Source organism: Rhodococcus sp. BP-241 (assembly GCF_019836145.1).
In the GTDB taxonomy this organism is placed as follows: domain Bacteria; phylum Actinomycetota; class Actinomycetes; order Mycobacteriales; family Mycobacteriaceae; genus Rhodococcoides.
The window spans coordinates 397,958-453,478 of record NZ_JABUEI010000004.1; the positions used below are offsets into that span (position 1 = coordinate 397,958).

58 protein-coding genes (2 of these 58 only partly in view) are annotated in these 55,521 nt (G+C 68.5%); 40 read left to right on the forward strand and 18 right to left on the reverse strand.

Features of this window, described 5'->3' with window-relative positions; translation table 11 throughout:
• Positions 1 to 106 carry the 5' portion of a bifunctional diguanylate cyclase/phosphodiesterase gene (locus HQ308_RS11080; protein ID WP_222646403.1) on the reverse strand. 2,141 nt of this gene lie to the left of the window's left edge, so 106 of the gene's 2,247 nt are visible here — the first part of the coding sequence; its start codon is at positions 104 to 106; its stop codon lies beyond the left edge, outside the window.
• Between the two features lie 223 nt (positions 107 to 329).
• Between HQ308_RS11080 and HQ308_RS11085 the strand changes: the two genes are divergently transcribed.
• Both HQ308_RS11085 and HQ308_RS11090 read left to right on the forward strand, forming a co-directional pair.
• On the forward strand, positions 330 to 935 hold the full coding sequence (locus tag HQ308_RS11085) for a TetR/AcrR family transcriptional regulator (protein ID WP_051613430.1): 606 nt from the start codon (positions 330 to 332) through the stop codon (positions 933 to 935).
• Positions 932 to 2,140, forward strand: a complete 1,209-nt coding sequence (locus tag HQ308_RS11090; RefSeq protein WP_027506072.1) for an acetyl-CoA C-acetyltransferase — start codon at positions 932 to 934, stop codon at positions 2,138 to 2,140. Before HQ308_RS11085 ends, HQ308_RS11090 begins: the two co-directional genes overlap by 4 nt.
• Before the next feature lie 82 nt (positions 2,141 to 2,222).
• On the opposite strand, the gene HQ308_RS11095 is transcribed toward HQ308_RS11090, so the two are convergent.
• Positions 2,223 to 3,410, reverse strand: coding sequence for an AAA family ATPase (locus HQ308_RS11095; RefSeq protein WP_222646404.1), 1,188 nt, complete (start codon positions 3,408 to 3,410; stop codon positions 2,223 to 2,225).
• Positions 3,411 to 3,649: 239 nt separating this feature from the next.
• Between HQ308_RS11095 and HQ308_RS11100 the strand changes: the two genes are divergently transcribed.
• Complete coding sequence (locus HQ308_RS11100; protein WP_222646405.1) at positions 3,650 to 4,126, forward strand: alpha-isopropylmalate synthase regulatory domain-containing protein; 477 nt, start codon at positions 3,650 to 3,652, stop codon at positions 4,124 to 4,126.
• 18 nt (positions 4,127 to 4,144) lie between these two features.
• Here HQ308_RS11100 and HQ308_RS11105 read toward each other — a convergent pair whose 3' ends face one another.
• Positions 4,145 to 4,624 (reverse strand): MarR family transcriptional regulator, encoded by a 480-nt coding sequence (locus HQ308_RS11105; RefSeq protein ID WP_308115753.1) that lies wholly within the window; start codon positions 4,622 to 4,624, stop codon positions 4,145 to 4,147.
• Between the two features lie 55 nt (positions 4,625 to 4,679).
• Between HQ308_RS11105 and HQ308_RS11110 the strand changes: the two genes are divergently transcribed.
• Entirely contained in the window at positions 4,680 to 5,555 is an 876-nt protein-coding gene (locus tag HQ308_RS11110) for an alpha/beta fold hydrolase (RefSeq protein WP_222646406.1), read from the forward strand.
• Positions 5,556 to 5,578: 23 nt separating this feature from the next.
• Here the strand turns inward: HQ308_RS11110 and HQ308_RS11115 are convergent, their stop codons facing one another.
• Positions 5,579 to 6,175 carry a hypothetical protein gene (locus HQ308_RS11115; RefSeq protein ID WP_222646407.1) on the reverse strand — a complete coding sequence of 199 codons (597 nt, stop codon included), beginning with the start codon at positions 6,173 to 6,175 and terminating at the stop codon, positions 5,579 to 5,581.
• Positions 6,176 to 6,390: 215 nt separating this feature from the next.
• On the opposite strand from HQ308_RS11115, the gene HQ308_RS11120 reads away from it, so the two are divergent.
• From HQ308_RS11120 to HQ308_RS11130, 3 genes are read left to right on the forward strand one after another with little or no spacing between them, the layout of a single operon-like run.
• Positions 6,391 to 7,272: a metal-dependent hydrolase gene (locus tag HQ308_RS11120; RefSeq protein WP_027506066.1), complete on the forward strand. Its 882-nt coding sequence runs from the start codon at positions 6,391 to 6,393 to the stop codon at positions 7,270 to 7,272.
• A complete protein-coding gene (locus tag HQ308_RS11125) occupies positions 7,269 to 8,345 on the forward strand; it encodes a PDR/VanB family oxidoreductase (RefSeq protein ID WP_222646408.1) in 1,077 nt (358 codons plus the stop codon). Before HQ308_RS11120 ends, HQ308_RS11125 begins: the two co-directional genes overlap by 4 nt.
• A gap of 41 nt (positions 8,346 to 8,386) precedes the next feature.
• A complete protein-coding gene (locus HQ308_RS11130) occupies positions 8,387 to 9,313 on the forward strand; it encodes an alpha/beta fold hydrolase (RefSeq protein WP_222646409.1) in 927 nt (308 codons plus the stop codon).
• On the opposite strand, the gene HQ308_RS11135 is transcribed toward HQ308_RS11130, so the two are convergent.
• Positions 9,295 to 9,675: a YchJ family protein gene (locus HQ308_RS11135; RefSeq protein WP_056441019.1), complete on the reverse strand. Its 381-nt coding sequence runs from the start codon at positions 9,673 to 9,675 to the stop codon at positions 9,295 to 9,297. The genes HQ308_RS11130 and HQ308_RS11135 overlap by 19 nt on opposite strands.
• Positions 9,676 to 9,686: 11 nt before the next feature.
• Positions 9,687 to 10,286: a TetR/AcrR family transcriptional regulator gene (locus HQ308_RS11140; protein ID WP_222646410.1), complete on the reverse strand. Its 600-nt coding sequence runs from the start codon at positions 10,284 to 10,286 to the stop codon at positions 9,687 to 9,689.
• 63 nt (positions 10,287 to 10,349) lie between these two features.
• Between HQ308_RS11140 and HQ308_RS11145 the strand changes: the two genes are divergently transcribed.
• Complete coding sequence (locus HQ308_RS11145; protein ID WP_027506061.1) at positions 10,350 to 10,925, forward strand: hypothetical protein; 576 nt, start codon at positions 10,350 to 10,352, stop codon at positions 10,923 to 10,925.
• Here HQ308_RS11145 and HQ308_RS11150 read toward each other — a convergent pair.
• Positions 10,897 to 11,886 carry a malate dehydrogenase gene (locus HQ308_RS11150; protein ID WP_222646411.1) on the reverse strand — a complete coding sequence of 330 codons (990 nt, stop codon included), beginning with the start codon at positions 11,884 to 11,886 and terminating at the stop codon, positions 10,897 to 10,899. The two genes, HQ308_RS11145 and HQ308_RS11150, sit on opposite strands and share 29 nt — an antisense overlap.
• A gap of 188 nt (positions 11,887 to 12,074) precedes the next feature.
• Here HQ308_RS11150 and HQ308_RS11155 point away from each other — a divergent pair, with 188 nt between their 5' ends.
• Both HQ308_RS11155 and HQ308_RS11160 read left to right on the forward strand, forming a co-directional pair.
• Entirely contained in the window at positions 12,075 to 12,773 is a 699-nt protein-coding gene (locus HQ308_RS11155; protein WP_056441016.1) for a FadR/GntR family transcriptional regulator, read from the forward strand.
• A gap of 286 nt (positions 12,774 to 13,059) precedes the next feature.
• Positions 13,060 to 14,493: a stealth family protein gene (locus HQ308_RS11160; protein ID WP_373425307.1), complete on the forward strand. Its 1,434-nt coding sequence runs from the start codon at positions 13,060 to 13,062 to the stop codon at positions 14,491 to 14,493.
• A gap of 35 nt (positions 14,494 to 14,528) precedes the next feature.
• On the opposite strand, the gene HQ308_RS11165 is transcribed toward HQ308_RS11160, so the two are convergent.
• Positions 14,529 to 15,452 carry a phosphodiesterase gene (locus HQ308_RS11165; RefSeq protein ID WP_222646412.1) on the reverse strand — a complete coding sequence of 308 codons (924 nt, stop codon included), beginning with the start codon at positions 15,450 to 15,452 and terminating at the stop codon, positions 14,529 to 14,531.
• Between the two features lie 148 nt (positions 15,453 to 15,600).
• Here HQ308_RS11165 and HQ308_RS11170 point away from each other — a divergent pair, with 148 nt between their 5' ends.
• Together HQ308_RS11170 and HQ308_RS11175 are read left to right on the forward strand one after the other, a co-directional pair.
• A complete protein-coding gene (locus tag HQ308_RS11170) occupies positions 15,601 to 15,810 on the forward strand; it encodes a heavy-metal-associated domain-containing protein (RefSeq protein ID WP_027506056.1) in 210 nt (69 codons plus the stop codon).
• Complete coding sequence (locus HQ308_RS11175; RefSeq protein WP_308115754.1) at positions 15,807 to 18,041, forward strand: heavy metal translocating P-type ATPase; 2,235 nt, start codon at positions 15,807 to 15,809, stop codon at positions 18,039 to 18,041. The genes HQ308_RS11170 and HQ308_RS11175 overlap by 4 nt, the downstream gene beginning before the upstream one ends.
• A 1-nt stretch (position 18,042) precedes the next feature.
• Here HQ308_RS11175 and HQ308_RS11180 read toward each other — a convergent pair whose 3' ends face one another.
• A complete protein-coding gene (locus tag HQ308_RS11180) occupies positions 18,043 to 18,453 on the reverse strand; it encodes a DoxX family protein (protein WP_027506054.1) in 411 nt (136 codons plus the stop codon).
• 91 nt (positions 18,454 to 18,544) lie between these two features.
• Between HQ308_RS11180 and HQ308_RS11185 the strand changes: the two genes are divergently transcribed.
• A complete protein-coding gene (locus HQ308_RS11185) occupies positions 18,545 to 19,525 on the forward strand; it encodes a sigma-70 family RNA polymerase sigma factor (protein ID WP_056441007.1) in 981 nt (326 codons plus the stop codon).
• 21 nt (positions 19,526 to 19,546) lie between these two features.
• Here the strand turns inward: HQ308_RS11185 and HQ308_RS11190 are convergent, their stop codons facing one another.
• Entirely contained in the window at positions 19,547 to 19,972 is a 426-nt protein-coding gene (locus tag HQ308_RS11190; protein ID WP_027506052.1) for a VOC family protein, read from the reverse strand.
• A 107-nt stretch (positions 19,973 to 20,079) separates the two neighbouring features.
• On the reverse strand, positions 20,080 to 21,072 hold the full coding sequence (locus tag HQ308_RS11195; RefSeq protein WP_222646413.1) for an LLM class flavin-dependent oxidoreductase: 993 nt from the start codon (positions 21,070 to 21,072) through the stop codon (positions 20,080 to 20,082).
• A 292-nt stretch (positions 21,073 to 21,364) separates the two neighbouring features.
• Here HQ308_RS11195 and HQ308_RS11200 point away from each other — a divergent pair, with 292 nt between their 5' ends.
• Positions 21,365 to 21,733 carry an Lsr2 family protein gene (locus HQ308_RS11200; RefSeq protein WP_027506050.1) on the forward strand — a complete coding sequence of 123 codons (369 nt, stop codon included), beginning with the start codon at positions 21,365 to 21,367 and terminating at the stop codon, positions 21,731 to 21,733.
• Positions 21,734 to 21,752: 19 nt separating this feature from the next.
• Here HQ308_RS11200 and HQ308_RS11205 read toward each other — a convergent pair whose 3' ends face one another.
• Positions 21,753 to 22,991 (reverse strand): APC family permease, encoded by a 1,239-nt coding sequence (locus HQ308_RS11205; protein WP_222637890.1) that lies wholly within the window; start codon positions 22,989 to 22,991, stop codon positions 21,753 to 21,755.
• A 146-nt stretch (positions 22,992 to 23,137) separates the two neighbouring features.
• Between HQ308_RS11205 and HQ308_RS11210 the strand changes: the two genes are divergently transcribed.
• Entirely contained in the window at positions 23,138 to 24,757 is a 1,620-nt protein-coding gene (locus HQ308_RS11210) for an AMP-binding protein (protein ID WP_261775951.1), read from the forward strand.
• A gap of 34 nt (positions 24,758 to 24,791) precedes the next feature.
• Here HQ308_RS11210 and HQ308_RS11215 read toward each other — a convergent pair whose 3' ends face one another.
• Positions 24,792 to 25,832, reverse strand: coding sequence for a type III polyketide synthase (locus tag HQ308_RS11215; RefSeq protein WP_222646415.1), 1,041 nt, complete (start codon positions 25,830 to 25,832; stop codon positions 24,792 to 24,794).
• 90 nt (positions 25,833 to 25,922) lie between these two features.
• Here HQ308_RS11215 and HQ308_RS11220 point away from each other — a divergent pair, with 90 nt between their 5' ends.
• The 6 genes from HQ308_RS11220 to HQ308_RS11245 all read left to right on the forward strand — a co-directional run bounded on the left by HQ308_RS11220 (position 25,923) and on the right by HQ308_RS11245 (position 31,305).
• Positions 25,923 to 27,008 (forward strand): PLP-dependent cysteine synthase family protein, encoded by a 1,086-nt coding sequence (locus HQ308_RS11220; protein ID WP_261775952.1) that lies wholly within the window; start codon positions 25,923 to 25,925, stop codon positions 27,006 to 27,008.
• Positions 27,008 to 27,808: a hypothetical protein gene (locus tag HQ308_RS11225; RefSeq protein WP_222646497.1), complete on the forward strand. Its 801-nt coding sequence runs from the start codon at positions 27,008 to 27,010 to the stop codon at positions 27,806 to 27,808. The genes HQ308_RS11220 and HQ308_RS11225 overlap by 1 nt, the downstream gene beginning before the upstream one ends.
• A gap of 10 nt (positions 27,809 to 27,818) precedes the next feature.
• Positions 27,819 to 28,661, forward strand: coding sequence for an SGNH/GDSL hydrolase family protein (locus HQ308_RS11230; protein ID WP_222646416.1), 843 nt, complete (start codon positions 27,819 to 27,821; stop codon positions 28,659 to 28,661).
• Positions 28,662 to 28,809: 148 nt separating this feature from the next.
• Positions 28,810 to 30,051: a dihydrolipoamide acetyltransferase family protein gene (locus HQ308_RS11235; RefSeq protein WP_222632348.1), complete on the forward strand. Its 1,242-nt coding sequence runs from the start codon at positions 28,810 to 28,812 to the stop codon at positions 30,049 to 30,051.
• A 7-nt stretch (positions 30,052 to 30,058) separates the two neighbouring features.
• The gene (locus tag HQ308_RS11240; protein ID WP_027506044.1) at positions 30,059 to 30,496 is read left to right on the forward strand and encodes a GNAT family N-acetyltransferase; all 438 of its coding nucleotides are present in this window, start codon (positions 30,059 to 30,061) and stop codon (positions 30,494 to 30,496) included.
• 14 nt (positions 30,497 to 30,510) lie between these two features.
• Entirely contained in the window at positions 30,511 to 31,305 is a 795-nt protein-coding gene (locus HQ308_RS11245) for an SDR family NAD(P)-dependent oxidoreductase (protein WP_222646417.1), read from the forward strand.
• Here HQ308_RS11245 and HQ308_RS11250 read toward each other — a convergent pair.
• Positions 31,281 to 32,195: a DUF5996 family protein gene (locus tag HQ308_RS11250; RefSeq protein ID WP_222646418.1), complete on the reverse strand. Its 915-nt coding sequence runs from the start codon at positions 32,193 to 32,195 to the stop codon at positions 31,281 to 31,283. The two genes, HQ308_RS11245 and HQ308_RS11250, sit on opposite strands and share 25 nt — an antisense overlap.
• Positions 32,196 to 32,243: 48 nt before the next feature.
• Between HQ308_RS11250 and HQ308_RS11255 the strand changes: the two genes are divergently transcribed.
• The 17 genes from HQ308_RS11255 (at position 32,244) to nuoN (ending at position 49,643) form a co-directional block, all read left to right on the forward strand.
• Complete coding sequence (locus tag HQ308_RS11255; protein WP_222637883.1) at positions 32,244 to 33,194, forward strand: ring-cleaving dioxygenase; 951 nt, start codon at positions 32,244 to 32,246, stop codon at positions 33,192 to 33,194.
• Entirely contained in the window at positions 33,191 to 33,820 is a 630-nt protein-coding gene (locus HQ308_RS11260; protein ID WP_308115755.1) for an MSMEG_1061 family FMN-dependent PPOX-type flavoprotein, read from the forward strand. Before HQ308_RS11255 ends, HQ308_RS11260 begins: the two co-directional genes overlap by 4 nt.
• Before the next feature lie 87 nt (positions 33,821 to 33,907).
• Positions 33,908 to 34,300: a hypothetical protein gene (locus HQ308_RS11265; RefSeq protein WP_222646419.1), complete on the forward strand. Its 393-nt coding sequence runs from the start codon at positions 33,908 to 33,910 to the stop codon at positions 34,298 to 34,300.
• A gap of 180 nt (positions 34,301 to 34,480) precedes the next feature.
• Positions 34,481 to 34,840 (forward strand): NADH-quinone oxidoreductase subunit A, encoded by a 360-nt coding sequence (locus tag HQ308_RS11270; RefSeq protein WP_027506038.1) that lies wholly within the window; start codon positions 34,481 to 34,483, stop codon positions 34,838 to 34,840.
• Positions 34,841 to 34,867: 27 nt separating this feature from the next.
• Positions 34,868 to 35,422 carry an NADH-quinone oxidoreductase subunit B family protein gene (locus HQ308_RS11275; protein ID WP_027506037.1) on the forward strand — a complete coding sequence of 185 codons (555 nt, stop codon included), beginning with the start codon at positions 34,868 to 34,870 and terminating at the stop codon, positions 35,420 to 35,422.
• Positions 35,419 to 36,066: an NADH-quinone oxidoreductase subunit C gene (locus HQ308_RS11280; protein ID WP_222632355.1), complete on the forward strand. Its 648-nt coding sequence runs from the start codon at positions 35,419 to 35,421 to the stop codon at positions 36,064 to 36,066. The genes HQ308_RS11275 and HQ308_RS11280 overlap by 4 nt, the downstream gene beginning before the upstream one ends.
• Entirely contained in the window at positions 36,066 to 37,376 is a 1,311-nt protein-coding gene (gene nuoD / locus HQ308_RS11285) for an NADH dehydrogenase (quinone) subunit D (protein ID WP_056440985.1), read from the forward strand. The genes HQ308_RS11280 and nuoD overlap by 1 nt, the downstream gene beginning before the upstream one ends.
• Positions 37,373 to 38,221, forward strand: a complete 849-nt coding sequence (nuoE, locus tag HQ308_RS11290; protein ID WP_222646420.1) for an NADH-quinone oxidoreductase subunit NuoE — start codon at positions 37,373 to 37,375, stop codon at positions 38,219 to 38,221. The genes nuoD and nuoE overlap by 4 nt, the downstream gene beginning before the upstream one ends.
• A complete protein-coding gene (gene nuoF, locus HQ308_RS11295) occupies positions 38,218 to 39,534 on the forward strand; it encodes an NADH-quinone oxidoreductase subunit NuoF (RefSeq protein ID WP_222646421.1) in 1,317 nt (438 codons plus the stop codon). Before nuoE ends, nuoF begins: the two co-directional genes overlap by 4 nt.
• The gene (locus HQ308_RS11300; protein ID WP_222646422.1) at positions 39,531 to 41,906 is read left to right on the forward strand and encodes an NADH-quinone oxidoreductase subunit G; all 2,376 of its coding nucleotides are present in this window, start codon (positions 39,531 to 39,533) and stop codon (positions 41,904 to 41,906) included. Before nuoF ends, HQ308_RS11300 begins: the two co-directional genes overlap by 4 nt.
• Positions 41,903 to 43,177: an NADH-quinone oxidoreductase subunit NuoH gene (gene nuoH, locus HQ308_RS11305; protein ID WP_051613413.1), complete on the forward strand. Its 1,275-nt coding sequence runs from the start codon at positions 41,903 to 41,905 to the stop codon at positions 43,175 to 43,177. The genes HQ308_RS11300 and nuoH overlap by 4 nt, the downstream gene beginning before the upstream one ends.
• The gene (gene nuoI, locus HQ308_RS11310; RefSeq protein WP_222646423.1) at positions 43,170 to 43,694 is read left to right on the forward strand and encodes an NADH-quinone oxidoreductase subunit NuoI; all 525 of its coding nucleotides are present in this window, start codon (positions 43,170 to 43,172) and stop codon (positions 43,692 to 43,694) included. Before nuoH ends, nuoI begins: the two co-directional genes overlap by 8 nt.
• Positions 43,691 to 44,389, forward strand: coding sequence for an NADH-quinone oxidoreductase subunit J (locus tag HQ308_RS11315; protein ID WP_222646424.1), 699 nt, complete (start codon positions 43,691 to 43,693; stop codon positions 44,387 to 44,389). Before nuoI ends, HQ308_RS11315 begins: the two co-directional genes overlap by 4 nt.
• Entirely contained in the window at positions 44,386 to 44,685 is a 300-nt protein-coding gene (gene nuoK / locus HQ308_RS11320) for an NADH-quinone oxidoreductase subunit NuoK (protein ID WP_056440973.1), read from the forward strand. The genes HQ308_RS11315 and nuoK overlap by 4 nt, the downstream gene beginning before the upstream one ends.
• A 1-nt stretch (position 44,686) precedes the next feature.
• The gene (nuoL, locus tag HQ308_RS11325) at positions 44,687 to 46,573 is read left to right on the forward strand and encodes an NADH-quinone oxidoreductase subunit L (protein ID WP_222646425.1); all 1,887 of its coding nucleotides are present in this window, start codon (positions 44,687 to 44,689) and stop codon (positions 46,571 to 46,573) included.
• Positions 46,570 to 48,117, forward strand: a complete 1,548-nt coding sequence (locus tag HQ308_RS11330) for an NADH-quinone oxidoreductase subunit M (protein WP_222646426.1) — start codon at positions 46,570 to 46,572, stop codon at positions 48,115 to 48,117. Before nuoL ends, HQ308_RS11330 begins: the two co-directional genes overlap by 4 nt.
• Positions 48,114 to 49,643 carry an NADH-quinone oxidoreductase subunit NuoN gene (gene nuoN / locus HQ308_RS11335; protein WP_222646427.1) on the forward strand — a complete coding sequence of 510 codons (1,530 nt, stop codon included), beginning with the start codon at positions 48,114 to 48,116 and terminating at the stop codon, positions 49,641 to 49,643. The genes HQ308_RS11330 and nuoN overlap by 4 nt, the downstream gene beginning before the upstream one ends.
• A gap of 197 nt (positions 49,644 to 49,840) precedes the next feature.
• Here nuoN and HQ308_RS11340 read toward each other — a convergent pair whose 3' ends face one another.
• Complete coding sequence (locus HQ308_RS11340) at positions 49,841 to 50,479, reverse strand: type 1 glutamine amidotransferase domain-containing protein (RefSeq protein ID WP_222646428.1); 639 nt, start codon at positions 50,477 to 50,479, stop codon at positions 49,841 to 49,843.
• A gap of 135 nt (positions 50,480 to 50,614) precedes the next feature.
• Here HQ308_RS11340 and HQ308_RS11345 point away from each other — a divergent pair, with 135 nt between their 5' ends.
• Positions 50,615 to 51,007: a hypothetical protein gene (locus tag HQ308_RS11345; protein ID WP_027506026.1), complete on the forward strand. Its 393-nt coding sequence runs from the start codon at positions 50,615 to 50,617 to the stop codon at positions 51,005 to 51,007.
• On the opposite strand, the gene HQ308_RS11350 is transcribed toward HQ308_RS11345, so the two are convergent.
• On the reverse strand, positions 50,950 to 51,645 hold the full coding sequence (locus HQ308_RS11350; RefSeq protein ID WP_222646429.1) for a YitT family protein: 696 nt from the start codon (positions 51,643 to 51,645) through the stop codon (positions 50,950 to 50,952). The genes HQ308_RS11345 and HQ308_RS11350 overlap by 58 nt on opposite strands.
• Positions 51,646 to 51,887: 242 nt before the next feature.
• Between HQ308_RS11350 and HQ308_RS11355 the strand changes: the two genes are divergently transcribed.
• Entirely contained in the window at positions 51,888 to 53,303 is a 1,416-nt protein-coding gene (locus HQ308_RS11355; protein WP_222637872.1) for a diguanylate cyclase, read from the forward strand.
• Here the strand turns inward: HQ308_RS11355 and HQ308_RS11360 are convergent.
• Complete coding sequence (locus tag HQ308_RS11360; RefSeq protein WP_222646430.1) at positions 53,300 to 54,958, reverse strand: alpha/beta hydrolase family protein; 1,659 nt, start codon at positions 54,956 to 54,958, stop codon at positions 53,300 to 53,302. The genes HQ308_RS11355 and HQ308_RS11360 overlap by 4 nt on opposite strands.
• Before the next feature lie 135 nt (positions 54,959 to 55,093).
• Positions 55,094 to 55,521, reverse strand: partial view of a YoaK family protein gene (locus tag HQ308_RS11365; RefSeq protein WP_222646431.1) — the 3' portion only. It continues 280 nt past the right edge of the window; the window shows 428 of its 708 coding nt (coding positions 281-708); its start codon lies off the right edge, out of view — the gene reads right to left on this strand; the stop codon is at positions 55,094 to 55,096.

Consider the following 55,521-nt stretch of genomic DNA (forward strand, 5'->3'; position numbering starts at 1 on the left):
CGGCGATGACGCAGTACAGCACGCTGGACACCACGCCGGGCGGAAGCGTCGCGTACACGGCGATCGCGAGCGCACCGACCACGAGAAAACGGGTCGGCGAGGACATCGAGACCATGCTGCCTCTCTCGTGACCCCGACCGACATGGACGGAATGAATGTACCGCCGCCGACGGGCGCGCATCGCGGAAATCCCGCGAAGAGAGCGCGGTCACCAAGTGAATGGTCACTAACCGAATACGGTAAACTGGCTGCTCGCGACCGACGACAGGTGGGAGGCCCGGGTGGTGAACCGTATCGCGGCGGGCTCCGCGTCCACCGAACGTTCACGGATGAAGGCCGAGCGCCGCAGCGCACTGGTCGACGCCGCCGCCGTCCTCGTCGCGGAGCGCGGGTACCACGGTCTACGACTCGAGGACCTCGGCGCCGCGGTGGGGATCAGCGGTCCCGCCGTGTATCGCCACTTTCCGAACAAGGAAGCCGTCCTCGTCGAACTGCTGGTGGGAATCTCCGAGTACCTCCACGCCGGTGGGGAAGAGGTCCTGGCGCGACGGTCGGCACCGCTGCCGACGCTGCACGAACTGGTCGCGTTCCACCTCGACTTCGCCATGACCTCGCCACGCCTCATCGAGATCCAGTTCCGCGATCTCGCGAACCTGCCGACCGACGCCCAGCGTTCGGTGCGCTCGCTGCAGCGCCGCTACGTCGAGATCTGGGTCCGCACCCTGCGGGAACTGGACTCGGACTGCTCCGAGGACGACGCTCGCGTCCAGGCTCACGCGGCGTTCGGTCTGCTCAACTCCACTCCGCAGTCGATGGGCCGCGTGCCCGCGTCGCTGCTCCGACACCGTTTGTCCACCATGGCTCTGACCGCTCTGGGGATCGACCCCGCCGCATCCACCATCACATCTGCCCCCACCAGTGAGGAAACAGCATGACCGCACCTTCCGGCACCACGTCCGTCATCGTGGCCGGTGCCCGCACTCCCATCGGCCGTCTGCTCGGATCGCTGTCGACCCTCTCCGGCTCGGACCTCGGCGGCGTCGCCATCGCCGGCGCCCTCGAGAAGGCCGGTATCAGCGGTGACCAGGTCCAGTACGTCATCATGGGCCAGGTCCTCACGGCCGGCGCAGGCCAGATTCCCGCACGCCAGGCCGCCCACGCCGGCGGCATCCCCCTCAGCGTTCCTGCCCTGACCATCAACAAGGTGTGCCTGTCCGGTGTCGACGCCATCGCCCTCGCCGACCAGATGATCCGCGCCGGAGAGTTCGACATCGTCGTCGCCGGCGGCCAGGAATCGATGTCCCTCGCTCCGCACATGCTCGAGAAGAGCCGCAGCGGATTCAAGTACGGCGACGTCACGATGAAGGACCACATGGCCTACGACGGCCTGTACGACATCTTCACCGACCAGGCCATGGGCGCCCTCACCGAGGACCGCAACGCCGACACCCGTTTCGTCACCCGCGAGGAGCAGGACGCCTTCGCCGCCGCGTCGCACCAGCGCGCCGCCGCAGCCTGGAAGAACGGCGTCTTCGACGACGAGGTCGTTCCCGTCAGCATCCCGCAGCGCAAGGGTGATCCCGTCGTCGTCACCAGCGACGAGGGCATCCGCGCCGACACCACCAGCGAGAGCCTCGCCAAGCTCCGCCCGTCGTTCGACAAGAACGGCACCATCACCGCCGGCTCCGCGTCCCAGATCTCCGACGGCGCCGCCGCCGTCGTCGTCATGAGTCGCGCCAAGGCCGAGGAACTCGGACTGACGTGGCTCGCCGAGATCGGCGCCCACGGCGTCGTCGCCGGACCCGACTCCTCGCTCCAGTCCCAGCCCGCCAACGCCATCACCACCGCCTGCGCCAAGGAGGGCATCGCCCCGACCGACCTCGACCTCGTCGAGATCAACGAGGCGTTCGCCGCCGTCGGCATCGTCTCCACCCGCGAACTGGGCATCGACCCCGAGAAGGTCAACGTCAACGGCGGCGCCATCGCCATCGGTCACCCCCTCGGCGCGTCCGGCGCCCGCATCGCCCTGCACCTCGCACTGGAGCTGCAGCGACGCGGCGGCGGAGTCGGCGCCGCAGCACTGTGCGGTGGCGGTGGACAGGGCGACGCCCTCATCCTGCGGGTTCCCGCAGCCGAGTAGCCGGCGCACACCTTCCAGCCACCCACACCCCGAGCGGCCTGCTGCAAGGGGTGTCGACACACCGAAAGCGTGCAGGTCGGCGCTAGTCGGCCTGCGCCCTCAGGTACCGCCCGAAGTGGGGGACGGTGAAGCCGATCGACCCGCGCTCGGCGGAGTAGATCAGTCCCTTCTTGATCAACCCGTCGCGTGCGGGGGACAGCGACGCAGGTTTCCGTCCGAGTTCCACGGCGATCTTCGACGTGGAGACGGGACCGTCGTCGCCGGACAGGTCGGCCATCGCTCGCATGTACTCGCGTTCGGCGGGAGTTGCTCTCTCGTAACGGGATCCGAAGAACCCGACGGCCAGCTCGTCCTCGGCCGTCGGTGCTGCGACCCGCACGTCGTGGACCGTGATCGGGCTGTCCGCGGCCAGATCCCACGTCGCCTTGCCGTACGCCTGAACGAAGTAGGGGTACCCGTCCGCGGCCTCGTACAGCGCGTCGAGTGCCTCGCTCGTGTACTCGACGTCCTCCCGCTCGGCCGGTGCGATGAGGGCGCGGTCCGCCGAAACGCGGTCCAGGCGGTCGATGCGGTGGTAGCTGAACAGGCGCTCGGAGTAGCTCTTCGACGCGGACAGCACCGCAGGCAGGTGGGGAAGACCGGCGCCGACGACGATCAGCGGAGCCGCATCCTGGCTCAGTTCGTGGCACGCCCCGCAGATCGCGGAGATGTCCTCCGCCGCGAGGTCCTGCATCTCGTCGATGAAGATGGCGATACCGACGCCGACGTCCCGAGCCAGCGACGCGGCGTCGAGCAGCAGTTCGACCAGGTCGATCTCGATGTCACCGGTGTCCGCGCGCCCCTTGAGAGCGGGCGCGTCGATGCCGGGCTGCCACTTGTCCCGCATGCCCTTGTCTGCGGACGCACGAAGAGCGAAGGACTTCAGCACACCGAGGAACTGGTCCACGCGTTCGGGATCGCGATGCGCCACCGCGATCTCCCGCACTGCCATGTGCAGCGCCGACGACAGCGGTCGCCGCAGGTCCTGGTCGGGGCGGGCCTCGATCTTCCCGGTTCCCCACTTCCGCGAGATCGCCGCCGATCGCAGGTGGTTCAGCAGCACCGTCTTGCCGACGCCGCGCAACCCGGTGAGCACGACACTGCGTTCGGGCCGACCGCGCGCGATGCGCTCGAGCACCACGTCGAACGCGTCGAGTTGCTTGGACCTGCCGGCGAGCTCGGGTGGCCGCTGGCCGGCGCCGGGTGCGTACGGGTTGCGAACGGGGTCCATGGCGTGACGGTAGCAACGTCGGTAGCGTTCTCTGCCCTTCTCTAGCGCGTGTCCTAGAACCGAACAGAGAGCAATCGAGAACCGGACCCTTGCCTGTGACGCCGCGACGCAGCTACTCTGGGGCCATGTCGCGCATTCTCGTAGTTCACCGCAGCGGGGTCTGATCTCGGACCGACCCCCCGCTGCGGGTCGAACGAGCGCCCGTCGGTCCTTCCTCTCACCGGAAAGACCCCAGCGACATGAGCACCAGCGCACATTCCCTCACCGAACACTTCTCGCACAGTTCCGCTGCCATTCACGCCTCGTCGGCTCTGCCGCACGGGTTGCGCGCGGAGGCTGACGGCATGTCCTTCGCGGAGTTCGTCCACACCTACTCGCCCACCTCGGGCCCCATCCGGCTCGGTTCCGCAGAGTGCGCGCCGAAGGGTGCGGGCAGGTTCGAGTTCACGGCCACCCTCGCCATAGGCGACACCATCCGCAGTTCGTCGATCGTCTGCCACGGGCCCGCCGAGGCCATGACGTCGATGCTCTACGACGCCGGCGTCAACCTCGAGATCTTGTCGTTCCACCAGCAGATCACCGAGACGGGATACGTCACCTACATCCGCGGACAGCAGGATCACCGCACTGTGTGGGCCATGGGGACGGGCTCGGATCCGACAGAGTCGACCGCCAAAGCCCTTGTCGCTGCGGCTAATCGGATGCAGAACCAGTAGTCGGCGATCACACCGCTCTCACGAGCCCGGCGCAGTCGATCTGATGGCTGCCAGCATCGCGGACTGATACCGACGGATGGTTGCTCGGTCGTCGTCCGACAACTCGGAGAGTTGCGTGGCCGCCCTGAGGATCAGCGGGCCGAAGAACTCTGTGCCCAGTCGCTGCGCCTTGTCGGTGACCCTCAGGGCCACCTTGCGGCGGTCACCGACGACCGACTGCCGTTCGACGTGGCCGGCGAGTTCGAGCCTGTCGACGAGTGCCGTCGTGGTCGCCGAGGTGATTCCCAGCTGCGTCCGCAGCCAGGACGGAGTAGCCGTTCGACCGGCACGCGCAGCATCGAGAAGAACGATCAATGCCCGCACGTCGGTGCTGTGCATGCGGTGCTTCTCGGCGAATCCCGCACCCAGCAGATCGAGCTCGACGACGAGCGCCCGCAGGCCGTGCACCAGGTCCATGACGTCCGTGTCCACCGGAGGGGTTGCATCGACTTCGTCCACGGCATCAGTATGTCACTTATCGTATTACTCGACCATCGAGGCAACCGGGTGCCGCATGACAGACGCGACGCAGACGTTCCGTCGATCGCCCGAGGGGCGGGAGTTCGCTGCTGCCTACGACCGCGTACTCGGGACGTGGCCGGCGGGAACGACCACGACGATGGTGCCGACACGATTCGGCGACACACATGTCACCTCGGCCGGTCCCACCGACGGTCGCCCTGTCGTACTGCTCCCCGGATCCGGGGCTACCTCGATGGCCTGGACCGGCCAGGCGACCGAACTGAGTCGTCGCCACCGAGTGGTCGCGGTGGACATTCTCGGTGACGTGGGGCGATCGGTTCCGGCGGGTGAACCCGCGAGGAACGTCGACGACCTCATGCTGTGGTTGGACGATGTGTTCGCCGGGTCGGCACTGCGGCGACCGTCGATTCTCGCTCACTCGTACGGCGCGATGATCGCTCTGGCGTTCGCTCTCCGTCGGCCGGCCGACGTCGACCGCCTCGTCCTGCTCGATCCGAATTCGTGCTTCGCCGGCATGCGCGCCGCCTACCTGGCTCATGCGTTACCGCTCCTGCTGCGACCGTCGGAAGAGCGACAGAGACGATTCACGGCGTGGGAGACGGGCGACGCAGTTCTCGTCGCCGACCTGTCCCGACTGGCCGAACTCGGAACAGCTCATCACCCTCGTCGTCGGCCCATCGTTCCGAGGCGGCCGAGTTCTTCGGCGCTGCACTCGCTCCAGGCGACCACGACGGTCGTTCTCGCCGGGTCCAGCCGGATTCACGACAGTGCTGCGGTGCGAGATCGTATCCAGAAGAACTGGCCGTCGATCAGTACCCAAATCCTCGACGGCGCCACCCATCACACGTTCCCGGACTCACCGAGAGCAGAACTCGGCGTCGCGATTCACGACGCTCTGACGAGGTAGCGACAGCCGTCTGCACACGTCCGTCAGGACAGGAATCGCGCGATCGCGTCGTCCCACTCCCGGTCCCGACGACGGTCGTAGACGCGGGCGAAGACGCTGCGCACGATCACGAGCACGATCGCCACGAGCGCGAGAAGTGCTGCAGCGCCGAAGATGCTGACCACCACGACGTCGACCCCGGTGGGCGGGGGTGCGATGCGACGACCGTCCGCGTCGACGGTGATGGTCACCTCGGTGCCCGACGGACTCTGCGCCGCAACAGGAACCGACCCGACGTGCTTCACGCCGTCGGAGGACCAGGTCGCGGGAGCCAACACGGTGGGAGTGACCGCCGCGAATTCGTCCGACGCCACCGGCGCCACGGCGTCCGCGGTGGTCGTGGCGAGCACCGACGAGGACGACGTCACGGCGTCGGCCGCCATGGTCTGCTGATCGTGGTAGAGGCTGACGCCCATCACGGCGACGAACGGGACGACGAGCAGGAACAGCGTCACGAGAAGACGGTGCAGTCGAGCCTCCGCGCGGTCGACGCCTCGAACGAGCGGATTGCGCGGTGTGCGCGCCACGGGCCGCCGAGTGTCGTCGGTCCCGCGCTCCGCCCTCTTGGAATTGTCCGCCATCGTCTCGTGTCCTGCCTGCGTCACGGACCCCGTGCGCCGTGACGGCGGCGGGTGTCCTGCGTGTCCGACCTTCTGTCCAGGGTCCGCGCAGCGTGTGACCTCGGCAAGGTCGTTCGCGTCACGTCACATGTGTTCTCGCTTACCCGAGGTGCTTTACTGTTACCAGTTGTCATACTAAGATTTGTGTGAACGAAGCCACACCGGAAGGACCCGACATGACCGCCGATGCCGACAATCTCGTGCTGCAGGCGCGCGACGTGCACTTCGACTGGGACGACCTGCCGATGCACTGGATCCCGGGTGAGCCGTTCTCCACACACGCGCTCAACGTGCTGCACCTGCTCCTCCCCGCCGGGGAGGAATGGTTCGTCGAGACGTTCCGCCAGGCGCTCCCGTTCATCGAGGACGAGAAGCTCCGCGAGGACGTCATCGGGTTCATCGGCCAGGAGGCCATGCACTCGTCGGCGCACTCCGGTGTCCTCGAGCACCTGCAGCGCAGCGGACTCGATCCGACGCCGTTCACCGACCAGATGAACTGGGTCTTCGGCAAGGTCATCGGCCCTCGACCCATCACCAGCAGCCGCGAGAAGAACTACCTCGTCGAGCGCCTGGCGATCATCGCGGCCATCGAGCACATCACCGCGTTTCTCGGCGACTGGGTTCTGAACGCCGAGGGGCTCGACCGCGCCAACATCCACCCGACCATGCTCGACCTGCTGCGATGGCACGGGTCCGAGGAGGTCGAGCACCGCTCTGTCGCCTACGAGACGATGCGCTACTTCGATCGCCGCGAGGTCCGACGCCTTCGCACCCAGGCACTCGCGGCACCGCTGCTGGTCTACCTGTGGATCCGCGGAACCCGCTTCCTCATGCAGAACGATCCGCTTCTCGCCGACGGACCGGCGTCCCGGCGCCGTCCCACGCCACTCGCCTGGCGCCGCGCGGCGAAGAAGGGCACCGTGCCGGGGCCTGTCGATCTCGGCCTGCGGCTCTCGCGCTACTTCCGTCGCAGCTACCACCCCAGTCAGGAGGGCTCGACGGCGCAGGCCGTCGCCTATCTGGCCTCCTCGCCCGCGGCGCGGGCAGCGTCGCGATGATCGACGCACCACGCGACCTCCGCGGACGGCCTCGTGGCGACCGGGCCCTCGGCCTGATCGGCCTGGTCGTCGGCAACTACCTCGGTGCGATGTCGCGTGTCCCCTACGACCCTCGGGTGGCCCTGCGTCCCCCGGACACCGCGGCCACACTGACGGTCGCGAGTGTCACGCCGGTGACCAGCGACGGCGATGTCGCGCAGATCGATCTCGTCGATGCGGGCGGATCGTCACTGCCGGCCTGGCAGCCGGGCTGCCACATCGATGTGCACCTGGAGGGCGACGCGACGTCGGGACCGCTCCGGCGGCAGTACTCGCTGTGCGGCGACCCCGACGACACGACGCGGTACCGCATCGCCGTCCGACGCATCGGCACCGTCTCGGAGCGGATGCACGCCCTGCGCCCCGGCGACACGGTGACGGTGCGCGGTCCCCGCAACGCCTTCCTGTTCGCGCAGGAACGCTCGGTGCACTTCGTCGCCGGCGGCATCGGCATCACCCCGATCCTGCCGATGGTCCGCGCCGCTCGCGATCTCGGCCTGGACTGGACCTTCGTCTACTGCGGACGCTCCCGCGAGAGCATGCCCTTTCTCGACGAGATCGAGAGCTGGGATTCGCCGCGTGTCGCCGTCCGCACCGACGTCGAGGACGGACTGCCCACTGTCACGGACCTTCTGGGTCCGGCCGCCCGTGGCGGCGCGGTGTACTGCTGTGGACCGACGCCGATGCTGAACACCGTGCGCACGTCGTTCGCGGGCTGCGGCGCGTCTGCTCTGCACTTCGAACGTTTCGGGGCCCCACCCGTGGTGGGCGGTCGGCCGTTCACGGTCACTCTCGCGAGAAGCGGTCGCACGCTGACAGTTCCCGCCGACAGGTCTGCACTGTCCGTCATCGTGGACGAGGACCCGACAGTCGCGTACTCCTGTCGCCAAGGCTTCTGCGGCACCTGCAAGGTGCGTGTTCTCGCGGGGACGCCCGAGCACCGCGAGACTCGACTGAGTCCCACCGAGCAGCAGGAACACATGCTGCCGTGCGTGTCTCGGGCAGACTCCGACCACCTCACGCTCGACGTCTGATGTCCCCCGCACACCCCACGTCCACCGATTCCGGAGCGTCCATGACCGTCACCCGCCCGTTCGAGTCCGAGCGCTCCACCGTGCGGAACGGTGACGTCGAGCTCGCCGTGTACACCGCCGGCGTGTCCGACGGCCCCACTCTCGTGCTGGTGCACGGGTGGCCCGACAACCACACCCTCTGGAACCACGTCGTCGGACTGCTCGCCGACCGCTACCGCGTCGTCACCTACGACTCACGCGGCGCCGGTGACTCCACGGTCCCCGCACAGACCCGCGGGTACCGACTCGACGCGATGGCCTCCGATCTGCGAGCGGTGATCGACGCGGTCAGTCCCGACGCCCCGGTCCACGTGCTCGGTCACGACTGGGGCGCGGTGGAGGCCTGGGAGCTCGTCGCCGAAGCCGATGCGCCGCTCCGCATCTCGTCCTACACGTCCGTGTCGGGACCCAACCTCGACCACCTCGCACTGTGGGCCCGCTCGCGGCTCCGTAGGCCCACACCGCGCAACCTGGCACAGGTGTTCGCCCAGACGCGAGCGTCCTGGTACACGGTCACCTTCCACGTCCCGCCGTTGGCTCGGGTGCGGATGTACCGCATGAAGCGCAAGGGCTGGACCCAGTTCATCGGCGAGTTCTCCGACGTCCCCGCCGCGATGGTGGAGGAGTCACCGACACTTCTCGACGACGCGTGGAACGGCCTGCGCATCTATCGAGCAAATCTTCTGCCGCGCTTCACCTCTCCGCGGCGTCGCTACGTCACCGTGCCCGTGCATCTGATCGTCAACACCCGTGACGCGGCGGTGCGTCCGTTCCACTACGAGGACACGCCGCGCTGGGTGGCCGACCTGTCGCGAACCGATCTCGATGCAGGACACTGGTCGCCGCTGTCGCATCCTTGGGACATCGCGCGCATCACGTCCGAGTTCGTCGACGGCATCGAGTCGCGGCGTCAGACCGCGTCGACGTAGACCCAGGCTCCATCGACGCGGGAGAACGTGCTGTTCTCCCGCTGCGAACCCGGTCGCCGGGCACCCGCGTCACGGAAGTGAGCCACGAACTCGACCGTGCCCGTGGTGTGCAGCATGCCGCCTCCGGTGGTGCCCAGGATCTCGAGCCCGGTCCACCGGCGGCGGTCGTCGAGGTCGAGCGCCGACGGTCGAGTATCGGGATGCCATGTGCGCAGCAGATACTCGGCGTCGAGCACCGTGAAGGCGGTGTACCGCGAGCGCATGAGCCGCTCGGCGGTCGGCGCACCGATCCGTCCCTCGAGCAAGGGTCCACAGCACTCGGACATCGGTAGGGGAGTGCCGCACGGGCAGGTGTCGGGCATGGCTGTAGACCCTACGGCCCTCGCAGCGAGTCGAGATGTGCCGCCAGCTCCGCCTCGGCCCACGCGCGGTTCTCGTCGTGTGGCGCGTGGACCATGTGCAGCGCGAGTCCGTCCAGGAATGCATGAAGTCGACGCGCCTCGTCGGGTACCCGGTCGGACAGTGACGCGTAGTCGGTGTCGTTCTCGGCGAGTAGGTTCACCAGTCGCCTGCACCCCGCGGCCAGGTACTGGTGCGCCCGGTCGTAGGCGACGCGCATCGCGGCGTTCGTGAAGGCGAGAGCGCCCAGCGACATCTGCACCTCCATCTCGAGGCGACTCTCGTCGGTGAGCGGCAACAACTCTCGCAGGCTCGCCTCGCAGTACTCGCGGGGTGACAGCTGCGGGTCGATGCGCTCCAGGCGTTCGACGACGCGTTCGGCTGCGTGTTCGAGGCAGAACGCTCGCAGGTCGTCCTGAGTGGGAAAGGAGCGACGGAGGGAGGCCGTCGCCAGCCCGGCCTCCTCGGCCACGTTGCGCACCGACAGATCGAGCAGGCCGTCTCGACCGATGATGCGCCAGGCGGCGTCGGCGACGTCGCGTCGCCGCTGGTCGTGATCGATCAGTTTCGGCACTCCCTGAATGTACACAGTTGTGCTACTTTGTTGTGAACACGATCGTACCAACAAGGAGCGCTCATGGTTCTGGCAGTCATCGTCGCGTGCGAGATCGGATTCTGGGTGGCCATCGCCGCCGGCCTCACGCTCCGGTACGGCGCACGGCGACCTCGTGCCGGTGCCGTGGTTCTGGCCTGCGCCCCGGTCGTCGATCTCGTCCTGCTCTGCGCCACCGTCATCGACCTGCGGTCGGGCAGTACCGCCACGTGGCATCACGCGCTGGCCGCTGCCTACATCGGCTTCTCGATCGCGTACGGACACCGCATGATTCGCTGGGCAGACGTGCGAGTGGCCCACCACTTCCGCGGCGGGCCCGCGCCGGTTCGTCTCCACGGCGCTGCCTATGCGAGAGCGTGCTGGGCGGACGTGGTCAGAACCCTGATCGCCGTGGCCGTCACCGTCGGGCTGCTCGCCGGCCTCGTCGCGCTGGTCGGGTCTCCCGAGCGAACCGAGGCGCTGACGGCCTTCATGCCCGTGCCCCTCGTCGTGCTCGCCGTCGACGTCGTCGCCGCGATCACCTACACGGTGTGGCCACGACAGCCTCGACGGCGGGACATGGACGGTCGAGTCAGTTCGGCAGCATCCCGAGTCTCGTGACGGCCTCGCGCTCGGCCTGCAGTTCCGCGACGGAGGCGTCGATACGGCGCCGGGAGAACTCGCCGATCTCGAGGCCCTCCACGATCTGCCAGGCGCCGCCGGAGGACCGCACGGGGAACGAGGACACCAGTCCCTCGGGCACGCCGTACGCGCCCGTCGACGGGAGTGCGACGGACGTCCAGTCGGCGGCGGGAGTGCCCAGGACCCAGTCGCGCACATGATCTATGGTGGCGTTCGCCGCGGAGGCAGCGGACGACGCACCGCGCGCCTCGATGATCGCGGTACCGCGGCGCGCCACCGTCGGCACGAAGACGTCCTCGAGCCAGGTGGTGTCCGCGGCGAACTCGGCGCCCGACCGGTCACCGACTCGCGCGTGGAAGATGTCCGGGTACTGCGTGGCGGAATGGTTGCCCCAGATGCTGACCCGCGAGATCTCACCCACCGGGACGTCCGCACGAGCGGACAGTTGCGCGACGGCGCGGTTGTGATCGAGCCGGGTCAGCGCGGTGAACCGATCGGCGGGGATGCTGGGTGCGTGCGCTGCGGCGATGGCCGCGTTGGTGTTGGCGGGATTGCCCACGACGACCACCCGGATGTCGGACGCGGCGCCCGCCTCGAGAGCGGCGCCCTGCGGCCCGAAGATCGACCCGTTGGCCTCGAGCAGGTCGGCGCGCTCCATCCCCGCGGTACGAGGGCGAGCCCCGATCAGCAGCGCGACGTTCGCGCCGTCGAAGGCGTCGACCGGATCGTCGTGGATCTCCACCGACCGCAGCAGGGGGAACGCACTGTCGTGCAGTTCCATGGCCGTGCCCTCGGCTGCGTGCAGTGCCGGCGGGATCTCGAGAAGCCGCAACGTGACGGACGTGTCCGGACCGAGCATCGCACCCGATGCGATGCGGAACAGTGCCGCGTAGCCGATGCTGCCGGCCGCGCCTGTGACGGTGACGATGCTGTGCGCCATGTGAACTCCTTCGTTCCCCTCGACCGTAGATCCGGCAGTCGACCGAGTGCACGGATGTGTGTCGGACTGCACCCGATCACCGTTCCATCGGAATCTCTCTCGATCTCTAGCACTGCGACTAGAAACATGAATATCGTCCTGTGCACGTCCGATTTGCCTGACCACCATTCCTCGTTCACAGTGACGCCATGACCCTGTCGGACAGTTGGGCCAGCAAACAGGCCACAGTGACGCGCGTGGGGGCGGCCGAGGCCGTCCTGCGCGAGCTGCGTTCGGCGATCGAGAGCGGCGAACTCGAGGTCGGCACCAAGCTCCCGTCCGAGGCCGCTCTCGCGACGCGCTTCGGCGTGAGCCGGTCGGTGGTCCGCGAGGCACTGCGCTCGACCACGGCTCTCGGACTGACGGAGACGCACACCGGCAAGGGAACGTTCGTCCTGGCGAAGACCGTCGAGACCGACAGAGTCTTCGGCAACCATTCCGTCGATTCCCTGCGCGAGGCCCGCCCGCACATCGAGATTCCTGCCGCCGCACTCGCTGCCGAACGGCGGACGCCGGAGCAGATGGACGCGATCCGCAGCCTGTTGAATCGGATGATCGCCGAGAACGATCCCAAGGAGTGGGTCCGTCTCGACGCGGAGTTCCATCTGCTCATCGCGACCGCGAGCGGCAACGACGTCTTCGCCGCCGTCATCACCGAGATCCGCGAGGCCCTGTCGCAGCAGTCCGAGATGGTGAACCTGCTGCCCGACCGTCGGCACCGGTCCAACGTCGAGCACGAGAGCATCGTCGACGCCATCGACTCGGGGTCCGGCGAGGCCGCGTCCGAGGCGATGAGCCGACACCTGACGCACGTGCAGGACGCACTCGGCCAGCTTCGCGGCCGATGACTCCCGTGGTCCGGACCCACCCTCGGCATCACTTAGAATGAGCAGGTCACAGCGCCGCACAGGCTCGCCCACCAGCACATCGGGAAGGTCCACCATCACACAGCCGCCAGCCCTGCAGAACGTCGAGACGCCCGATGTCTACCTCGTCCCGCCCGACAGCGGCGAGATCGAACGGGCGCGCGTCGCGTCCGCGGCGTCCCGACATCGGTTGACCGAGCGCTCCGACATCGTGTGGGTCAAGGACAAGTTCGCACTGTCCATCACCACCACGACGCCCCACGAGGCGATGGTGGAGGACCTCCTGTTCGTCCGCGATGTGCTGGACGCGACCGCGATCGAGTACCTGCTCGTCCGCGGCAACGACGAGCGGCCCGTCATCGCCATCGACAGGCACGACAGGCCGACGTTGCGCGACGCCCTGGTCGCGGCCTGCGCGGACGAGCCGTTCTACTCCAAGCCGATGGACGTCAAGGGATCCCCGGCCCTGCTCATCGCGGACGGGCTCCTGGCGTCGGCCACGCAGGCGCGGATCTTCCGGTTGTTCCGCCCTCGTGCGCACCGCCCGAGCGGGCTCTTCTACGGATCCGGCAAGGGCATCCAGATCGAACTGTGGGAGTTCTCGGACGACACGATCGTTCTCCCCGTCGAGAACTCGCTGACCCGACGCACCATCCGTCAGGACGAGGCGGTTCGTGGCACGGTCGAGCGCTTCGGCCGACACTGGCCGACCATCGAGAACATGTTCGCCGACCACGCGTCGGACATCGACTTCGACATCGACCTGATCTTCTCCTGGGTCGACGGCACCGACGTGGAGTGGCAGGCGGAACGCGCGGCGATGCTGCGTGAGGTCGTCGTGGGCGAGGGCGACGATCACGAGGCCCGCTTCCGCCAGATCGACGAACTCAAGTACGCACTGCGCTCGGTACACCTGTACGCGCCGTGGATCCGGCGCATCTTCGTCGTCACCGACTCACCGAAGCCGGGGTGGCTCGACGACCATCCCGACGTCACGTTCGTGCGCAGCGAGGAGTTCTTCACCGACACCTCCGTGCTGCCCACCTACAACTCGCAGGCCGTGGAATGCCAGCTCCACCACATCGACGGTCTCGCCGAGCACTTCCTGTACTCGAACGACGACATGTTCTTCGGCCGCCCGGTCGGTCCCCAGATGTTCTTCTCACCCGGCGGCATCAGCATGTTCGTCGAGGCGGGAACCCGGATCGGACTGGGCGCCAACGACGAGCAGCGCAGCGGATTCGAGAACGCCGCGCGGGTCAACCGTCGCCTGCTCCACGACCGATTCGGTCGCATCACCACGCGCCACCTCGAGCACGCTCCCGTGCCGCTCCGGCGCAGTGTGATGTTCGAGCTCGAGAAGGAGTTCCCCGACGAGTTCGCGGCCACGGCCGCCAGTCGATTCCGCGCGAGCTCCAACATCTCGGTGACCAACTCGCTGTACCACTACTACGCCCTGCTCACCGGCCGCGCCGTGGTGCAGACGCAGGCCTCGGTCAAGTACGTCGACACGACGATGCGCAGTGGACTGCGGGACATGGACCGCCTGCTCGCGAAGCGGTCGATGGACTTCTTCTGCCTCAACGACGGCAGCTTCCCCGAGATCGACGCCGACGAGCGCGCAGCGGCGGTGACGACGTTCCTGAGCACCTACTTCCCGGTGCCGGCGCCCTGGGAACACGCCGTCACACCGGTCGGCTGATCGCCACAGCTACGACTGCCGGCTGATCGCCACAGCTACGACTGCCGGCTGATCGCCTTCTGGGGCGCGTCGGCGATGACGACGCCGGCATCGTGCAGGCGCTGGGCGGCCTCATCGGCCGACACGTAGGTGCCGACGGTGTCGCCCGTCCCGATGGGCACCACCGAGTGGACCACCGTGTCCTGGTACAGATGCACCAGGTTGTAGGCCTGCGCCCCGTCGCGCCCGCGTTGCGCACCCACCGGGACGTTGAGGTCCTGGGTATAGCAGGTGGCCGACGCCACCGACACCGGGATTCCGGCGAAGGTCGCGGACGTGGAGTAGTGCAGGTGGCCCGCGAGGATCGCCCGCACGTCGCTGCCCGCGAGCACATCCGCGAGCGAGTCCTGGTCGCGGAGTTCCACCAACACCGCGAGATCTTGCACGCAGGGAACCGGCGGATGGTGCAGCGCGAGCACTGTGCCGTCCGGCGCCGGCATCGCCAGTTCTGCTGCGAGCCACCGCAACTGTTCCGCGGAGATCTGGCCGTAGTGGTGGCCGGGGACGGTCGAGTCCAACGTGATGACTCGCAGCCCACCGATGTCGTAGACCCCGTCCACGGGCTCGGTCGATCCGCGCTCGTCGAGCAGGCTGCGACGGAACGCCGCTCGGTCGTCGTGGTTGCCCATCGCCCAGATCACCTCGGACCCCAGGGCTGCGGCGACCGGATCGACCAGTGCGCGCAACGAGTCGTACGCGTCGGGCTCGCCCTTGTCCGCGAGATCACCCGTGAACACCAGAGCCTCCGGCCGGGCACCCGTCGCCTCGAGCTCCGCGAAGATCTGGCGAAGACGCGCCTCGCTGTCGACCGCGTCGTACAACTCGCCGGCGCCGACCAGGTGCGTGTCACTGATGTGCAGGAGGAAATGGTCCGGCCGTGGATGCTCGGCGGTGCGCCAGGTCTGCTCGACTGGCTCCATGAGTTCTCGCTTCCCAGTGCTCCCGGATCGGAGCTCGGTCACCCTGTGTGTACCGGGCTCGTCCACCCTAACCACAGGAGGTGTCGAGCCGCCGAACGCCGGGCGACACGGGGTTGACGGCATACCGTAGGGGGGTATGGTAGTTCTCATGACCACGAAGACTGTCACCGTCGTCGGAATGACCTGCCAGCACTGCGTCGCAGCGGTGACGGAGGAGGTGAGCGCCCTGCAGGGAGTCACCTCGGTCCACGTCGACCTCGAGTCCGGACGCGTCGATGTCGAGTCCGACACACCTGTCGACGACGCTGCCCTCGCAACCGCGGTGGACGAGGCCGGGTACGAGCTGGCTCAGCCGTGACCACCGGGGAGAAGGCCGCGAACATCCAGCTCGACATCGGCGGCATGACCTGTGCGTCGTGCGCCAACCGCATCGAGAAGAAGCTCAACCGCCTCGACGGTGTGACCGCGACGGTCAACTACGCCACCGAGAAGGCGAGCATCGCCACGGACGCGACCGTCGAGACCGGGGACCTCATCGGCACCGTTGAGAAGGCCGGCTACACAGCGACCGTGCACGAACCGCACCGACCGGCCGGCCCTCCCGCAGCCGAGTCCGATGCCGCCGCAGCCGAGTCCGATCCCCTGCGCACGCGTCTGCTCGTGTCGACGCTGCTGTCCGTTCCCGTCATCGCGATGGCGATGATTCCGCCGCTGCAGTTCGACAACTGGCAGTGGCTCTCGCTCACCCTCGCCGCGCCCGTCGTCGTGTGGGGCGGGCTGCCGTTCCACCGCGCCGCCGTCACCACCGCGCGGCACGGCGCGACCACCATGGACACGCTCGTGTCGGTGGGCACTCTGGCCGCCTTCGGCTGGTCGCTGTACGCGCTCTTCTTCGGCCACGCGGGCATGCCCGGCATGCGCCACGCCTTCGAGTTCACCGTCTCGCGTGGCGACGGCAGCGCGAACATCTATCTCGAGGCGGCGGCCGGCGTCACGACGTTCCTGCTCGCCGGTCGCTATCTGGAAGCGCGGTCCAAGCGCAGCGCAGGCGCCGCTCTGCGTGCGTTGCTCGAGGTCGGCTCCAGGAACGCGACCGTGCTGCGCAACGGCAGTGAGGTCAGCGTGCCCGCCGACGAGCTCGTGGTCGGAGACCGCATCGTCGTCCGACCGGGCGAGAAGATCGCCGCCGACGGCACCGTCGAGAGCGGCACGTCCGCCGTCGACGCCTCGATGATCTCCGGTGAGTCCATCCCCGTGGAGGTCGGTCCGGGCGCCACGGTCACGGGCGGGACCGTCAACGTGGGTGGCGCGCTCACCGTCGTCGCCGACCGCGTGGGCGCGGACACGCAGCTCGCGCGCGTGGCCCGCATCGTGGAGGACGCGCAGAACGGCAAGGCCGAGGCGCAGCGCCTGGCCGACCGCATCTCGGGCGTCTTCGTCCCCGTCGTGATCGGTCTCGCCCTGGCCACCCTGCTGGGCTGGGTCCTCGTCAGCGGCAGCTGGTCCGCCGCGTTCACCGCATCCGTCGCGGTCCTCATCATCGCGTGCCCGTGCGCGCTGGGCCTGGCCACTCCGACAGCCCTGATGGTGGGCACCGGACGCGGCGCCCAACTCGGCGTCCTCATCAAGGGACCCGAGGTGCTCGAGCGCACCCGCCGCGTGAACACCATCGTGCTGGACAAGACGGGCACCATCACCAGCGGTGTCATGAGCGTGCAGTCCGTCGTGGGAGACGCTCGCGACGACGCGCTGCGGTTCGCCGCGGCGGCGGAGTCCGGTTCCGAGCACCCGGTCGCCCGCGCGATCGTCGACGCGTACCGGACCGCGCACGGAGAGCCCGTCGCCGCCACCGACTTCACCACCACGGCGGGACGCGGTGTCACCGCGACGGTCGACGGCCACCGCGTGGTCGTCGGACGCCCCGGCCTGGTGGGCGGCGCACTGCCCAGCGCTCTGCAGACGGCCTTCGAGGACGCCGAGGCCACCGGGGCCACCGCGGTGGTCGTCGGGTGGGACGACGAGGCCCGCGCCGTCATCGCGGTCTCCGACACCGTGAAGGAGACGTCCGCGCAGGCGGTCTCGGAGCTCCGCGCACTGGGTCTCGACCCGATCATGCTCACCGGTGACAACGAGTCCGCAGCCCGCACGGTGGCCGCCTCGGTCGGTATCGACACCGTCATCGCCGGTGTGCTGCCTGAGCAGAAGGTGGACGCGATCCGCGAGCTGCAGGCGTCGGGCAAGGTCGTCGCCATGGTCGGTGACGGCGTCAACGATGCTGCGGCACTGGCTACGTCGGACCTCGGACTCTCGATGGGCACGGGCACCGACGTCGCGATCGAGGCCGGCGACCTCACGCTGGTGCGGGGAGATCTGCGCGTCGCGGTCGACGCGGTGCGCCTCTCGCGCGCAACCCTCCGCACCATCAAGGTCAATCTCTTCTGGGCCTTCGCCTACAACGTCGCGGCGATCCCGCTCGCGGCCGCCGGACTGCTCAACCCCATGCTGGCCGGTGCCGCGATGGCGCTGTCGTCGGTCTTCGTCGTCACCAACAGCCTGCGGCTCCGATCCTTCCGGTCCTCGGTGGTGTGACTCAGCCTGCGAGCAGGGCTCGGACTCGGCCGTCACGCAGCCAGAGTCCGAGCCACGCGGCGATGCCGACGTAGATCGCGAAGAACACCGTGCTGACGAGTGGCTGGTCGGTGCGCCAGTTCGTGATCACCGCTCCACCGAGGTAGCCGGTCAACAGGACGGCACCCAGCGGCGCGGTCCGCGGAATCACGTACAGGGTCACGATCACGAGGCAGACGACGCCGATCTTCGGGGCCATGTCGACGGGGAGTCCGAGTTCGGCGGACGCGTCCTTCACGACGTCCAGGTTCAGCAGATGGATCACGGCGTCGAACAGCATGAAGACGACCACCAGCGCGCTGACGATCCATCCTGCTCGAACGGCTCCGCGGGACGGTGCGGTGGTGGTGGCGCGGGTGAGGTGTGTGGTCATGTGACTGTCGACCGCGTACGCCACGGAAACTCATCACGAAGCCCCGAAATTTTCCTCGGCGAGTCGTCCCTGCGAGGACTATCCTCCTCGCATGACTGCGACGCAGGAGCTCGGCAACGACTTCATGACTCTCGCGGAACCGTACCGCCGCGAGCTCCTCGCGCACTGTTACCGCATGACCGGATCCATCCACGACGCGGAGGATCTGGTGCAGGACACCCTGGTCCGAGGGTGGAAGGGGTACGCGAACTTCAAGGGCGACTCGTCGCTGCGCACGTGGCTCTACCGCATCGCCACGAACACCTGCCTCACCTCGCTCGAGGGCCGCAAGCGCCGACCGATGCCGTCGGGGCTGGGTACGCCGTCGTCCGATCCGTCGGACGAGCTGGTCGAGCGCCACGAGATCGCTTGGCTCGAGCCGGCGCCGCCGTTCGGCGATCCGGTGGACGACGACCCGGCATCGCTGATCGGCTCGCGTGAATCGGTGCGGCTCGCGTTCGTGGCCGCGTTGCAGCATCTGTCCGCCCGGCAGCGAGCCGTCCTCGTACTCCGAGAGGTGTTGCAGTGGAAGGCGTCCGAGGTGGCCGAACTGCTCGGCACCTCCACTGCTGCAGTCAACAGCCTGCTGCAACGTGCGCGCGGCCAGATCGAGGCGATCATGCCCGACGAGAACTCCGTGTCCGAGCCGGAGTCACCGGAGACGCGAGAGTTGTTGCGACGCTACGTCGAGGGATTCGAGACGTACGACATCGACGGCATCGTGAAACTCTTCGCCGCAGAGGCGGTCTGGGAGATGCCGCCGTTCACCGGGTGGTACCGCGGCCCGGCCGACATCGGCGCCCTCATCTCGACGAAGTGCCCCGCGACCGGCCCCGAGTCGATGCGGATGATGGCGACCACCGCCAACGGGCAGCCGGCCTTCGGCCTCTACATGCTCGGAGAGGACGGGGTACACCGTCCGTTCCAGCTGCACGTCCTCGAGATCATCGACGCCCGCGTCGCGCATGTGGCGTGCTTCTTCGATCTCACGCTGTTCGATCGGTTCGGACTGCCACCGGTGTACCCGGGCTGAGCCCGGGTCACCTTCCGCGGCTCACATGTCGGGAGGCGTGGCCTCGCCCGAGGCGACGGCCGGGTCCATCCAGGTCACTTCCCACACGTGACCGTCGAGGTCGCGGAACGACCGCCCGTACATGAAGCCGTGGTCCTGCGGATCCATCCAGTCACTGCCGCCCGCGGCGAGCGCCGCGTCGGCCATGGCGTCGACGGCCTCCTTGCTGTCGGCCGACACGGCCAGCAGCATCTCGCGCGAGGTGGAGAGGTCCGCGACGTCGTCGCGGATGAAATCTTTGAAGCGCGGGACGTTCAGCAGCATCACGACGGCCTGCTCGTTGACGATCAGGCACGCGGTGTTCTCGTCGCTGAAGGTGTCGTTGAAAGAGAATCCCAGCGACGTGAAGAACGCGCGGCTCGCGGCGACGTCCTGGACGAAGGTGTTGACGAAGATCATGCCGGACATGGTGTCTCCTGGTGTGGTGTCGTCGGCCCCGGCGTCAGGGCCACTCACCACTACCGACACCGCCCGAGCGGAAAAGTCATCGCGCGGGCGGTGTCGGTCGTGCGGCGTCAGGCCGCGGTGGCGTGCAGGTGCTGCTCGGCGAGCAGGCGGTAGGAGAGCAGTCGCTCGTCGGTGTCGTCGATACCGCTGGCCACGATGACCTCGTCCGCCTGCGCGTGCGCGGCGAAACGATCGATGTAGTCCGACGCCTCCGCCGGCGTTCCGACGGCCGAGTACTTCACCATTCCCTGGATCTGTCGGCCCGCGGGCGAGTCCATGATCATGTCGACCTCCTCCTCGGAGAAGGAACGGCCACGTCCCACCATCTGCACCACCCGGCGACGCAGACCGGCCGTGAACAGCTCGTGCGCGCGAGTAGACGTCGGTGCGACCGTCGCGTTGACGGCGGCGATGACGTAGGGCTCCGCGAGCTGCGCGGACGGCTGGAACGTGTCCCGATAGACGGCCACGGCCTCCTCGAGCGAGTCGGGGGAGAAGTGCGACGCGTTGGCATACGGAAGGCCGAGATGTGCGGCGAGCTGAGCACCGAAGAGGGAGGACCCCAGAATGTAGAGCGGCACATCGGTTCCCGCGCCCGGCACTGCCTGCACTCCCGGAACCCGACTCGAACCAGACAGGTAGCCCTGGAGTTCGAGAACGTCCTGCGGGAAGGAATCGGCCGACGACGGGTCACGGCGCAGAGCACGCATGGTGGTCTGATCGGATCCCGGCGCTCTGCCGAGACCGAGATCGATACGGTCCGGATGGAGTGTGGCCAGCGTTCCGAATTGCTCGGCAATGGTCAGCGGAGAATGGTTAGGCAACATCACTCCACCCGATCCGAGACGAATGGACGAGGTGTGCGCGGCCACGTGTGCGATGAGGACCGACGTCGCCGAGGACGCGATGGAGGGCATGTTGTGGTGCTCCGCGTACCAGACTCGCCGATATCCGCTCTCCTCCGCGAGGCGGGCCAATGCGACACTGGCATCGAAACTGCTTCGAGGAGTTTCACCCTCGCCGACCTGTGCGAGATCGAGTACGGACAGTGGTACGGCCACGTGCGTTCACCCTTTCGAGAAAAAGAAGACTACTCAGCTGCGAACGCCCGCCCGGCGGAGAATATTTCCCGAGCCGCGTGACCTCGAACGACCGAACCGTGCGGTATCGACGGACCGGCACGAGTACACGACATCGAACCGGAATTGGCGGTGACTCGCTAATCGGGCTTCGAGATGGATAAACTCTGGCGGAAGAACCGCGATGGTGGTCGGAACGACGAGTCGACGACGGCTCGATGAATCCATGTCCGGTTCGGTCGGGGAACTCATCATCGAAAGGAACCACAGCGTCATGGCGAAACAGGTCTTCGTGGAATTGGTCGACGATATCGACGGCGCACCCATCAAATCGGGTAAAGGGGAGACCATCGGTTTCTCGGTCGACGGTGTGGAGTACGAGATCGATCTCGGTGTGAAGAATGCCAAGGAGTTCCGCAAGCAACTCGATTACTGGGCCGAGCACGCCACGAAGGTGTCGTCACGTGGCAAGAAGGCCACGGCGAAGAAGGCGACCGGAACGGCGACGCAGGTCGGCTCGTCTCCGCGAGATCCTCTGCAGACTAGAGCCATTCGCGAGTGGGCGAATCAGAACGGGTACACGGTCTCGAGCCGCGGACGTATTCCGGCCGAGGTCGAAGAGGCGTACAACTCCGCCCAGTGACGTCAGGGCAGTAGTGATGTCATGACCGCAGTGCGCGCCGGCGCTGCAGCATCCACCGTCCGGCCGACCCTGCCGACAGAACCCCGATTCCGACCACCACCGCCGCCGCGGGCAGTGTGACCGCCAGCAGGACGCAGCCGCAGAGCCCGAGCATCTGCAGTGCCCGCGGCCACCGGCGATCGGAACCGGTCTGCGTGAATGCCGCGGCATTGGCCACGGCGTAATAGACGAGAACTCCGAACGACGAGAATCCGATCGCGTTCCGCACGTCGAGCGTGAGAACCACGACGACCACCACGGCGGCCACGGTGATCTCCGCGGCGCGCGGAACCGAGCGGCGCTCGTCGACGTGCGCGAGGTATCGCGGCATGTCCCCTTCCCGCGCCATCGCCATCGTGGTGCGGCCGATCCCCGCGATCAGTCCCAGCAGGGCTCCGAGAGCCGCGGCCGATGCCCCGACGCGCACCACCGGGCCCGCCCAATGTGCCCCGACCGCGTCCATCGCCGCGGCCACCGGAGCCGTCGAGCGCGCGAGTGCGTCCGCCCCGAGAACGTGCAGCAGCATCACTGCGACGGCCGCGTAGATCACGACCGCGCACGCGAGGGCGCCGACCACGGCGCGCGGGATGGTGCGCGCCGGGTCCCGCACCTCCTCTCCGAGCGTCGCGATGCGCGCGTACCCAGCGAAGGCGAAGAACAGGATCCCCGCGGACTGCAGAACGCCCACCGGACCCGAGGTCGCCGAGAACCCGGCGCCCGTCACGGTGGACGAGCCGGTCGCACCGACGATCAGTGCCGCGACGAGCACGACGAGCACCACCGCCACGAGCACGCGCGTGACCGACGCGGTGCGGGTGATGCCCAGGCAGTTTACCGCCGCCAGCGCCACCACCGCGATCACGGCGAGCGCCCGTGCGTGCTCGGGCCACGCGTACGCGCCGAACGTCAGGGCCATGGCGGCACAACTCGCGGTCTTGCCGACCACGAAGCTCCAGCCCGCCAGGAAGCCCCACCGGTCACCGAGTCGCGCTCGCCCGTAGGCGTAGGCGCCGCCGGACGTGGGGTGCACCGCGGCGAGCTGGGCAGTCGACGTCGCGTTGCAGAACGCCACGACGGCGGCGACGGCGAGCCCGACCAGCAGCCCGCCACCCGCGGCCGCCGCGGCCGGGCCGAAGGCGGAGAACACCCCGGCGCCGACCATCGACCCCACGCCGATGACGACGGCGTCGCGCGTGGTCAGTCGTCGTTGCAGCGGCATCGACGAAGCATAGGGACCCCCGGTGAACGCCGAACGAACCACCGCCACTTCGATGAATCATGATTAACCGAAATCGGGGAAACCGCAGACGGGCAGCCGTCCCATGGATTAGCGTCGCGGAGGTACCCGAGCCTCGAGGAGCGACTTTGTCACCGCAGACTTCCTACTCGTCCGGCCCGACCGACACGCCGCTGCTCGACGAGACGATCGGGCGGAACTTCGATCGCACCGCCGCGCGGGTGGGCTCGTCGGACGCTCTCGTGGACATCGCGTCCGGTCGCCGGTGGACGTACGACGAGTTGCGATCCGACGTCGACGATCTCGCCCGCGGCCTGCTCGCGCGCGGAATCCGTCGCGGGGATCGCGTGGGGATCTGGGCACCGAACTGCCCGGAGTGGACCATCGTCCAGTACGCCACCGCGAAGATCGGCGCGGTGCTGGTGACCATCAACCCTGCCTACCGTGCGCACGAGCTGCAGTACGTGCTCGACCAGTCCGGCGCCACCATGCTGGTGGCGGTCCGGGCGCACGGCACCTCGGACTACGCCTCGATGATCGACGCCGTGCGCGGCGAGTGCACCGGTCTGGCCCACGTCGTGTACCTCGGCACCGACGACTGGAGCGACCTCGTCACCGACGGTGAGTCCGTCGATGTGGACGAACTCGACCGGCGCAGTGCCGAACTCGGTCCCGACGACGCCATCAACATCCAGTACACCTCCGGCACCACGGGATTCCCCAAGGGCGCGACGCTGAGCCACCGCAACATCCTGAACAACGGCTACTTCGTCGGCGAGCTCTGCCATTACACCGAGGCGGACAGTGTCTGCATTCCCGTGCCGTTCTATCACTGCTTCGGGATGGTGATGGGAAACCTCGCCTGCACCTCGCACGGTTCGACCATGGTGATCCCGGGGCCGTCGTTCGATCCGGCAGCGACACTGGCCGCGGTCTCCGCCGAGCGGTGCACCTCGCTCTACGGAGTTCCCACCATGTTCATCGCGGAACTGGCCGTTCCCGACCTGGCGGAGCACGATCTTCGGTCGCTGCGCACGGGCATCATGGCCGGATCACCCTGTCCCACCGAGGTGATGAAGCAGGTCATCGACGTCATGGGAATGGCGGAGGTCTCCATCTGTTACGGGATGACCGAGACGTCCCCGGTGTCACTGCAGACCCGCTCCGACGACACGATCGAGCAGCGCGTGTCCACGGTCGGACGAGTCGGACCGCATCTCGAGGTGAAGATCGTCGACCCCGTCACCGGGGAGACGGTTCCCCGCGGAGAGCCCGGTGAACTGTGCACACGGGGGTACTCCGTGATGCTCGGTTACTGGGACGACCCCGAGAAGACCGCCGAGGCACTCGATTCCGAGCACTGGATGCACACGGGCGACATCGGCACCATGGACGACGACGGCTACGTCGCCATCACCGGGCGCATCAAGGACATGGTGATCCGCGGCGGCGAGAACATCTACCCCCGTGAGATCGAGGAGTTCCTGTACTCCCACCCCGACATCCTGGACGCCCAGGTCATCGGTGTGCCCGACGACAAGTACGGCGAGGAACTGATGGCCTGCGTCCGTCTGCGTGAGGGCGCGGCGGCCATGACCGTCGACGATCTCCGGACCTACTGCGACGGCCGCATCGCGCGATACAAGATCCCGCGCTACCTGCGCGTCATGGATGCCTTCCCCATGACCGTGACCGGCAAGATCCGCAAGATCGAACTACGCGAGGAAGCCACGCGCCTGCTGGATTGACGGAACGGCTGGGTCGATCGAACGGCTGGGGTGATCAGGCTGCGTGGAACAGCATGGTCTCGGCGGTGAGTCCGGGGCCGAACGCCATCGCGCATCCCGACCCGGTGTCACCCCGCTCGAGCATGTCCGCGAGCACGAACAGCACGGTGGCCGACGACATGTTGCCGTAGTTCTCGAGCACGCGGCGCGACGACGTCAGAGCGTCTGCGTCGAGGTGCAGCGCGCCCTCCACCGCGTCGAGGATCGAGCGACCACCGGGATGCACGGCCCACAGGTCGATCGACGACGTCTCCGCCCCCGAGAGCACCGTCTTCATCGTGGTCTCGTCCAACGCGCGTGACAACGAGCCCGGCACCTTGCCGGAGAGCACCATGTCGAACCCCATGCCGCCGATGCGCCAGGTGATGAGGTCGCGGGAGTCCTCGATCATGAGGGCCTGGAAGGAGTCCATGGCCAGACCGGTGGACTCGGCAGTGACCAGCACGGCCGCGGCGCCGTCGCCGAACACCAGGAACGACAGCATCGTCTCGAGATCGTCGGTCTGCTGCATGTGCAGCGAGCACAGTTCGACGCTGACCACGAGCACCTTCGCGGCGGGCTCGGAGCGCACGATGTGGTGGGCGAGCTTGAGACCGTTGATGCCGGCGAAGCAGCCCATGAAACCGACCTGGGTGCGCTCTGCCGTGGTGGGCACGCCGCACTGCTTCATGATCTCGAAATCGATTCCCGGAGTGTAGAACCCGGTACATGTCAGGACGATGAGATGGGTGATGTCCCCTGCCGCGTCGCCGAGGCCGAGCCCGTCGACGGCACGAACGGCGAGTCCGGGAGCGGTGCGCTCGAACTCCTGCATCCGCGCCTGCGTGTCGACGGCGTTGGGATCGTCGCCGTAGAAACTGGCGATGGACGGGAACGCGGACCACCGGTGCGAGATCTGCGCGCGATCCGCCATGCGGCGGAACAGCAATTGCTTACGTCGCAGCGTGAACGTGCTGTCGGCGTAGGCGACGAAGTCGTCGTGGACGTCGTGCTCGGGAACGGCGGTCGAGATGGCATTGATGTATGCGATCGTCACAGGTGCCTCTCGTGAAGGTGGGGGCTCGACAGGTCGAGTTCCCCCTGACCACCGCAGTCAACCACCGAGCGGGGCCGCGCGTCGGACAGAATGACCGTCATGAGAATCGAGGACCGTTCCTGGGTGGAGAACGCGCTGCGCATCGTCGAGGCCGACGCGAACCGCAGCGCGGACACTCATCTGCATCCCTTCCCACTGCCGGCCGAGTGGGGCATCGATCTCTACCTCAAGGACGAGTCGGTCCACCCCACCGGATCGCTCAAGCATCGGCTCGCACGGTCGCTCTTCCTCTTCGGCCTGGCCAACGGGGACATCGGGCCCCGCACCACGCTCGTCGAGGCGTCGTCCGGGTCGACCGCCGTGTCGGAGGCGTACTTCGCCCGGCTCATCGGCCTCGAGTTCGTCGCGGTCATGCCGGCCACCACCAGCCCGACGAAGATCGCGCTGATCGAGCGCTACGGCGGCATCTGTCGCCTCGTCGAGCACTCGGGTGCCGTGTACGACGTCGCGGAGGAACTGGGTGCGCAGAAGGACTGGCTGTATCTCGACCAGTTCACCAATGCGTCGGTGGTCACCGACTGGCGTGGCAACAACAGCATCGCCGCCTCCATCTTCGATCAGATGGCCCTCGAACGGTTCCCCGTCCCCACCTGGGTGGTGGTCGGCGCCGGCACCGGTGGCACCAGCGCGACCATCGGCCGGTACTGCCGCTACCGGCGCGTGCCCACCCGGGTGTGTGTCGTCGACCCCGAGGGATCCGCGTTCTTCGAGGCGTGGCGCGACGACACCCGTGACGCCGTCGGCACCGGATCGCGCATCGAGGGAATCGGTCGGCCCCGCGTCGAGCCGTCGTTCGTCCCCGCCGTCATCGAGCACATGGTGCAGATCCCCGACGCCGCCTCGGTGGCGGCCGTCCGCATGCTCGAACAGGTGACGGGCCTGCACGCCGGTGGATCGACCGGGACCAACCTCGTCGGCGCGTTCCGGTTGGCAGCGGACATGAAGGCTCGCGGAGAGCAGGGGAGCATCGTCACGCTGCTGTGCGACGGGGGAGAGCGCTACGAGGGCACCTACTACGACGACGCCTGGGTGACGAGCCACGGCATGAACCTCGACGCACACCGCGCCTGCATCGACCACTTCCTCGCGACAGGCGTCTGGTCGGAGTCCGTGTGATGACCCTCTACTCGGAGCTGCCCGCCCGCCGGACCCGCCAGGTGGTCGCCGACGTGGTGGTCGCGGTGTGGACCGTGGTCTGGATCCGGGTGGGCCTGGCGCTGCACGACGCGGTGATGGCGTTGGCGGCGCCCGGACGCGAGATCGCCGACGCCGGAAGCGGACTGGAGAACAACCTCCGGTCCGCGGGCGAACGGGTGTCCTCCGTCCCACTCATCGGTGACGACGTCCGCACACCGTTCGACCGGGCCGGGGACGCCGGCGCCGCACTGCGCGGCGCAGGTGAGGCGCAGGTCGCGGCGGTCGAGGCGCTGGCGTCGTTCCTCGGTGTCACCGTCGCCCTGCTCCCCATCGTCGCGCTGCTGCTCCTGTGGCTCCCGCGGCGGATCCGCTTCGCCCGGCAGGCCACCGCCGCGGCGGCGCTTCTCCGGTCCGGCGCCGACCTCGACCTCTTCGCGCTGCGTGCTCTCGCACGGCGACCGCTGACGGAACTGACGCACATCCATCCCGATCCCGCCGGCGCCTGGCGCGCGGGCGACCCAGCCGTGGTCCGCTCGCTCGCGGCGCTCGAACTGGCGGCGGTAGGGATGCGCGCACCCGGTCCCGACCTTTCGTCGTCCGACGGCGCCACGGCCGTTTACGCTGAGTCCATGGCCGAGAAGACGACGACGAACGACTCCACCGACGAGCCCAAGGGCGGTCGTCCCGGACCCGCCGATCAGGGCGGCGCCGGCGGTATGGCGACGCGGGAGAACGCACCCGACGTCGCGGAGTCGGAAGCATCGAACGACGCCGACTAGGACTGCGCGCATGTCGACACGCCGACTCGTCGTCGCAGTGGCGGCTGCCGCCGCCGCGAGCACTCTGTCCGCCGCTCCCGCTGCCGCCGCGCCGGCACCCGGTGCGTATGTCGCGCTAGGAGATTCGTTCTCCGCCGGCAGCGGAATCGCACCGCAGACACCGTCCGGGATCTGCGGCCGGTCCGCGGTGAACTACCCCACGCTCGTCGCTCGCGAACTCGGCATCGACACGGTGCGCGACGTGACGTGCGGCGCCGCGGAGAGCGAGAACCTCGCGGGACCGCAGACCGGGCTCGGCGGCGGAGTCGCCGCACCGCAGTTCGACGCGCTCGGTCCGGACACCACGCTCGTCACCCTGGGAATCGGCGGCAACGACATCCAGTTGGTTCAGCTCGCGGCGGGCTGTATCAGCGTGCTCCCGGCTCCTCTGACGCCATCGTGCTCCGATCGTCCGGACACCTACAGCGACCGTATCGACGCGTTCGCCGCGACGTACGACACGATCCTCGACGAGATCGCCCGCCGGGCGCCGGCCGCGCAGGTGGTGATGGTCGGGTATCCCACCGGCATCCGGCCCGGCGGCTGCCTCGACTCGCAGCCCGTGCGGCCCGCGGACGCGACCTACCTACAGGCCCGCATCGATCAGCTCAACTCGGTGATGAGTCGCGCCGCCGCCGCGCACGACGCCACGTTCGTCGACCTCGCGCCGACCACCCGTGACCACGACGTGTGCGCCGCCGACAGCTGGATGGTCGGCGCGGTGCCGACGTCTCCGGACGCGGTGGTGCCGCTGCACCCCACGGCGGCGAGTCACCAGAACACCGCGCGCGAGATCGTGGCTGCACTGCGCTGACGCACGGTGCACGACCGACTGCCTCGCTCGACCGCCGCCGTTGGTCATCGTGCTCACTCGGTCGACCGTCTCTTGCGCACTGTGCGGCGTGGTGATTGTGTGACCTGACACACAGCGTTCACGAGTGCACTCACGAGGAGCATCCGCCATGTCCACGGTCAAGACATTCCTGCTGCCGGACCTCGGCGAGGGGCTCGCCGACGCCGAGCTGCTCACCTGGTCGGTCGACGTCGGCGACACCATCACGCTCAACCAGACCATCGCCGAGGTCGAGACCGCGAAGGCGTCCGTCGAACTGCCGTCTCCCTATGCCGGCGTGGTCGTGGCGCGGCACGCCGAGGAGGGCACCACCATCGACGTGGGCGCACCGTTCCTCGACATCGAGGTGGCGGGTCCGGCGACGACCGGTCCGGCCTCGCCCGACACCGCCGACGAGGCGGCAGCCGACGCGCGTCCCGAGCCGTCGGTCGAGAAGGCGGAGTCCGAGACGGTCGGGGCCGCGCCGACGCGGACGCCAGTCCTCGTCGGCTACGGCGTCGCGGAGGAGACATCGAGTCGTCGGCCCCTGGCCGCGCCGCCGGTACGCAAGGAAGCGCGTGAGCGCGGTATCGACCTCGCGACCGTGGCCCCGACGGGACCGCACGGCAACGTGACCCGCGACGACCTGGCCGTCTCCTCCGCGCCGCACGCGGACGAGGAGCGCACGCCGATCAAGGGCGTCCGCAAGCACACCGCCGAGGCCATGGTGCGCAGCGCGTTCACCGCGCCGCACGTCACCGAGTTCGTCACCGTCGACGTCACACCGATGATGGAGTTGCTCGACGAGCTGAAGGCGAGCCCACTGCTGGCCGGCGTCCGCGTGACGCCGCTCGCTCTCGTCGCGAAGGCCCTGCTCATCGCCGTCCGGGAGCACCCGAGCCTCAACTCGTCGTGGGACGAGGCGGCGAACGAGATCGTCACCAAGAAGTACGTGAACCTCGGTATCGCCGCGGCGACACCGCGCGGGCTGATGGTTCCCAACATCAAGAACGCGCAGACCCTCGGATTCCGCGACCTGTGCTCGTCACTGTCCGCGCTCACCGCCGTCGCCAAGGAGGGGAAGACCGGTCCGGCGGAGCTCGCCGACGGGACCATCACGATCACCAACATCGGCGTGTTCGGCATCGATTCGGGCACCCCGATCCTCACGCCCGGCGAGGCCGCCATCCTGTGCTTCGGGGCCGTCCGGCGTCAGCCGTGGGAGTACCGCGGGGAGATCGCGCTGCGACACGTCACGACCCTCAGTCTGTCGTTCGACCACCGGCTCGTCGACGGCGAACAGGGCTCCAAGTTCCTGTCCACCGTCGCGACCCTGCTCTCGGATCCGGTGGGGTTCGCGGCCCTGGGATAGTGGTGCGGTGACCAGCATCCATCACGCCACCGTTCGAGACGTCGATCCCGTTGCGCTGTACCGCGTCCTGCAGTTGCGCACCGAGGTGTTCATTCACGAGCAGGGCATCGTCGGCGAGCAGGAGATCGACGGGCGCGATCTCGAACCCACGACCACCTTGTTCTGGTCGGAGGAGCCGAACGGCGACGTGCTCGCGACACTGCGGGTGCTGCAGGACGAGGTGCCGGCCCACATCGGCCGCGTCGCCACGGCGTCGGCGGCACGCGGACGCGGGCTGGCCGCCGACCTGGTGCGGGCGGCGATCGAGTTCGCGGGCACCGACGTCGCGATCTCCGCCCAGGCCTACCTGGAGGAGTGGTACGTGCGCCTCGGCTTCGTGCGCACCGGGCCGAACTATCTGGAGGCAGGAATAGACCACCTGCCGATGCTGCTGACCCGTACCTGACACCAGGAGGACACATGCAGATCGATCTGAGCGGCCGGACAGCCCTCGTCACGGGTTCCACGCAGGGCATCGGCTACGCCATCGCCGTCGGCCTCGCCCGAGCGGGAGCGACCGTGCTGATCAACGGCCGGTCCGACGCGTCCGCCGGTGCGGCACTCGACCGTCTCACCGCGGAGGTACCCGACGCGACGGTCGTCGCGGCCCCGGCGGACGTCAGCACGGAGGACGGCACACGCGCCCTGGTGCAGGCACACCCCGATGTCGACGTCCTGGTGAACAATCTCGGAATCTTCGGAGCCACACCGGCTCTGGAGATCGACGACGACGAGTGGCGCCGCTATTTCGAGGTCAACGTCCTCGCCGCCGTGCGTCTGATCCGCGCCTACCTTCCGGGTATGAAGGACCGGGGCTGGGGACGGGTCCTGTCGATCGCCAGCGACTCGGCCGTCGTGATTCCGGCCGAGATGATCCACTACGGCATGTCCAAGACCGCGCTGCTCGCGGTGTCGCGCGGCTTCGCGAAGGAGGCGGCCGGCTCGGGCGTGACCGTCAACTCCGTCATCGCCGGACCGACACACACGGGAGGTGTCGAGACCTTCGTCCGCGATCTGGTGGGCGACGAGTTGCCGTGGGACGAGGCGCAGCACGAGTTCATGGTGAAGTACCGCCCGCAGAGCCTGATCCAGCGACTCATCGAGCCCGAGGAGATCGCCAACATGGTGGTCTACCTCAGTTCACCTCTCGCGTCGGCCACCACGGGCGGCGCACTGCGCGTCGACGGCGGCTACGTGGACTCGATCCTGCCCTGACCGTCGGGCCACTCCGCGAGGTCCGCGGCGATGCGTGCGGTGCTCTCGAGGAACTCCCGCAGCAGGGCGTCGCCGTCCTCGGCCTCCCGCACCGCCGAGTAGGGGAGCACGAACTCGCCGAGATCGCGATCGAAGTACGCCTGCGCCGGCTCGACGGCCGCGGTGTCGAAGCCGTCGGGTTGCGGGTAGGCGTACGAGTAGAAGATGCCCTCCGACGCCCCGCCGGGCCAGTACCCGGCGCTCGACACCTCCTCGTTGTAGGCCTCGTGCATCACCCAGTCGGGGCAGTTGGGCACCCCGCCCGGATGCTGCGCCGCCGGGCGACCCGAGAACCGGGTCACCGCCAGGTCGAAGGCCCCCCAGAAGAAGTGGGACGGACTGGACTTCCCGCGGAACCCGCCGCGGAACGCGGAGAACACCCGATGAGCCGACACCAGCGAGCGCCAGTATCGCGTCATCGCTTCGGCGTCGTAGCTGGCATGCACGGTGTCCTCGGCGAACGGAATCGACGGGTCGACCTCGACGGGGGAGCCCATGATCGAGACGTGGACCCCGAGCGCCTCGAGGTGGGCGAAGAACTCGTCGTGGAAGTCCGCGACCGTGCGCGGCCGCAACTCCATCTCGCGTGCGTCGCCCCACGTGGTCTCGATGGTCAGCCGGTGTCGGAGGAAGTCGAAGCGGATCTCGACTCCGCCGCCGCGGTACGGCATGAGCGAGGTGGTGAGTCCGGACGCATCGACGTAGGACGTCACGCCCCACCAGTGGTTGAGCGGTGGCGCCAGAGCCATGCGCACCTTGCCGACGATCTGCGTCCACATGTGCACGGTGTCGCGGGTGTCCTGCCACGAGTCCACGACGAGTTCCGGCCAGGCATCGTTCGTATCGGTCACTGCATCCCTTTCACGGAGATATCGGCGCACACGTAGGACGATGGTCCCATGACGACACTCGCCCCTCTCGGTCTTCACCACGTCACCGCCATCGCGTCGGACCCCGGCCGGAACGTGGAGTTCTACACGCGCGTGCTCGGCCTGCGGTTGGTGAAGCAGACCGTCAACTTCGACGACCCCGGCACCTACCACCTGTATTACGGGGACGAGCACGGTAGCCCGTCGTCGCTCATCACCTTCTTCCCGTGGAAGGACGTCGAGCGCGGACGACAGGGAACCGGACTCGCGACCTCGACAGCGTTCAGCGTTCCGGGCTCGTCGCTGTCCTTCTGGCACGACCGGCTCCGGGAGCTGAACGTGCGCGTCGAGGCGCCGGTGACCCGCGGCGACGACGAGGTCCTGCGCCTGTACGACCACGACGGCATGGTCCTCGACCTGATCGCCTCCGACGGGGACACCCGCTCCGGCTGGGACGGCGTGGCATCGGTGCCCACCGAACATGCGGTGCGCGGACTGCACTCGGTCACCCTCACCGAGACGACACTCGACGCGACAGCCGAGCTGCTCACCGACCGGATGAGCATGACCGTCGCCGCGGACGGTGCCGCGAGCGCGCGGTTCGCCATGGCCGCGGGCGGCGCGGGCGCGCTGGTCGACGTCGTCACCGACCGCAGCGACCGTGGTCTGCAGGCAGGCGGCACCGTTCACCACGTCGCCTTCCGTGCGCCCGACCACGAGACGCTCACCGCCTGGCGCACCGAGCTGGTCGACAGCGGCGCGCACGTCACCGAGATCCTGGACCGGCAGTACTTCCAGTCGATCTACTTCCGGGAGCCGGGCGGCGTGCTGTTCGAGATCGCGACCGAGGCGCCGGGATTCGACGTCGACGAGCCACTGCTCGAACTCGGGCGCTCGTTGAAGCTGCCGCCGTGGCTCGAGCCGACGCGGGAGCAGATCGAGCAGAATCTCCCGGCACTCCCGGTGGGTGACGCGTCGTGACGTGGACACAGGTGACCGACGGCGAGACGCTGACGGCGATGTTCGGCACGCCGAGCTTCCGCGCCGCCCACAAGGATCGCCCCCGGCTGCATCCGCTCGACCGCGACTTCCTCGCGGCCTCGCCGTTCTGCCTGGTGGCCACCGCCGACGAGACCGGACGGTGCGACGTCTCGCCGAAGGGAGACCCGCCCGGCTCGCTGGTGCACGTCCTCGACGACGCCGCCATCGCGCTGGCGGAACGGCCCGGCAACAAGCGGATGGACGGGTACCGCAACGTGCTGAGCAACCCGTTCGTGGGTCTCGACTTCCTGGTTCCCGGACGCGGGGACACGCTGCGCATCAACGGCCGCGCGCGGTTGATCTCCGACGCGCCGTTCTTCGACGACCTCGTGGTCAAGGGACACCGCCCGATCCTCGCGCTCGTCGTCGACATCGAGCAGGTCTTCCATCACTGCGCCAAGGCGTTCCTGCGGTCACGGCTGTGGGAGCCGGGCACCTGGAATCCGTCGGTGCTGCCGACGGTCGCAGAGATCTCCAAGACGCTGATCCCCGACTCGCCGGAATCGCTCGAGGAACTGCGGGCGTACTACGGGCCGGCATACGAGGAGTCGCTGTACCGGTCGTAGATGCGCTCCGCGCCTGTGCGCCTTTTGCGCATCCAGGCATACGCAAAAGGCGCACGGGCGCGAAGCGCACTGGGTAACGTCCCACCCGTGGCGGACGCAACGTTGTCGGTGCTGATCTACAGCAGCCACGCGTCCACGCGGGCGCTCGTCCACCAGGCGCTGGGCCGTCGCCCGCACCCCGACCTGCCCGAGATCGAGTATCTCGACGTGGCGACGGCGCCCGTCGTGATCGAGCACCTGGATCGCGGCGGTGTCGATCTGGTGATCCTCGACGGCGAGAGCGCTCCCGTCGGCGGGCTGGGCCTCGCGAAGCAACTGCGCGACGAGATCGACCCGTGTCCACCACTTCTCGTGCTCACCGGCCGCCCCGACGATGCGTGGTTGGCCACCTGGTCGCGTGCCGACGCGTCGGTGTCGCACCCCATCGACCCACTCGAACTCGGCCGCGCCGTGGTGGGACTGCTCCGCGACCCTGCCTGAGGCCCCGCCGGATCTCCGATCTGTGACGCCGCGGGGGATCACCGATTCGCGACGATTGTGAGCCCGAGTCACCAAACCGGACCCATCGCGACGAAAAAGTCCTACTGTGTGGCACAGATCACCTCGAGGCGTAGGGCGGTTCCGGTCGGAACCCACGACACGGGCAGGAGTTCGAGTGGCATGAACGCATATGTGCCGGTCCTCGTTCTCGGCGCGATCGCGGTCGCCTTCGCGCTGTTCTCGGTCCTCGTGGCATCGGAAGTGGGACCGAAGCGATACAACCGCGCCAAGCTCGACGCGTACGAATGTGGCGTCGAGCCCACCCCGCAGCACATCGGCGGCGGTCGCTTTCCGGTCAAGTTCTACCTCACCGCAATGCTTTTCATCATCTTCGACATCGAGATCGTGTTCCTGTACCCGTGGGCTGTGCACTTCGAGGCACTGGGTGTGTTCGGTCTCGCCGCGATGGCCCTGTTCATCGTCAACGTTTCCGTCGCCTACGCATACGAGTGGCGTCGTGGAGGTCTCAGCTGGGACTGATCCACTCGCCGTGGAAGAAGTGATCGCATGGGATTGGAAGAGAAGCTGCCGAGCGGCTTCCTGCTGACCACTGTCGAAGGCCTCGCCGGCTTCGCCCGAAAGGGGTCTCTGTGGCCCGCGACCTTCGGACTGGCGTGCTGTGCGATCGAGATGATGTCGACGACGTCCGGCCGGTTCGATCTCGCCCGATTCGGTATGGAGGCCTTCCGCGCCTCCCCCCGCCAGGCCGATCTCATGATCGTCGCGGGACGGGTGAGCCAGAAGATGGCACCGGTGCTCCGGCAGGTGTACGACCAGATGGCCGAGCCGAAATGGGTTCTGGCGATGGGTGTCTGCGCGTCCTCGGGAGGAATGTTCAACAACTACGCCATCGTGCAGGGCGTCGACCACGTGGTACCGGTCGACATCTATCTGCCCGGTTGTCCGCCGCGGCCCGAGATGCTGATCAACGCCATCCTGCAGTTGCACGCGTCGATCCAGGCGATGCCGCTGGGCGTCGACCGCGAGAGGGCCATCGCCGAGACCGAGAAGGCCGCGCTGAGTTCTCCGTCCGTCATCGACGCGAAGACGCTGCTGCGATGAGAGCGCGGGGCATGTTCGGAGTGCGCGGTTCGGGCGACACGTCGGGTTACGGCCGACTGGCGCCGCCGAAACCCCGACACGACAACGCGAGTCGACCGTTCGGTGGGGACCACGACGTCGTGGCGGACGCACTGGAGTCGGCGCTCGCGGCTCGGGACGAACGTTGGGACGACGCCGTCGAGCGTGCCGTGCTCCACCGCGGTGAGCTGACTCTGCACATCGCGCGTACGCACCTGCCCGCTGTCGCGTCCGCGCTACGCGACGACGAGGCACTCCGCTTCGAACTGTGCCTCGGTGTCAGTGGCGTCCACCAGCCCGGTGAGACCGGACGCGAGCTGCACGCCGTCTACCATCTGCAGTCCATCACGCACGGTCGTCGGTTGCGCCTCGAAGTGTCTGTGCCGGAGTCCGACCCGCACATTCCGTCGCTGTGCGGCATCTACCCCACCACCGACTGGCACGAGCGCGAGACGTACGACTTCTTCGGCATCGAGTTCGACGGGCACCCGTCCCTGACACGCATCGAGATGCCCGACGACTGGGTGGGGCACCCGCAACGCAAGGACTACCCGCTGGGCGGCATCCCGGTGGAGTTCAAGGGCGCGCGGATCGCGCCCCCCGATCAGCGCAGGTCGTACAACTGATGACACTCGAGAAGGATCACACCACGCCGACCGTCTACACCGCGTCGGGCCAGGACTGGGACGAGATCGTCGACCTGGCCGGCACCGCCGGCGAGGAGCGCATCGTCGTCAACATGGGACCGCAGCACCCCTCCACGCACGGGGTCCTCCGCCTCATCCTCGAGATCGAGGGGGAGACTGTCACCGAGGCGCGGTGCGGAATCGGCTACCTGCACACCGGTATCGAGAAGAACCTCGAGTACCGGAACTGGACGCAGGGCGTCACCTACGTGACGCGGATGGACTACCTGTCGCCCTTCTTCAACGAGACGGCGTACTGCCTCGGCGTGGAGAAGCTGCTCGGCATCACCGACGACGTGCCGGAACGCGCGACCGTGATCCGGGTGTTGCTGATGGAACTCAACCGCATCTCCTCGCACCTGGTCGCTCTGGCCACCGGCGGCATGGAGCTCGGCGCGGTCACCGCCATGCTCTTCGGATTCCGGGAACGTGAACTGATCCTCGACATCTTCGAGACGATCACGGGCCTGCGGATGAATCACGCGTTCGTCCGGCCGGGCGGGCTGGCGATGGACCTGCCCGACGACGCCGTGCCGAAGATCCGGGACCTGCTGCACCTGTTGCCGATCCGCCTGCGCGACATGAGCGCGATGCTGGACGACAACCCCATCTGGAAGGGTCGGACCCGCGGCATCGGGTACCTCGATCTCACCGGGTGCATGGCACTCGGGATCACCGGTCCGGTGCTGCGTGCCACGGGCTTGCCCCACGATCTCCGTCGCGCGGAGCCCTACTGCGGCTACGAGACCTACGAGTTCGACGTGATCACCGAACAGGAGAGTGACTGCTACGCGCGGTATCTCATCCGTGTCGACGAGATGAGCGAGTCGCTGAAGATCGTCGAACAGTGCCTCGACCGACTGGCGCCGGGGCCCGTGATGGTGTCGGACAAGAAGATCGCGTGGCCTGCGGACCTGGTCTCGGGCCCCGACGGACTGGGCAACTCCCGCGAGCACGTGCAGAAGATCATGGACGGATCGATGGAGTCGCTGATCCACCACTTCAAGCTCGTCACCGAGGGCATCCGCGTGCCCGAGGGACAGGTGTACGTCGCGGTGGAGTCACCCCGCGGCGAGCTGGGTGTGCACATGGTCTCCGACGGTGGATCCCGCCCCTACCGGGTGCACTTCCGGGACCCGTCGTTCACCAATCTGCAGGCCGTCGCGGCGATGTGCGAGGGCGGCATGGTGTCCGACGTGATCGCGTCCGTGGCCAGCATCGATCCCGTGATGGGTGGGGTGGACCGATGAGCACACGGGAACCGGTGGCGATACCCTTCGGACCCCGTCCGGAGGAACGCGTCCAACTCGTGCGACCCGGTGCCCGGCGTACCTACCCCGAAGACGTGCTGGCCCGCCTCGAGGCGGACGCGGCCACCATCGTCGCCCGCTACCCGCGCGCCCGGTCCGCGATCACCCCGATCCTGCATCTGCTCCAGGCCGAGGACGGGTACCTCACCCCGGCCGCGATCGACTTCTGTTCGCACACACTCGACCTCACGGGTGCCGAGGTCGCGGCGGTGGCGACGTTCTACTCGATGTACCGCCGCGAGCCGACAGGCGACTACCTCGTCGGCGTGTGCACCAACACTCTCTGCGCCGTGATGGGCGGGGACGCCGTCCACGAGGCCCTCGTCGACCATCTCGAGGGCGTCACGGACGGCACCGTGACGCTCGAACACATCGAGTGCAACGCCGCCTGCGACTACGCACCGGTGGTGATGGTGAACTGGGAGTTCTTCGACAACCAGACTCCCGAGTCGGCGCGCACGCTGGTCGACGAACTCCGCGCCGGGCGCCCGGTCACCCCGACGCGCGGTGCGACCCTGTGCACCTTCCGCGAGACCTCGCGCATCCTGGCGGGCTTCCCTGACACCCGGCCCGGCGCGCTCGACGCACCGACCGCAGGCGAGGCGACGCTGGCAGGCCTGCGTGTCGCGCGGGAGAAGGACATGCGCGCCCCCGATCACGCGGAACCCGACGCGGCGGCGGCAGCCGAGCCGCCGACGGACTCCACCCCGGACAAGCCCGCGCCCGCCCCGTCGGCCGATGTGCCCCGCCCGGACGGCACTGCAGCGAAGGAGGCCCGGCCGTGACACTCACCCCGGTTCTGAGCCGCTACTGGGACGAGCCCGAGTCCTGGACTCTGGACACCTACCGCCGCCACGGCGGGTACGACGGTCTCGCCGCAGCCCTGGCGATGACACCCGACGAGGTGATCGGCACGGTCAAGGACTCCGGCCTGCGTGGTCGCGGCGGCGCCGGCTTCCCCACCGGCACGAAGTGGAGCTTCATCCCCCAGGACGGCCCGACACCCGCGGACCAGACCGTGCCGCACTACCTCGTGGTGAACGCCGACGAATCGGAGCCGGGCACGTGCAAGGACATGCCGCTGCTGATGGCCACACCCCACGCGCTGGTCGAGGGCATCGTGATCGCGGCGTACGCCATCCGCTCGTCGCACGCGTTCGTCTACCTCCGCGGTGAGGTGGTGCCGGTGCTGCGGCGGCTGCAGGCCGCGGTCGCCGAGGCCTACGCCGCGGGGTACCTGGGCACGGACATCCAGGGCTCCGGGTTCGATCTGCACCTCGTCGTCCATGCGGGGGCGGGCGCCTACATCTGCGGCGAGGAGACCGCACTGCTCGACTCCCTCGAGGGGCGCCGCGGCCAGCCCCGGCTGCGGCCACCGTTCCCCGCCGTGGCGGGCCTCTACGCGAGCCCCACCGTCGTCAACAACGTCGAGTCCATCGCGAGTGTGCCGACGGTCCTGGCGCGCGGGACGCAATGGTTCCGCTCGATGGGCAGTGAGAAGTCACCCGGCTTCACGCTGTACTCGCTCTCCGGCCACGTCACCCGCCCCGGACAGTACGAGGCGCCGCTCGGCATCACGTTGCGCGAGTTGCTCGAGCACGCGGGCGGTGTCCGCGCCGGGCACACGCTGAAGTTCTGGACACCCGGCGGATCCTCCACCCCGATCTTCACGGCCGAGCACCTCGACGTCCCGCTCGACTACGAGGGCGTGAGTGCCGCGGGATCGATGCTCGGCACGAAAGCCCTCCAGATCTTCGACGAGACGACGTGCGTGGTCCGCGCGGTCCGTCGTTGGAGCGAGTTCTACGCGCACGAATCGTGCGGGAAGTGCACCCCGTGCCGCGAGGGCACCTACTGGCTGGTGCAGATACTCGCGCGCCTCGAGAACGGCACCGGATCGGAGGGTGACCTGCAGAAGCTGCTCGACGTCGCCGACAGCATCCTGGGAAAGTCGTTCTGCGCGTTGGGAGACGGGGCTGCCAGCCCCATCGTCTCGTCGATCGCCCACTTCCGGGACGAGTACGTGGCGCACGTGGAGCAGGGTGGATGCCCCTTCGATCCGCACCTCTCCACCCTGATGGCAGGACAACTGACATGACCGCGGTGCAGAACGACGGCGCGCGCGCCGAGACGACGGTGGACATCACCCTCGACGGCGTCCCGATGTCGGTCCCGAAAGGCACCCTGGTGATCCGGGCGGCCGAGATGCTCGGTGTGCAGATCCCGCGGTTCTGTGACCACCCGCTGCTCGACCCGGTCGGCGCGTGCCGGCAGTGCCTGGTCGACGTCGAGGGCCAACGCAAGCCCTTGGCGTCGTGCACCACCACGGTGTCCGACGGCATGGTGATCCGGACGCAGCACAGCTCGGAGATCGCCGAGAAGGCGCAGCGCGGAGTGATGGAACTGCTCCTGATCAACCATCCGCTCGACTGCCCGGTGTGCGACAAGGGTGGCGAGTGCCCGCTGCAGAACCAGGCCATGTCCACCGGCCGCACCGAGTCGCGCTTCACGGAGACCAAACGCACGTATCCCAAGCCGATCCCCCTGTCGACCGAGGTCCTGCTCGACCGGGAGCGGTGCGTCCTCTGCGCCCGGTGCACGCGCTTCTCCGAGCAGATCGCCGGTGACCCGTTCATCGATCTGCTCGAACGCGGTGCGCTGCAACAGGTCGGCATCTACGGCGCCGAGCCGTTCGAGTCGTACTTCTCCGGCAACACCGTGCAGATCTGCCCGGTGGGTGCACTCACCAACACCGCCTACCGATTCCGCGCGCGGCCCTTCGACCTGGTGTCGACTCCCAGCGTCTGCGAGCACTGCTCCAGTGGGTGCGCCCAGCGCACGGACCATCGCCGCGGAAAGGTGTTGCGTCGGTTGGCCGGCGACGATCCCGAGGTCAACGAGGAATGGAGCTGCGACAAGGGCCGCTGGGCGTTCGCGTACGGCACGCTGCCCGATCGCCTCGACACCCCGCTGGTCCGACGCGGAACCACCCTCGAGCCCGCGTCGTGGTCGGAGGCCCTGGCGGTGGCCGCTCGGGGCCTGGCGGAGGCTCGCGGACACGCCGGGGTGCTCACCGGTGGCCGTCTCACCGTCGAGGAAGCGTATGCCTACAGCAAGTTCGCGCGGATCGCGCTGGGTACCAACGACATCGACTTCCGGGCCCGCCAGACCTCCGAGGAGGAGACCGACTTCCTGTCCGCTCGGGTGGCCGGCCGCGGGATCGACGTCACGTACGCGGCACTCGAGGACGCACCGATCGTCGTCCTCGTGTCCTTCGAACCGGAGGAGGAGAGCCCCATCGTCTTCCTCCGCCTGCGGAAGGCAGTGCGCGGGGGACACACTCGCGTACTGACACTGGCGCCCTTCACGTCGCCCGGCAGCACGAAGCTGAGAGCCGACGTGCGTCCCACGGTGCCGGGGACGGAGGCCGCGGGGCTGGCGGACCCGGACGTGCTCGACCAGCTGCGCGTGCCGGGCGCGGTGATCCTCGTCGGCGAGCGCGCGGCGTCGAGCCCCGGCACCCTCGCCGCGGTCGCGCGCACCGCCGACACCACCGGCGCCCGCGTCGCGTGGATCCCCCGCCGTGCCGGTGACCGCGGCGCCCTCGACTCGGGTGCGTTCCCCACCCTTCTGCACGGAGGTCGCCGGGTGGACGACCCCGCGGCTCGGCACGCGGTGGCCGCGGCGTGGGGTGTCGACGATCTGCCGGCGACACCGGGCCGGGACACGGTCGGCATCCTCGGCGCCGACCTCCGCGCGCTCGTCGTGGCCGGTGTCGAGCTCGACGACCTACCCGATCCCGACGCGGCCCGCGCCGCGCTCGACCGAGCCCCCTTCGTCGTCGCACTGGATCTGCGCAGCAGCGAGGTGACCGACCGGGCCGACGTCGTGTTCCCGGTCGCCGCCGTCGCGCAGAAAGCCGGATCGTTCACCACCTGGGAAGGCCGCCGGCGCACGTTCGGAGCAGCACTCCCGACGCCGTCCATGATGGCCGACCTGCGGGTCCTCGACGCGATCGCCACCGAGATGGGTCACCGCCTCGGACTGCCGGACGCCGACGCGGCACGCCGCGAACTCGACGCGGCCGGGTCGGCACCCGGATCCCCCGACGTTCCGGACCGCGGCAGCGCGGCACCGACCGCCCTCGGCGCAGGAACCGCCGTACTGGCCGGCTGGCGGATGCTGCTCGACGCCGGGCGGATGCAGGACGGGGAGACCGATCTCGCCGGCACGGCGCGGACCCCCGTCGCCCGGCTGTCGCCCGCGACCGCGGCCGACACCGGGGTGTCCGACGGTGAGCCACTGACCGTCTCCACCGACTCGGGGTCGATCACGCTGCCGCTCCGCGTCACCGCCATGCCGGACCACGTGGTCTGGCTGCCGTGGAACTCGGCACCGTCCCGAGTGAGTGCGACCCTCCACGTCGCACCCGGTGCCGCCGTGCGTCTCTCGGCAGGAGCACCGTCATGACCGACCTCTCCGTCTTCGGGATCGACCCACTGTGGCTGGTCGTCGCCAAGGCGCTCGCCGTCTTCGGCTTCCTCGTGCTGACACCGCTCATCGCGATCTACGCCGAGCGCAAGGTCATGGCCTGGATGCAGATGCGCATCGGCCCCAACAGGGTCGGGCCGTGGGGCATCCTGCAGAGCCTCGCCGACGGTGTGAAGCTCGCCCTGAAGGAGGGGATCGTCCCGAGGGGCGTGGACCGTCCGATCTACCTGCTGGCACCGATCATCTCGGTCGTCCCCGCCTTCATGGCCTTCGCCGTGATCCCGTTCGGCCCCACCGTGTCGGTGTTCGGGCACATCACCCCGCTCCAGCTGACCGACATGCCCGTCGCGGTGCTCTACATCCTGGCCGTGACCTCGATCGGTGTGTACGGCATCGTCCTGGCCGGGTGGTCGTCCGGTTCCACGTATCCGCTTCTGGGAGCACTGCGCTCTACCGCGCAGGTGATCTCGTACGAGGTGGCCATGGGCCTGAGCTTCGCGGCCGTGTTCCTCTACGCGGGCACCATGTCGACGTCCGGCATCGTCGCCTCGCAGGAGCGCCTGTGGTTCGTCGTGATGCTGCTGCCGTCGTTCCTCGTCTACATCACCTCGATGGTGGGCGAGACCAACCGTGCGCCGTTCGACCTCCCCGAGGCGGAGGGCGAACTGGTCGGCGGATTCCACACCGAGTACTCCTCGCTCCGGTTCGCCATGTTCATGCTCGCGGAGTACGTCAACATGGTCACCGTCTCGGCGCTCGCGACCACGCTTTTTCTCGGCGGCTGGCGCGCCCCCTTCCCGATCAGCCTGTGGGACGGCGCCAATCAGGGCTGGTGGCCCGTTCTCTGGTTCACGATCAAGGTGTGGGGCTTCCTGTTCGTCTTCGTCTGGCTCCGCAGCACCCTGCCACGCCTGCGCTACGACCAGTTCATGAACTTCGGGTGGAAGGTGCTCATTCCCGCTGCGCTGCTGTGGATCATGGTCATCGCGGCCGTGCGCGTCCTCCTCCTCGACTCCCCGCACGTCCGGCCGGTCACCGTGGTGGTGTCACTGGTCTACACCGCCGCCCTGATCGCCGTGCTCGCCCGGACGCTACGGCGTGGGCGCCTGGAACGGACCCACTCCGGTGCGACGGCGGACCAGCAGGGGGTCGATGCCGCGGCGGGCGGGTTCCCCGTGCCTCCGATGCCGGACCGCTCACCCGGTCCGGCACGCCCTCGACCCATCACCAAGGAGACGACCGATGCCTGAATTCCTGGGACCTGTCGCGGGTTTCGGCGTCACCTTCGCCACCATGTTCAAGAAGCCGGAGACCGAGTCGTATCCGGAGGAGAAGGTACCGACGGCGACGCGGTACCACGGCTGTCACCAGCTGAATCGCTACGCGGACGGCCTGGAGAAGTGCATCGGCTGCGAACTGTGCGCGTGGGCGTGCCCCGCCGACGCCATCTACGTCGAGGGCGCCGACAACACGGAGACCGAGCGGTACTCGCCCGGCGAACGGTACGGGCGCGTCTACCAGATCAACTACCTGCGGTGCATCGGGTGCGGTCTGTGCATCGAGGCGTGCCCCACCCGCGCCCTGACCATGACCAACGAGTACGAGATGGCCGACGACAACCGCGCCGATCTGATCTACGAGAAAACCGATCTGTTGGCCTCGCTCGCCGAGGGGATGGACGCGCCCCCGCACGCCATGGCCGACGGCGCCACCGACGAGGACTACTACCGCGGGGCCGTCATCGCCCGGCGGGAGGCGGACCGATGATCGTCTCGACCTCCGAGGCCATCGCCTTCTGGATCCTCGCCCCGCTCGCTCTCATCGGCGCGCTGGGCGTCGTGGCGTCGGCGAAAGCCGTGTACTCGGCTCTGTTCCTGGCATCGACGATGGTGGTGCTCGCGATCTTCTACATCGTCCAGGGTGCCGTCTTCCTCGGTGTCGTCCAGATCGTGGTCTACACCGGCGCCGTGATGATGCTCTTCCTCTTCGTACTCATGCTCGTGGGGGTGGACTCGTCGGACTCGCTCGTCGAATCGCTACGGCGGCACCGCATCGCGGCCATCGTCGTGGGTCTCGGATTCGGTGTCCTGCTGATCGGGGGGCTCGGCAATGCCGCGCTGAGCGACTTCCGCGGCTTCACCGCGCAGTCGCCGGCGAACGTCGAGGGGCTCGCCGAGCTGGTGTTCGTGCGCTACGTGTGGGCCTTCGAGCTCACCGGAGCGCTGCTCATCACTGCCACGATCGGTGCCATGGTGCTGACCCACCGGGACGCCGTCGGCCGGACCAGAACCCAGAAGGAGCTGTCGCAGGACAGGTTCCGCTTCGGAGACCGCGTGACACCGCTGCCGAGTCCGGGTGTCTACGCACGCCACAACGGTGTGGACCGGCCCGCTCGTCTCCCCGACGGCAGCGACGCCGAGTCGTCGGTCAGTCGGCAGTTCCGCGACGGGCCGAGCCGATGAACCCGGAGTACTACCTGTACCTGTCCGCGGCCCTGTTCACCATCGGCGCCGCCGGTGTCCTCCTGCGCCGCAACGCCATCGTCGTCTTCATGTGCATCGAGCTGATGCTCAACGCCGCGAACCTGGCCTTCGTGACGTTCTCGCGGATGCACGGCGGACTGGACGGACAGGTCTTCGCGTTCTTCACGATGGTTGTCGCCGCCGCCGAGGTGGTGGTGGGTCTGGCCGTCATCATGGCGATCTTCCGCTCTCGTCGATCCGTCTCGGTCGACGACGACAGTCTGTTGAAGTACTGACATGGTGACGACTCTGGTTCTGCTGCCGCTCATTCCCCTCGCCGGAGCCGTCGTGCTGCTGCTGGGTGGACGCCGGAGCGATGCGTGGGGCCACCTCCTCGCGTGCGCGGCGATGCTCGCGTCGTTCGCGCTGGCCGTCGTCGCCTTCGTCGACATGGCCGGGCGGGCAGCGGAGGACCGCGCGCTCTCGCAGACGGTCTTCACCTACGTTCCGGTCGAGTCGCTGCAGATCGAGTTCGGTCTCCGCCTCGACCAGCTGTCGGTGTGCTTCGTCCTGCTCATCACCGGCGTCGGAACCCTCATCCACGTGTACTCGATCGGGTACATGCGGGACGATCCCGCGCGCCGCCGATTCTTCGCGTACCTCAATCTTTTCGTGGCCGCGATGCTGCTGCTGGTCATGGCGGACAACTTCCTCGGCCTGTACGTCGGATGGGAGGGCGTGGGCCTCGCGTCGTACCTGTTGATCGGATTCTGGTCCACCCGGCCGTCGGCGGCCTCGGCCGCACGCAAGGCGTTCGTCGTCAATCGTGTCGGCGACATCGGACTGGCCGTCGCGCTGATGATCATGATCTCGTCCGTCGGATCCGTCTCGTACGACGACGTGTTCGCCGGGGTCGACGGCATGGGCGATGGCACCGCGACCGCCCTCGGCCTCGTCCTCCTGCTCGCCGCGTGCGGCAAGTCGGCGCAGGTGCCGCTGCAATCGTGGCTGGGTGACGCGATGGAGGGCCCGACGCCCGTCTCGGCGCTCATCCACGCCGCGACGATGGTCACAGCCGGTGTGTACCTCATCGTCCGGTCCGGGCCCGTCTTCGAAGCGTCCCCGGCCGCCCAGAACGTCGTCGTGCTGGTCGGCGCCGTGACGCTGCTCTTCGGGGCCGTCATCGGCTGCGCGAAGGACGACATCAAGAAGGCTCTGGCCGCGTCGACGATGAGCCAGATCGGGTACATGGTTCTCGCGGCCGGTCTCGGCCCCGCCGGGTACGCGGTCGCGATCCTGCACCTGCTCACGCACGGATTCTTCAAGGCCGGCCTGTTCCTCGGCGCCGGGTCCGTGATGCACGCGACGAACGACGAGACGGACATGCGGCGGTACGGCGGACTGCGCACCGTTCTGCCCATCACCTACGTGACGTTCGGGCTGGCCTATCTCGCCATCATCGGTGTCCCACCGTTCTCGGGGTTCTTCTCGAAGGACGGCATCATCGAGGCCGCGATCGACGCCGGCGGTGCGAAGGGTGCGGCGCTCGGCGCGGCCACCCTGGTCGGCGCGGGACTGACCGCCTTCTACATGACGCGGGTCATGATCCTCACGTTCTTCGGCGAGCGGCGGTGGCGGAGCGGAGTCCACCCGCACGAGGCACCCGCGAGCATGACCGGCCCGATGATCGTGCTGGCCGTCGGATCCGTCGGTGCCGGTGCGCTTCTCGCGATCGGCACCCGATTGGAGGTATGGCTCGCCCCGGTCGTCGGTGAACACGACCCCGCACACCTCGTACCCGCGTGGGTCGTCACCCTCGCGGTGCTGGTGACCGTCGCCTCGGGTGTCGGCGTGGCCGTGCACATGTACGGCCGATCGGCGATCCCGGTGACCGCACCCACGGGGTCGGTCCTCACCGCGGCCGCCCGCCGAGATCTGTACGGGGACGCGGTGAACGAGGCCGTCTTCATGCGGCCGGGTCAGCGGGCGACCGCCGCGGTGGTCACCGCCGACCGCGTCGGCGTCGAGGGAGTGGTGAGTGCCGTCGCCACCGCGGTCCGGGAGTCCTCCACCCGACTACGCCGGTGGCAGAACGGGTTCGTCCGGTCGTACGCCCTCTCGATGTTCGCCGGAGCCGTCCTGGTGGTCGTCGCCCTGACCGTGGCACTGGGAGTGACGCGATGACCGACCTTCCCGTGCTGAGCGCGCTCTGGCTCCTCCCGCTGATCGGAGCGCTGGCAGTGATCGCGGTGCCGCCCACCCGGTCTCCGGCCGCCCGCGCGGTGGGGCTCACGACATCGTGCGTCGTGCTGATCCTCGCCGTGCTGTGTGCGATCGGATTCGAGGCGGGCGCGCCGGGATACCAGTTCGTGGAGGAGCACGAGTGGATCCCGAGCTTCGGTGCGGGCTACACACTCGGGATCGACGGCATCGCACTGACTCTCGTACTGCTGACCGCGGTCCTGGTACCGATCCTCCTGCTGGCCGGGTGGAACGACACCCCGCCCGCGTCGCGCTCACGCCGCACCCACACCTACGTCGCGTTGATCCTCGTCGTCGAGTCGATGGTCATGGTCTCGTTCGTCTCCCTCGACATCCTGCTCTTCTACCTCTTCTTCGAGGCCATGCTCGTGCCGATGTACTTCCTCATCGGCGGCTTCGGCCGTGATGCCGGACGAGCGCGTTCCGCCGCGGTGACCTTCCTGCTCTACAACCTCGCGGGCGGGCTCGTCATGCTGGCGGCCGTCATCGGCCTGTACGTCGTCACCGCCTCGGATGCGAGTCCCTTCTCGGCGGGCACGTTCGACCTGCGCGCCATCGCGGACGCCGCGGCGGCCGGCGAACTCGGTGCCTCGCCCGGCGTGCTGAACGCGCTGTTCCTGGGATTCCTCGTGGCCTTCGCCGTGAAGGCGCCGCTGTGGCCGCTGCACACCTGGTTGCCCGGCGCGGCGACCGAGAGCACCCCGGCGACCGCGGTGCTGATGATGGCCGTCGTCGACAAGGTGGGCACCTTCGGGATGCTGCGGTACTGCCTGCAGCTGTTCCCGGAGTCGTCGGCGACCTTCGCGCCGGCGGTGATCACGCTCGCCGTCGTCGGGATCGTCTACGGCGCGGTGCTGGCGATCGGCGCGACCGACATCATGCGCCTCATCGCGTACACCTCCATCTCGCACTTCGGGTTCATCATCCTCGGCATCTTCGCCATGACGAGCCAGTCGCAGGCGGGGTCCGCGCTGTACATGGTGAACCACGGGATCGCCACGGCCGCACTGTTCCTCGTCGCAGGGTTCCTCGTCACCCGGCGCGGGAGCGCGGTCATCGCCGACCACGGGGGTGTGCAGAAGGTGGCGCCCGTGCTCGCCGGCACGTTCCTCGTCGCCGGACTGGCCACTCTGTCGCTTCCCGGACTCGCCCCGTTCGTCAGCGAATTTCTGGTCCTCGTGGGAACGTTCCCGCGCTACGGCGTCGCGGCGGTGATCGCGGCGTCGGCGCTGGTGCTCTCGGCGATCTACGTGCTGTGGCTGTATCAACGGGTGATGACCGGGCCCGTCGCCGCCGGCTCGGAACGGATCCGCGATCTCGTGCCGCGCGAGATCGCCGTCGTCGCTCCACTTCTCGTGCTCGTCATCGCGCTGGGCGTGTACCCGAGACCCGCGCTGGACATCCTCACGCCGGCCGTCGAACGCACATCGGTCGAGCAACTCGAGACAGGAGTGGCCGCGCCATGACCATCGACACCCCGTCCCTCGAGTACAGCCTGCTGTCGCCCATGATCATCGTGCTGGCGGCCGCGGTGATCGGCGTCCTGGTCGAGGCGTTCGTTCCCGCCGATCGGCGCCGCGTCACCCATCTCGTGCTCGCCCTCGGCGCACTCGCGGCAGCGTTCGCCGCCGTCGTCGCGCTGGCCGGAACCAGCACCGTCGCCGCGGTGGGGTCGGTGGCCGTGGACGGGCCCACACTGTTCCTGCAGGGGGTCATCGTCGCGGTGTCCGCGGCGTCGGTCGTACTGATGGCGCATCGCTCGTCCGACCATCCCGAAGTGGCTGCGGTCGATGCCTTCACGCCCGCGGCGTCCACGGTGCCGGGCACGGTCGCCGAGGCCCGTGCCGTCACTGCCCGGGTCACCCGTACCGAGATCTACCCGCTCACCCTGTTCGCCGTCGGCGGCATGATGGTGTTGCCGGCCTCGAACGATCTGCTGAGCATGTTCGTCGCGCTGGAGGTGCTCTCGCTCCCGCTGTACCTGCTGTGCGGGCTCGCGCGTCGTCGGCGTCTGCTGTCCCAGGAGGCGTCGCTCAAGTACTTCCTCCTCGGAGCGTTCTCGTCGGCCTTCTTCCTGTTCGGCACGGCGCTGCTCTACGGCTACGCGGGCAGCGTCCGACTCGACGACATCGCCGACGTGGCCGACGGGGACCAGGTTCTCGGCGTGCTGGGGGTCGGTCTCGTGGCCGTCGGCCTGCTGTTCAAAGTCGGTGCGGTGCCGTTCCATTCGTGGATCCCCGACGTGTACCAGGGCGCACCCACGCCCGTGACCGCGTTCATGGCCTCGGCCACGAAGGTGGCGGCCTTCGGCGCACTGCTGCGCATTCTCGTCGTGGGCGTGCCCGATCTCCAGGACGCGTGGCGGCCGATGCTGTGGGCCGTCGCCATCGTCACCATGCTCGTCGGAGCCGTGATCGCGGTGGCGCAGACCGACGTCACGCGGATGCTGGCGTACTCGTCGATCGCCCACGCGGGCTTCATCCTCACGGGTGTCTCCGCGGGAGCGGCGGGCGTGTCCGCCACGCTGTTCTACCTCGCGGCCTACGCCTTCAGCACACTCGGCGCCTTCGCCGTGGTGTCCCTCGTGCGAGATCAGGGCGGCGAGATCACCGAACTGTCCCGGTGGGCGGGCCTCGGACGATCGTCGCCCCTGACCGCAGCGGCCTTCGCGCTGTTCCTGCTCGCCTTCGCCGGCATCCCGTCGACGAGCGGCTTCACGAGCAAGTTCGCCGTCTTCCAGGCCGCACTCGAGGACGGCGGTGCCGTGCTGGTGATCGTCGGCGTCGTCAGCAGTGCCATCGCCGCGTCGTTCTACATCCGCGTCATCGTGGTCCTGTTCTTCACCGAACCGGAGGGACCCTCGGCGACGATCACCCACGGAACGGGCGCGACCGTGGCCGTCGCCGTCTCGGCCGTCGCCACCGTGGTGCTCGGGGTCTTCCCGCAACCGTTGCTCGACCTCGCCGAGCGGGCTGCAGCCGCGATGGTCTGACCCCCTCCCCCCCCGCCCGCTCCCGGCGAGTACGTCCGAAGCGTCGTGAATCGGCGGGGAATCGCGACAGTGTGGACGTACTCGCGGGGGCGGCAGGGGGGGTCAGCGGGCGCCGGGAGTCAGCCGGGGTGCCGTCAGCTCAGAGCAGAGACGAGACGATCCGCCAATGCCTTGGTCGATGCCGGATTCTGGCCGGTTTAGACGGTGCGGTCGACGATGACGTGGGGCGACCAGGCATCCGCCGCCGAGAAGCTCGCTCCACCGTCGCGCAGACGGGTCTCGAGCAGCCAGGGCGCCTTGTCGGCCAGTCCGGCCTGCTCCTCCTCCTGGTTGGTGAAGCCCGTGAGCTGGTAGCCGGAGAAGGGCCAGCTGCCGTCGTCGCGCTTCGCCGACAGCAGCGCGGCGGGTGCGTGGCACACGGCCGACACGATCTTGCCCGAGTCGAGGAACTCGGTGACCAGGGCGCCGAAGTCGTCCGACACCGCGAGGTCCTCCATCGGACCGTGGCCACCGGGGACGAAGACCGCGTCGAAGGACGACGCTGTCTGGTCCTCGAGGCGCGCGGGTGACGCGAGCACGTCCTTCACCGACTCCAGGTACGACTTCAGATCGGCGACCTTCGCCTCGTCGCCGCCGTTCGCCTCGACGGCCAGCGATCCCTCGTCGACGGTCGGGGTCACACCACCGGGCGTCGCGACGACGATGTCCCAGCCGGCCTCGGTGAAGGTCCGGTGCGACTCGACGAGCTCCTCCGCCCAGTACCCGGTGGGGTGCGCGGTTCCGTCCTTCAGCGTCCAGTGATCCGATCCGGTGACCACGTACAGAAGCTTCGTCATGCGGTGATGTCCGTTCGTCGAGGGGTACTTGCCGTCATGGTGTACCCGTCCGCGCCGTACTGACCCGGGAACGGATGAAGCTCACCGGTCGTTGGGGGAGTAAAGCCCGTCACACCACACTCTGCGAGGTACACCATGAGCGGTAAAGGACAGTTCGGTTTCGATCCCGAGGACTTCGAGCGCGTCGCTCGCGAAGCGGGCGAGGGCCTGCGGGACATGCTGGGCCAGGCCATGAAGATGGCCGATCAGTCGGGCGGAGGCGCTCCGTGGGTCGGCATGTTCACGCCCGCCGCGACCAAGTCCACCCCGGAGCCGGAGACCACGGGTCAGAAGGGCGACGGGGTGTGGGCCGTCTACTCCGTCGACTCCGACGGGTCGGCGAGCGTCGATCAGGTCTTCGCGACCGAACTCGATGCTCTGCGTGCCCACCGGGACAACGTGGATCCGAATCGCAAGGTCCGCTTCCTTCCCTACGGTGTCTCGGTCGGGATCCTGTCGGCCGGTTCGGAGCTCTCCACCGAGGAGTGATCTCCTCCTGCTCGCACCGTGCACTTCCGGGCCGTGAACTTCTGGGCCGTGAACTTCTGGGGCATCACGCCGAGGAAGAAGTGCACCAGCGGGCCGATCGCGAGCGCGTACAGCACCGTCCCCACACCGGCCGTGCCGCCGAGGAGCCATCCGGTTCCCAGCACCGCGAGTTCGATGGCCGTGCGCACCAGGCGCACGGACAGTCCGCTCCGCGCGACGAGTCCTGTCATCAGGCCGTCGCGCGGACCCGCGCCCAGGCCGGCCGAGATGTAGGCCGCCGTGGCGAGACCGTTGAGCACGACTCCTCCGGTGAGCAGCGCTGCGCGTGACGGGATCGAGGCGACTTCGGGCAGCCAGTCCAGCGCGAGGTCGACGCTCACCGCGATGATGACGATGTTCGCGACGGTTCCGATGCCGGGCCGCTGACGCAACGGGATCCACAGCAGCAGCACCATCACGCCCGTCACCGCCGTGATCGCCCCGAAACTGATCGGGAGCCGTGCGGCCAGCCCCTGGTGGAACACGTCCCACGGGTTGAGCCCGAGACCACCGGTGATCATCATGGCCATCGACGTGCCGTAGAGCGTGAGGCCACCCACGAGCAGGGTGGTCCGGAGTGCGAGGTCGCGGGCGTTCATGTCTCGAGTCTGTCCGCCCGTCCACTGCTCGAGTCCAGTCCACCGACCGGCAGTGGACTGAATATCGGTCCTCGTACCGGAACCGGAGACGTGGGCGAGCGCGGCGCCTCAGCGCGAGTGAGCAGTCTTCCGCATCGGTCGCCACGTGCGGTTGCGGTAGTAGATACTGCACTCGATAACAACGAAGCCGTTGGGGACGACTGAGATGTCACAGGGGGTTCCCGTCCATGCGAAGGACGACCTTGCCTGCGACACCCGAGCCGGACATGCGCAGTCCGGCCGCGCGCGCCGCGACCGACATCGCCCTCCTGACCGCCGCCGTCTTCATCGCGGCGATCATCGGAATCCATTCGCGGCCACCGGGACTTCTCGCCTCGGTGTGGGTGGCCAACGCGGTGGCGCTGAGCGTCTTCGTACGCTGGCCCCGCACCTTCACCGCGCCGGCGGCCGTCGCAGCACTGCTCGCCCTCGTCACCGCGGACCTCGTCTCGGGTACCGACGTCTACGCTGCCGTCGCGTTCAATGTCGCGAACATCGTCGGGGTCCTCGGAGGCACGCTGGTGATTCGGCGGCGGCACCCCGAGCCGATGACCCTCGCGGGATCCGCGGACTTCGCCAGAATGTGCCTCGGCATCGTCGTCGCCGCCCTCCTGTCGACGACCGTCGCCACCCTCTCGAGCAGCCGGCTGGGACCGCACGCACCCGCCGTCGAGGCTCTGAGCTGGTTCGGATCCGAGCTCACGAGCTACCTGCTGATCGTCCCCGTCCTCCTGTCCTTCCGTGCGTCGACGCCGCGCCGCCGCACCGGCCCCGCCTCGCTCCGGCGCCTGATCACGGGTGAGACGGCACCGATCGCGCTGACCGTCCTGCTGATGCTGGCCGGTCTCATCGTCCAGGGCCCGTTGCTGCTCGCGCTGCCGCTGCCCGCGCTGCTCTGGTGTGCCACCCGCATCCCCATCTTCGGCACCGCGCTGCTCACAGCACTGTGGTCCGCGTGGACGCTGCTCTTCCTCGGACGCGGGGAACTCCAGACCGGTGGGTTGCTGGGCGCGGACGGCCAGGACGGCGCCTCCGCGGTGCTGTCCGTCGCGTTGGTCGCACTCGGACCGCTGCTGGTCGCCGCCGTGTCGCTGGACCGGATGGCCGTGCAGAACAAGCTCCGCGAGGCCCTCGAGTACGACAGTCTCACCGGCGTCCTCTCCCGCGCCGCCTTCCTGCGACGGAGCCAGCAGCGCCTCGACACCCTCATCACCGACTCGCGGCCGGTCGCGCTGCTCATGCTCGACCTCGACCACTTCAAGTCCATCAACGACACGCTCGGCCACGCTGTGGGCGACATCGCGTTGGTCCGCAGCGCCGCCTGCATCCTCGGTGCCTTACCGGACGACGCGATCGCCGGGCGCATGGGCGGTGAGGAGTTCGCGATCCTCCTCCCGCACGCGGATCAGGAGGACGCCGCCTCCATCGCCGACTCGATCCGCCGCGATCACGAACGGCTGCACGTCCTCTCGTCGCGCACGGCGACGGTGAGCATCGGGTTGGCCTGGACGAGCTACGCCCCGCAGTCCGTCTCGCCGCTGCTCGTGTCCGCGGATCATGCGCTGTACGACGCGAAGCGACGCGGCCGGAACACGGTGGTCGCGGTCAGCCTCGACTAGGCCAGATCCTGCACCAGGGACCGAATGATGTTCAGTCCCTCGTGTCGCCGATGGTGCGCATGCATCGGGTGATCGAGCGATGCCATCCTCACGACGGACAGCGGCGAGCCCGATCTCGACTGCGCTCGATGCAGCCTGGCACCGAAGCGGTTCTCGAGATACTCGAGCCCGTCGTCGTTCGGAGAGAACGCGAGCACGACCGGGAACGCCGACGTCGCGAGCTCCTCGAGCCACCGACCGGGTGCGCACAGCGGCGCTCCCGCCTCGAGACGATCCCACTCTCCGGAGACTGCTCCCGCAGCGATCGCGGCGATCTCGTCGGCTCGGCGCTTGCGAGTGTCCGACATCAGGGCTTCCACCGGATCGCCCTCCTGCCAGTACAACTGGGGGTTGAATGCGACGACCCCGTCCACTGCCGACGATCGGGCGGCACGCAGACCGATCCAGGCACCTGCACAGATACCCACGAGCACGATGCGCTCGTGGCCGGACTGGCGCAGCGCCGTCACCGCGTCCACCACGTCGTGCACCGTGTGACCGTCGTACGGCCGACCGGGTGCATGGCCCTCGTCCGGACTCTCGCCCCAGCCGAGGAAATCCAGCCGTACGGCTGTCGTACCCTCGGCCGCCAGGGCACGTGAGAATTCGACCCACACCCGGCCGGACCCGACATGGGATTCTGAGCCGGTGTTGAGAAACACCACGGTTACCCCTGTCGACCGGGAGGGGACTGGGGAGGAGATCACCGCGGCGAGTCGATGAGGGCCGAGCGTCGTCACCGCCTCGCTGATTCCGTGCTCGCCGAGAACCACACCACTGCGGTGAGAGTCGTCGGTCTCGACCTCGTCAGCGGTGGCAGCGATCGGGGCCAGATACTCGACGATCCGAGCGACGTGCCCAACGGGCACCGTGGCCTCCTCCGTGGGCACGTCGAGCATCGATCCGGCCCCGCCGCACACTTGGTGCTCGACCTCCACCGCGTTGTCGCGGAGACGCTGCACCAATGCCGACGAGGCAGGACGGTCGTCTCGGTCCAACACGAGCACCTCGCGCGCCGGCTTCCCCAGAGTCCTCGACGACGCGGATGCCACGTCTGCGAGAAAGGTGTCTGTGAGAACCGTTCCCGCGAGCGTCCGCGCCGAAGCGTGTCCGTAGACGTTCTCGTCGTCGGGCACCTGCGTCGACAACATCGACAGCTCCCTCGCGTACCGCTTCCCGTCCGTGACCGCGGCCCACGCGATCACGCGGTCCACGGAGAGCGCGGACGCGGAGGACAACGCCAGCAGTCCGCCGAGTCGTAGCCCGACGAGCGACACCGAATCGGCGCCGGCCCGACGGACCTCGGCCACCGCCTCGGCGATGTCGTCGTGCCACGTCGACATGACGGCGCCACTCCACAGATCACCGCGGGCGTCACCGGTCCCGCGGAGATCCAGCCGAAGCACCAGAAAACCCTGCGCGGCCAATGATTCGGCGAGTACGCGGAGTGCCCGATGCGAGGTCCAGTACTCGTAACCGAAGGGCGGCACGATGACGACGCCACAGCGGCTGGGCGACGAGGAGCGGGTCAGCCATCCGAAGGATGTGTCGCCCGTCGGTCCGAACCATCGGCCCGTCGTCGACGTGGAAACCGCAGCAGGGAAAGGGGCAATCACGACAAACCTCCGGAAGCAGACTGTGCGACACAGTATGCACACAGAATTCGGGGGACATGCCTGTTCTGTCCGGAAATTCATCCGCTCGACCGACCCCTGAGATGGGCCGGTCCGCGACCTGAGGCAAGGTCGGGCTCAGGCCACGACCTGCCATGGTCGCTCGCGGCGCCCCACCGCCCACACGACCACGAGGATCGCCGCGAACAGCGCGGCCACGAGCACCAGCGTCGCCACCACACCCGAATGCAACACCACCACGGTGCCCAGGATCGCACCGAGGAACATGGCGACGACGGAGGAGAGCCGACGCAGTACAGCCGCCCCGTCCCGTTTCCGGAGATCGGACCCGATGCCGGTGAGGGCCATCGTCAGCACGGTGGTGGTCATGTCCGGGACGGCGAGATGCCGCACCGCCGCGTTCTGCAGCCCCAGGCCCAGCGCGAGCAGCACGACGATGACGTATCCGCGGCCGGGACCGTCCACCGTGAGGATCGCGGCGATCAGCGACGCGAGCGCGAGAACGAGCTCGACCCCGAGTGCGTTGCGCAGCAGGTGATCTCGTC

Coding starts and splice junctions, on each gene's coding strand:
- HQ308_RS11085 (WP_051613430.1), top strand. CDS start 330: ATGAAGGCCGAGCGCCGCAGCGCACTGGTCGACGCCGCCGCCGTCCTC.
- HQ308_RS11090 (WP_027506072.1), top strand. CDS start 932: ATGACCGCACCTTCCGGCACCACGTCCGTCATCGTGGCCGGTGCCCGC.
- HQ308_RS11095 (WP_222646404.1), bottom strand. CDS start 3,410: ATGGACCCCGTTCGCAACCCGTACGCACCCGGCGCCGGCCAGCGGCCA.
- HQ308_RS11100 (WP_222646405.1), top strand. CDS start 3,650: ATGAGCACCAGCGCACATTCCCTCACCGAACACTTCTCGCACAGTTCC.
- HQ308_RS11110 (WP_222646406.1), top strand. CDS start 4,680: ATGACAGACGCGACGCAGACGTTCCGTCGATCGCCCGAGGGGCGGGAG.
- HQ308_RS11115 (WP_222646407.1), bottom strand. CDS start 6,175: ATGGCGGACAATTCCAAGAGGGCGGAGCGCGGGACCGACGACACTCGG.
- HQ308_RS11120 (WP_027506066.1), top strand. CDS start 6,391: ATGACCGCCGATGCCGACAATCTCGTGCTGCAGGCGCGCGACGTGCAC.
- HQ308_RS11125 (WP_222646408.1), top strand. CDS start 7,269: ATGATCGACGCACCACGCGACCTCCGCGGACGGCCTCGTGGCGACCGG.
- HQ308_RS11130 (WP_222646409.1), top strand. CDS start 8,387: ATGACCGTCACCCGCCCGTTCGAGTCCGAGCGCTCCACCGTGCGGAAC.
- HQ308_RS11135 (WP_056441019.1), bottom strand. CDS start 9,675: ATGCCCGACACCTGCCCGTGCGGCACTCCCCTACCGATGTCCGAGTGC.
- HQ308_RS11145 (WP_027506061.1), top strand. CDS start 10,350: ATGGTTCTGGCAGTCATCGTCGCGTGCGAGATCGGATTCTGGGTGGCC.
- HQ308_RS11150 (WP_222646411.1), bottom strand. CDS start 11,886: ATGGCGCACAGCATCGTCACCGTCACAGGCGCGGCCGGCAGCATCGGC.
- HQ308_RS11155 (WP_056441016.1), top strand. CDS start 12,075: ATGACCCTGTCGGACAGTTGGGCCAGCAAACAGGCCACAGTGACGCGC.
- HQ308_RS11160 (WP_373425307.1), top strand. CDS start 13,060: ATGGTGGAGGACCTCCTGTTCGTCCGCGATGTGCTGGACGCGACCGCG.
- HQ308_RS11165 (WP_222646412.1), bottom strand. CDS start 15,452: ATGGAGCCAGTCGAGCAGACCTGGCGCACCGCCGAGCATCCACGGCCG.
- HQ308_RS11170 (WP_027506056.1), top strand. CDS start 15,601: ATGACCACGAAGACTGTCACCGTCGTCGGAATGACCTGCCAGCACTGC.
- HQ308_RS11180 (WP_027506054.1), bottom strand. CDS start 18,453: ATGACCACACACCTCACCCGCGCCACCACCACCGCACCGTCCCGCGGA.
- HQ308_RS11185 (WP_056441007.1), top strand. CDS start 18,545: ATGACTGCGACGCAGGAGCTCGGCAACGACTTCATGACTCTCGCGGAA.
- HQ308_RS11190 (WP_027506052.1), bottom strand. CDS start 19,972: ATGTCCGGCATGATCTTCGTCAACACCTTCGTCCAGGACGTCGCCGCG.
- HQ308_RS11200 (WP_027506050.1), top strand. CDS start 21,365: ATGGCGAAACAGGTCTTCGTGGAATTGGTCGACGATATCGACGGCGCA.
- HQ308_RS11205 (WP_222637890.1), bottom strand. CDS start 22,991: ATGCCGCTGCAACGACGACTGACCACGCGCGACGCCGTCGTCATCGGC.
- HQ308_RS11220 (WP_261775952.1), top strand. CDS start 25,923: ATGACCGTCATGAGAATCGAGGACCGTTCCTGGGTGGAGAACGCGCTG.
- HQ308_RS11225 (WP_222646497.1), top strand. CDS start 27,008: ATGACCCTCTACTCGGAGCTGCCCGCCCGCCGGACCCGCCAGGTGGTC.
- HQ308_RS11230 (WP_222646416.1), top strand. CDS start 27,819: ATGTCGACACGCCGACTCGTCGTCGCAGTGGCGGCTGCCGCCGCCGCG.
- HQ308_RS11235 (WP_222632348.1), top strand. CDS start 28,810: ATGTCCACGGTCAAGACATTCCTGCTGCCGGACCTCGGCGAGGGGCTC.
- HQ308_RS11245 (WP_222646417.1), top strand. CDS start 30,511: ATGCAGATCGATCTGAGCGGCCGGACAGCCCTCGTCACGGGTTCCACG.
- HQ308_RS11255 (WP_222637883.1), top strand. CDS start 32,244: ATGACGACACTCGCCCCTCTCGGTCTTCACCACGTCACCGCCATCGCG.
- HQ308_RS11270 (WP_027506038.1), top strand. CDS start 34,481: ATGAACGCATATGTGCCGGTCCTCGTTCTCGGCGCGATCGCGGTCGCC.
- HQ308_RS11275 (WP_027506037.1), top strand. CDS start 34,868: ATGGGATTGGAAGAGAAGCTGCCGAGCGGCTTCCTGCTGACCACTGTC.
- HQ308_RS11280 (WP_222632355.1), top strand. CDS start 35,419: ATGAGAGCGCGGGGCATGTTCGGAGTGCGCGGTTCGGGCGACACGTCG.
- nuoD (WP_056440985.1), top strand. CDS start 36,066: ATGACACTCGAGAAGGATCACACCACGCCGACCGTCTACACCGCGTCG.
- nuoE (WP_222646420.1), top strand. CDS start 37,373: ATGAGCACACGGGAACCGGTGGCGATACCCTTCGGACCCCGTCCGGAG.
- HQ308_RS11300 (WP_222646422.1), top strand. CDS start 39,531: ATGACCGCGGTGCAGAACGACGGCGCGCGCGCCGAGACGACGGTGGAC.
- nuoH (WP_051613413.1), top strand. CDS start 41,903: ATGACCGACCTCTCCGTCTTCGGGATCGACCCACTGTGGCTGGTCGTC.
- nuoI (WP_222646423.1), top strand. CDS start 43,170: ATGCCTGAATTCCTGGGACCTGTCGCGGGTTTCGGCGTCACCTTCGCC.
- HQ308_RS11315 (WP_222646424.1), top strand. CDS start 43,691: ATGATCGTCTCGACCTCCGAGGCCATCGCCTTCTGGATCCTCGCCCCG.
- nuoK (WP_056440973.1), top strand. CDS start 44,386: ATGAACCCGGAGTACTACCTGTACCTGTCCGCGGCCCTGTTCACCATC.
- nuoL (WP_222646425.1), top strand. CDS start 44,687: ATGGTGACGACTCTGGTTCTGCTGCCGCTCATTCCCCTCGCCGGAGCC.
- HQ308_RS11330 (WP_222646426.1), top strand. CDS start 46,570: ATGACCGACCTTCCCGTGCTGAGCGCGCTCTGGCTCCTCCCGCTGATC.
- nuoN (WP_222646427.1), top strand. CDS start 48,114: ATGACCATCGACACCCCGTCCCTCGAGTACAGCCTGCTGTCGCCCATG.
- HQ308_RS11340 (WP_222646428.1), bottom strand. CDS start 50,479: ATGACGAAGCTTCTGTACGTGGTCACCGGATCGGATCACTGGACGCTG.
- HQ308_RS11345 (WP_027506026.1), top strand. CDS start 50,615: ATGAGCGGTAAAGGACAGTTCGGTTTCGATCCCGAGGACTTCGAGCGC.
- HQ308_RS11350 (WP_222646429.1), bottom strand. CDS start 51,645: ATGAACGCCCGCGACCTCGCACTCCGGACCACCCTGCTCGTGGGTGGC.